This is a genomic window from Actinomyces johnsonii (assembly GCF_006546835.1).
In the GTDB taxonomy this organism is placed as follows: Bacteria; Actinomycetota; Actinomycetes; order Actinomycetales; family Actinomycetaceae; genus Actinomyces; species Actinomyces johnsonii.
In genome coordinates this window covers 228512-285141 of sequence record NZ_VICB01000005.1, presented here as the reverse complement: position 1 = coordinate 285141, position 56630 = coordinate 228512, and the positions used below count along the sequence as shown (strand labels likewise).

Here is a 56630-nt window from a genome sequence, read left to right as displayed (position 1 = left end):
CGGGGACGCCGTCGAGCTGGCCGTGGATGTCGACGCCGAGCTCGCGCCCCCGGGCGTCGGTGAGGCGTACGGGAACCGGCCGGGTCAGAACGATGGAGGGAGAGGGATCGGGCAGGGCTCCGCTCCAGGGAGCCGAGCCGTTACCAGTGGGCTCGTCCACGCGCTCCTCTCCCCAGGGGACCAGTCGAACCCGCGAGCGCGGGTCCCGTCCGGGAACGATCCTGGGGACCTGGATGCCGCCGGCCCCGATGAGGGACTCCACGCGCTCGGCGGCGCGGCGGGCGAGGGCGTCGGCCTGCTGGCCGGGTGCCTGCCATAGTCCCGCCTGGGCGGCCGTGGCGGGGCTCAGTTCGAGGGCCGTCAGGCTCAAGTGGGTTAGCCCGGAGGAGGGCGGGCGCCCGGAGCGCCCGGAGAGCCAGCCTTCGAGTTGCCAGCGCACGCGGTCGGTGAGCTCTGTGGTGGTGGGCGTGGTCTCCAGCATCCAGGTGCGGGCCAGCTCGGCACCGTCCTCGCAGCCTGCCTCGACGGCGAGGCGTCCGACGGCGAGCCCTTCGGACAGGAGCCGGGCCGCCAGGGTCTCGGCGAGGCGGCGGGCGGCGAAGGCCGCGGTATCCGCGCGTTCCACGGGCGGGTCCAGGGCGGAGGTGACGGCGATGTCCTGGATCGGGCGGGTCATGGTGGGGGCCTCGTGGCAGGTGCCGGCGGCCAGGTGGTGGAGTCTGTCTCCCAGGGGGCCGAAGCGGGCTGCGATGTCTTTTCGGGGCAGCGATGCCAGATCTTCCAGGGTGCGCAGGCCGAGTCGGGTGAAGGTCTCCAGCAGGGGACGGGCGTCGCGTCTGAGGCGTCTGAGGGGCAGGCAGGCCAGGAGGGAGTCCAGGGGCCAGGGGGCGAGGAAGTCCGGGCTCTGTCCTGGTTCGACGATGATGCCCTGGCGGGCGGCCAGGACGGCTCCGGACAGGGAGTCGGCGATGCCGACTTGGCACTCGACGTCGGCCTCCTGGGCGATGGCCTCGACGAGGGCTGCGGCGAGGGGTTCTTCTCCACCGGCCCACCTGGTGGGTCCTCCGGCTGCGGACAGGGCCAGTCCGGGGCGGGCCACGACGGGGTCCGCCAGGAGGGAGGTCATGGCCTCCATGACGGTTTCGAAGGCTCGGGCCTCGCGTTCCTCCTGGGGAGGTAGGACGGTGAGCCCGGGGCAGATGGACCGGGCGGTGCGCAGTCGCATTCCGGTGGTGATACCGGCGCTGCGGGCGGGGGCGGAGGCGGCGAGGACTCCGCGAGCGCCGACGACGGCGACGGGTTCGGTGGCCGGGTCCGTCAGGTGGGGGTCTGCGTGGCGTGTGCGGGGGTGGCGGCGCTGCCGGCGGGCCTCCAGGGTGAGGGCGACGACGGGCCAGTCGGGGACCCAGATGGCCACGAGCCGGGAGGCGGGCAGGCCGGGGCACCGGTTCTGCTGGAGCCGCCTCATCCGGCTGCCTCCCGGGGACCGGCGGCCGCCTCGACGACGTCGTGGGAGCAGATCCTCAGGCCCTCGGCGGACAGGGAGAGCGTCAGGGCGCCGGGGGTGGCGAGCTGCGGGCGGCGGGGGTCGGTCAGTGTCCAGGTCAGTCGGCGCAGGTATCCGGCTGGCATCTCCACGGCTTGCGCAGCGCTCTGCGCAACGGCGGGCGAGTCCTTTCGCCCGATGGGGACGACGACGCCGTCGGCCGAGGATCCAGTCGAGGGCCCCGCCGTGGCTTGCGCGGGGGATGCGTCTTCGGTTCCGGTGTCTGGGGGCAGGGGTTCGGCTTGGAGGGTGCGGGCTCCCTCCCAGGGGGCGGGGGTCAGGATGAGGCGGCCGCGTTCGTGCGCCCGGGCCAGCAGGCGCCTGCGGTGCCGGGGTCTCAGGCGTGCGACGGCGGAGGCGCCGATGAGGAGGGAGTCGACGCCGTCGAGCAGGGTGGAGGCGATGGTCGGGGCGGAGGAGTCGTCGAGGACTGATGCCGGAACGGTGAGGACCCGGTTGAGGTCGAGTCCGACCTCGGTGGCTGCGCACCAGCCCAGGTCCTCTCCCCCGATGACGGCGCACCAGCCGGCGCTGCCCTGGCGTAGGGCGAGGGCGGCCAGGAGGAGGGCGGTGGATCCTCGCAGGCTGAGTACGCCCGAGTCCTGCAAGTCCGCGAGTGCTATGAGGGACGCGACCGATGCGACTGCCCCCGGCGATCTGGCGGGGGCATCGTTCGGTGCGGAGGGTGCGCAGGACATGGCGCGCTGCACCTCCAGGGCCGCCGTCTCCCGCAGCCCGGTGCGTTCCTCGGCCGCCTTCAGGGCGAGACGGGCCCGGGCGAGACGGTCCTGGGCGCCTGGTGGCGCGCACGCGGTCACGGCTCCCATGACACCCCCTCTCTTTCGTCGAACATGCGTTCGATGGGCGAGGTCCAGGATAGCGCTCCGGTGTGACATCAATCAGGACCGCCAGTAACAAAGGGGCCTCGAGGCAGTGACAAACTTCTCCGAGCCTCTCCTCAGGAGATACACAGGGACGGGCTTGATGAGGGACGTCTACAGTGGTGGCCGTGCCCTAACGGAAGGTCACCGTCCCGTCCACAACCTGCCTGGAGGTACACCTATGACAGTCGACCTCACTCGCCCCCGCCCGCAGGCCCCTACCGGCTTCCTGCCCACGGCCCCCTCTTTCACTCTGACCTCTGCGGACCTGATCGAGCAGGGGCGGATCCCGGATGTCTTCACCGCCGTCCATGACAACGTCTCCCCGGCCCTGAGCTGGTCGGGCTTCCCCGAGCAGACGCAGTCCTTCGTCGTGTCCTGCTTCGACCCGGACGCTCCGACTATGTCGGGCTGGTGGCACTGGACCATCGTGGACCTGGACGCCGCGGTCACTTCGCTGGAGCGGGGCGCGGGGGCCAGCGATCTTCAGCTCGACGGCGCCGCCTTCCACCTGGCCGGGGACTCGGGCAGCCACGCCTGGTTCGGCCCCTACCCACCGGCGGGCGACGGCGACCACCGTTACATCTTCACCGTCTCCGCCCTGGACGTGGACACCCTGGGCCTGGATGACGGGGCCAGCCCCGCCATGGCTGCCTTCACCCTGGCCCCGCACTGCATCGCCCGGGCCACGCTCACCGCCACCTACTCCGTGCCCGGAGAACCCGGGGCCGCCGCCTTCCTCAGGGACGGCAAGTGAGCCCGCAGATCGCCCAGGTCGACGCCGCGGCCTCCAAGTCGGGCCGACGTCGTCGACAGGGGGAGTCTGTCCCCTTCACCCCGGCCCACGGTTTCACTCGCCCGGGATCCGGCCGCCACCAGCGCCGCCCCATCGCCCTGATCACCGGGGCGACCTCCGGGATCGGCCTGGCCGTGGCCAGGGACCTGGCGCGGGACCACAACCTCATTCTGCTGGCCCGCTCCACCAACGACCTTGAGGAGCTGGCGCTCGCCCTGGAGGAGGAGTCTCAGACCGCGGTTCTCATCTGCCCGATCGACTTGACCGATGACACGGCTCTGGCCCGGTTGGTCAGCCGGATCGACATCGAGAGCCTCGACGTGCTGGTGCACAGCGCTGGTATGGAGGCCCCCGGTGCGGTCGATAAGATCACGCCCGCGCGCTGGCGGGCAGTGCTGAATCTCAATTTGGTGGCGGCCGCCTATCTGACGAACCTGCTGCTGCCGGCGCTGCGGGAGGCCCGCGGGCTGACGGTGTTCATCAACTCCGGCGCCGGAGTGAACCCGCGCTCGGGCAACGCCCTCTACTCCGCCTCCAAGGCGGGGCTGAAGTCCTTGGCTGACACGCTGCGCCAGGAGGAGGCGGGCAAGGTGCGGGTGACCTCGATCTACCCCGGCCGGGTGGACACCCCCATGCAGGAACGGATGCACGCCTTCAATGCGGCGCGCATGCGCACCGAGGGGATCATGGCTACCCCCGCCTACCGGGCGGCGGACCATATGGCGCCGCAGTCGGTGGCCGCAGCGGTGCGCCTGGCTGTGGACACCCCGCTGGACGCGGTCGTGGAGGACCTGGCGATCCGCCCCGCCGGCATGCTCTGACAAAGCGCCGGGGTCGACGGCGGAGTCCGGGACCGGGACTCAGACCAGGACTCAGGCTCCGCCGGCGAAATCCAGGGATCGCCAGGCCTCGTACAGGCCGATGGCGGCAGAGTTAGCGAGGTTGAGGGAGCGATTGCCCTCCACCATGGGGATGCGCAAGTGGGCGTCCACCCGTGGGTGGTCGAGGATCTCCTGGGGTAGACCGGTGGGCTCGGGGCCGAACAGGAGGGCGTCGTCGTCGCGCCAGTCGACCTGGGTGTAGAGGCGCTCGGTGCGGGAGGTGAAGGCGAAGATGCGCCCGGGGACCTGTTCCAGACACTCCTGCCAGGTGGCGTGGACGCGCGTGTTGGCCAGGTCGTGGTAGTCCAGGCCGGCGCGGCGCAGCTTGGCGTCGTCCATGTCGAACAGGGGGTCCACGAGATGGAGCATGGAGCCGGTATTGGCGCTCAGGCGGATCGCGGCCCCGGTGTTGCCCGGGATGCGCGGAGAGAAGAAGATGACGTGCAGCACGGGGACAATGAGACCACATGCTGAAGCATCCCGACGATGTCCGCGCTCCGGCTGCCATGATCAGGGCATGAACTCAGCCTCGCCGCACATTCCCTCCCCCGTCCTGACCTGTGGCTTACTGGCTGGCAGCATCGTGCGCCTGGAGCCGTTGGCGCCCGAGCACGTTCCGGGACTGCAGCAGGCCGCCGAGGCCGCCGCGACCAGCCCATTCGCCACGGTGCCGACGCCCGAGGAGGTCGAGGACTATGTGGCCCGTAGCCTGGCCCGCCGGGACACGGGCACCTACGCGCCTTTTGCGCAGGTGGAGGTCGCCACCGGCCGCGTCGTCGGGCACACCGCCTACCTGACGCCGCGGTGGATGCCGGACGGGCGACTCTTCGCCGTCGAAATCGGTTCCTCGTGGCTCTCCCCCGCTGTTCGAGGTACCGCCGTCAACCCGGCCGCCAAACTCCTGCTACTCACGCAGGCCCTTGAGAAGTGGAATGTGGACCGCGTGGACATCAAGACCGACGCGCGCAACGAGGTGGCTCGCGGCGCGATCGCGGCGCTGGGCGCGACCTTCGAAGGAGTCCTGCGCGCCTGGCAGCCCTCGCTGGCACCCGGGGAGGAGGGACGCCCGCGCGACACGGCCATGTTCGCCATGACCCCTGAGCAGTGGCCTGGAGTCAGAGCCCGTCTGGTGGAGCGCATCGAGAGGCGCTCCACGTCGTCGAAAGGATGAGAGGAATGACTGAGCTGCATGATCCGGCTGAGGTCTTCGCCGCGGAGATCGGCTGGCAGCCGGCACTGGAGCGCACCGACCTGCTCGCCGAGCCCGTGGCCGCCGTGCTGCAAGCGCTGGAAGCTTCCTCCCCCGAGGGTGCGGATCTGGCCCGCCAGGCGCAGGTGGTCCCCATCGACCCGCAGTACTCCGACACCGACGCCCTCAACGCGCACTACGCCCTGGACCCCGAGGCGACCGGGAACTGCGTGCTCGTAGCCGGCAAGCGCACCGGCCAGGAACGCATCGCCGCCTGCGTCGTGCGGGCGCCCGACTTCGCTGATGTCAACCACGTCGTCAAGAAGCGCATCGACGTGCGCAAGGCCTCGTTCCTGCCGGTGGAGCGGGCCGTGGAGATGAGCGGCATGGAGTACGGAGGGATCACGCCGGTCGGCCTGCCCGAGGACTGGAGGCTCTTCATCGACGGGGCCGTAGCAGACCGGGACACGGTGCTCATCGGCTCGGGCGTGCGCCACTCCAAGCTTCTGGTTCCCGGGGCACTGCTGGTGGCGCTGCCGGGAGCCGAGCGCGTTGAGAACCTGGGGGTGCGCCCCGCCTGAACAGGCCTGAAGCGGCCTTGTTCAGGCGGGGACATCCTCACGGTGAATCAGCCCAGGGAGTCCAGGACGATGTTGAGTCCCTCGCTCATGGTGGGGTGGGTGATGACGGCGTCGCGCACCTGCTGCCACCTCAGGCCTCCCAGCATCGCCATCTGGATGCTGGTGATGACCTCGCTGGCCTCGGCGCCGATGATGGCGGCGCCCAGGATGAGGTCGGTGCGGGCATCGATGACGACCTTGAAGAAGCCCTCGGTGCGGCCCAGGGTCTTGGCGCGCGGGACGGCGGCCGTAGGGGTCTTGGCGACGCGCACCTCGTAGCCGGCCTGGCGGGCCTCGGCCTCGGTCAGGCCCACGTGCCCGAGCTCGGGCGTGGTGAAGACGGCCCACGGGATGAGACGCCCGGAGGTGGAGGCCTCCTTACCGGCGAAGAGATCGCGCAGGACGCGGAAGTCGTTCCAGGAGGCGTGGGTGAACTGGGGCGTCCCGGCTACGTCACCGGCGGCGTAAATGCCCTCGGCGGTGGTGCGCAGGTGGTCGTCGACGCGCACGAAGCCGCGCTCGGTCAGCTCCACGCCCGTGGCCTCCAGGCCGAGACCGGCGGTGACGGGGGTGCGCCCCAGGGCGACGAGCAGGTGGGATCCGGTCGCCTCGCGCCCGTCGGCGGTGGTGACGACGACGCCCTGCCCATCGGGGGCGGCGGCGACCTTCGAGGCGCGCGCGCCGGCCAGGACCGTGACGCCCAGAGCCTCCAGGCCGGCGGTCACCTCGGCGGCGACGTCGTCGTCCTCGCGGTCCAGGATGTGCTGCCCGGCGTGGATGATGGTGACCGGCACGCCGAGGAGGCCCATGAGGGAGGCCATCTCGACACCGATGACGCCGCCGCCCAGGACCACGAGCCCAGTGGGCAGCTCGGGCAGGGTGAGCAGGTCCTCGCTGGTCCAGTAAGGCACGTCGGCCAGGCCATCGATCGGGGGGACCGACGGCGTCGTACCGGTGTTGATGAGGACCTTGGCGCCGCGTACGCGCCGCAGGCCGCCGTCGTTCAGGGTGATCTCGACGGTGCGCTCCCCCACGAAGTGGGCGGTGCCCTTGACGAAGTCCATCCCGGAGGCGGGGAACATCTTCTCGTGGGCCGCCACCATGCCGCCCACGACGGCTTCCTTGCGGGCGCGGAGGGAGGCCAGGTTGATGCGGGCCTGGGTCAGGGCGTCGGTGCCGTCGTCCTGCTCGGGCAGGGTGACGCCGTAGGCGTGCGAGCCCTGGACCTCGTGGAGGACCCGTGCGGCGGAGATGAGGGTCTTGGTGGGAATGCAGGCGACGTTGATGCAGGTGCCGCCCACCTTGTCGCGCTCCACCATGACGACCTTGTCACCGGCCTTGGCGCGCAGCATCGCCAGGGACTTGCCGGCCTTCCCCCCTCCGACGACGAGCAGGTCGACATCCTCGACCGGGACGTCTGCCTGGCTGATCGCGTCGCTGTTGACAGTGGACTGGGACATGGGTGCACATCTCCTTCGGCGGTTGCCGGTCGGCGTGGTCTGGACGCCAGGGCAACGGGGAGCGACGGGCCTCTATTCCGGGGTGACTGCGGGAATCCTCAGCGGATCACCGCCTGCACGTGAGGAAACCTCACGCAGCCGTCACCCTTCCCAGTAGGGTCATTGAGGTGACTTATCCTTTCATCCCCACTGATACGTGGCACCACCCTCCTATCCGCCCAGAGCAACCAGGGCCGCATCCAGGGAGTCGACAAGGGTGGCGAAACTCACGTCAATGGATGCGTCCATGGCAAAGCCCCCGTGGACCTCGATATCAACGAAACCGTGAAGTGACGCCCGAGTCATTCGCACAGCATCGATGATCCGCTCGTCGGGGATGCGGTAGCCGGCCAGCGCCGCAGTGACGACGTCAACCGTGCGTCGGGCTGCGGATGAACGTATCGGGCTCAGGCTCCCATCTGACGTCCCCGCGGGGACCTGGGTCATCGGATAGAGCCCGGGGTGCTCGTGGGCGAAGCCACGGTAGGCCTCAGCAAGGGCACTCAGGGCGTCACGTCCGGCCAGCCCCATGACGGAGGCCGCCAGGCGGTCGGCGAGCTCTTCCACCGCCCGCACGGAGACTCCCCGAACCAGATCGTCCATGCCTGCAACGTGCTTGTACAGGCTCGGCGGCGCGACTCCGAGATCGGCAGCCAGACGGCTCAGGGACAGCGCCTCAAGACCATGCTCGTCGACGATCTGCGCCGCCCGTTCCACCACGCGTTCGGTGCTCAGTCCCGCTCGTGGCATCTTGTTCTCCTTACCTCTCCCCCGCCGGCCTCGGCGCAGCATTGTCAGCGACGATACGCCGAGCAAAGTCGACCACACGCGGCCCGACGACGTCGGAGCACTCCAGCATCGGGGCGTGCCCTGCGTCGGGAACCATCATGACCTCTCCCACCCCGTCACCAACGGCACGAGCCACCCAGGAGGCCTCAGCCATGGGATCCTTCCAGTCGGGGTCCTTCTGTCCCATGACCACGAGGGCAGGACAGTCCACCTTGTCCAGCCAGGGGGTGACGACGCGGTGGTCGGTGCGGGTCGTAGCCCAGAAGGCGTGCCAGCGCCCTGGGCGGCGCAGCAAGTCCACCAGGCTCGTGGCTCGCTGCCGAGCGTCGGGCAGTCCCGGCCACAGCCTGGCCGAGTAGCTGTTCCACACAGCAGGACCCCAAGGGCGCATCAGCGCGATCCCAAGCATGGTGCGCTGCACAAGAGTCTTGACTCGACTCTGCGGCCCACGCAGAAAGGGGCAGACGAGCACGAGCCCGCACACCAGGTCGGGGCGGCGCCCGGCTGCGATCACCGCAGCGGCTCCGGACATGGAGGCTCCTACGACGACGGCGGGGCCGGCGTCGAGAGCCTCGATCAGGGCAATGAGGTCGGATGCTGTGGCCTCGTCACCATAGGCGGTGAAGGTTGCCGAGCTGTCCCCGTGACCGCGCAGGTCCGCAGTGACAACGCGGAAGCCCGCCTCGCTCAGGGACTGCGCCAGTGGTGCGTAGACGTCCCGCACGTCCCCCATGGCCGGTGAGCAGACGACGAGCGGCCGACTCGCTGCAGCCGATCCAGCACCTGTACCGACAGGCTCATGCACCTCGTAGGCGATGGTGCCGCCCGGCACTCCAAGTTGGCTAACTGTCATAGCTATTAAGTTACCTACAATAACACCCGGGGGCAAGCAGACTCCTTCCAGACCTGCTCGCAGACGAACGAGGTAGATCTCGCCATAGTGCCCATCAGCTGAAACGCGGGGCGATCGCCGATCCGCGATCGCCCCGCGCCGTCAACGCACCAGCTCTCAAGAACTCGCGAGTTGGCGCAGCACGTACTGCAGGATGCCGCCGTGGCGGAAGTAGTCGGCCTCGCCGGGGGTGTCGATGCGCACGACGGCGTCGAAGGAAATGACCGAGCCGTCGGCCCTCTGCGCCTTGACCGCGACGGTGCGCGGGGTGACGCCCTCGTTGAGCGCCGTCAGGCCCGCGATGGAGAAGGTCTCGGTGCCGTCCAGCCCCAGGGACTCGGCGCTCTGACCCGCCGGGAACTGGAGGGGCACCACGCCCATGCCGATCAAGTTGGAGCGGTGGATGCGCTCGAAGGATTCGGCGATGACGGCCTTGACGCCCAGCAGGGCCGTGCCCTTGGCGGCCCAGTCTCGTGAGGAGCCCGAGCCGTACTCCTTGCCGCCCAGGACCACCAGCGGGATGCCGGCGGCCTGATAGGCCTGGGAGGCGTCGAAGATCGACTCCTGCTCGCCGGTGAGGAAGTTGCGGGTGTAGCCGCCCTCGACACCGTCGAGCAGCCGGTTGCGCAGGCGGATGTTGGCGAAGGTGCCGCGGATCATGACCTCGTGGTTGCCGCGGCGCGATCCGTAGGAGTTGAAGTCCGCGCGGGCCACGCCGTGTTCGGCCAGGTAGCGGCCGGCCGGGGAGTCGGCCTTGATGGCACCGGCCGGGGAGATGTGGTCGGTGGTCACCGAGTCGCCCAACAGCGCGAGTACCCGGGCGCCTTCGATGTCGGTGACCGGGGTGAGCTCCGTGGTCAGCCCCTCGAAGAAGGGGGCCTTGCGCACGTAGGTGGACTCCTCGTCCCAGGCGAAGGTGTCCCCCTCGGGGGTGTCCAGGCCCTGCCAGCGCTCGTCGCCGGCGAAGACGTCGGCGTAGTCGCGCGTGTACATCTCGCGGTCGATGGTGGCGTCGATGACGGCCTGGACCTCGGTGGGGTCGGGCCAGATGTCGGATAGGAAGACGTCGCGGCCCTCGGGATCCTGGCCCAGCGGCTCGGTGGCGAAGTCGATGTCCATGGTCCCGGCCAGGGCGTAAGCGATGACCAGTGGCGGAGAGGCCAGGTAGTTCATCTTGACGTCGGGGTTGATACGCCCTTCGAAGTTGCGATTGCCCGAGAGCACCGAGACCACGGCGAGGTCGGCGTCGTTGACCGCCTGGGAGACCTCGGCCGGCAGGGGCCCGGAGTTGCCGATGCAGGTGGCGCAGCCGTAGCCGACGACGTTGAAGCCCAGCTCGTTGAGGGCAGGCCACAGCCCGGCCTTCTCGTAGTAGTCGGTGACAACCTGGCTGCCAGGCGCGGTGGAGGTCTTCACCCAGGGCTTGGAGCGCAGGCCCCGGGCTACGGCGTTGCGTGCCAGCAGGCCGGCGGCCATCATCACCGAGGGGTTGGAGGTGTTGGTGCACGAGGTGATCGAGGCGATGGCGACGTGGCCATGGTCCAGTTCGGTGGCGGTGCCGTCGGCGAGGGTCACCGGCGTCGGCTTGGAGGGCTGGGAGGCGTAGGTGGGCAGGACCTCCTGGAAGGACTCCTTGGCCCTCGACAGGACGATGCGGTCCTGGGGGCGCTTGGGGCCGGCAATCGAGGGCACCACCGTGGACAGGTCCAGCTCGAGGTACTCGGAGTAGACGGGCTCGCGGGCAGGGTCGTGCCACATGCCCTGGGCCTTGGTGTAGGTCTCCACGAGGCGCACGCGATCCTCGGAGCGGCCGGTCAGGCGCAGGTAGTCCAGGGTGACATCGTCGATCGGGAAGATCGCGGCGGTGGAGCCGAACTCGGGGCTCATATTGCCGATGGTGGCGCGGTTGGCCAGCGGGACCTCGGCGACGCCCTCACCGTAGAACTCGACGAACTTGCCCACCACTCCGTGGGTGCGCAGCATCTCGGTGATGGTCAGGACCACGTCGGTGGCGGTGGCGCCGGCGGGGATGGCTCCGGAGAGCTTGAAGCCCACGACCTTGGGGATGAGCATGGAGACGGGCTGGCCCAGCATGGCGGCCTCGGCTTCGATGCCGCCCACGCCCCAGCCCAGGACGCCCAGGCCGTTGACCATGGTGGTGTGGGAGTCGGTGCCCACGCAGGTGTCGGGGTAGGCCTGGGTGACGCCGTCGGCCTCGTGGGTGAAGACGATACGGGCCAGGTACTCGATGTTGACCTGGTGGACGATGCCGGTGCCAGGGGGGACGACGCGGAAGTTGGACAGCGCCCCCTGGCCCCAGCGCAGGAACTGGTAGCGCTCGGCGTTGCGCTCATACTCGCGCTCCTTGTTGCGCTCCAGGGAGCCGGGCAGGCCGAAGGAGTCGATCTGGACAGAGTGGTCGATGACCATCTCCGCCGGGTTGAGGGGGTTGATGACCTCGGGGTCACCACCGAGGTCGGCGACCGCCTCGCGCATGGTGGCGAGGTCCACGATGCACGGCACGCCCGTGAAGTCCTGCATAACAACGCGGGCCGGGGTGAACTGGATCTCCGTATCGGGCTCGGCGGCGGGGTCCCAGGTGGCCAGGGCGCGCACGTGGTCGGCGGTGATGTTGGCGCCGTCCTCGGTGCGCAGCAGGTTTTCGGCCAGCACCTTGAGACTGTAGGGCAGACGTTCCAGGCCGGGGACGGCATCGAGGCGGTAGATCTCGTAACCGCGGCCGTCCACGTCGAGGGTGGAGCGGGAGTGGAAGGTGTCGAGGCTCGTCAACGTCGTTCCTGTTCTGCACAAGGGGGCGGGCCGCCGAGCGCCCGCGGGGTGCGGGAGCCGACCTGCCCGATCAGGCCGCGACACACGCTAGACGACACTCCGTCATCCAGCGTCAACATGCCGCAGAGTCTGAAGGATCCCAGGCAGAGTAACGATAGCAATGCAGGGCCCACCGCGAGGCGAAGCCGATTAACGTGCGGTCACCCGCACCTATCGTCGGTCGGGGCCGCACTTACGCAGGGCCGGGCTGCCAGTGCGACAGGTACAGCGCGCCGGAATCGTCCAGGTCCACAACCCAGAAGGAGGACCCCTGCTTCCCCAGGGCGGAGTCAATGGCGACAACGGCGCCCGGGCGGGCCTCCAACGGAACCGACCACAGCTCCTCCCCCGAGGTGTACTGCTCCCGGTAGCCCGCGTCGTACATTCCCTCCTGCGGGGCGAAGGCGCGAACCGCGACCCCCGCCCCGTCGTCGTCAACAACCACCCGCACCCACCTGCCGGCCTCGGTGTCAACCACGAGGAAGACCCCTTCCCGCGGCCTGGGAGGGGAAAAATCCACCACCTCCAGGTGGTACTCGCCGTTGTCCAGGTCGTAGCAGTTCGACATCCCGATAGAAACCTCATTGTCACCGAGCCTCAGTGGGGCCATACCCGGGTCGTCGATCCCAGTGCGCCACCTCTCCGAGCAGCCGCGGGACTCCAAGCAGACAAGCTCACTCCTGTCGCCGTAGCGGGGCACGATGGTCACGACGACGCCCTCACCGGCCACCAGGTTGTCCGCCCGGGACGCCGCCTCAGGCACACCCCTCACCTCACCGGTCCCCAGATCCACCGCACCCGCGTTGGTCCACACCAACCCACGCGACACACCCCCGGCCACCAATCCACGAGAATCCTCCAACGCCACCGACCAACGCACCCGCCCATCGGCACGCTCAAGCGCACACACCCCCGACCCCGCCTGAAACACCACACAGTCCCTGTCCTCATGCACCAGCCTAGGCATCCCCGCAAAATCCCGGCGGGACGAACCGAGCCTCTCAGGACCGCCGTAGTCGAGATAGTCCCCCTTCAAGGAACCGGTAAACCGCAGCCCCGTGTCCGTCCGCCAGCTCGCCGCAGTCGCCGCCTCCCACAAACGACCATCCACATCACCCCGATCCTTAAGAACCCTGGTCTCAACCCCCGGATCCCGCCCCGGTCGAGGACAGGCACCACCGCCACCACCCCTACAGGACGCCATCACTCCAGCACCGCCGAGCGCAACCAGCCCCGCAAGTGCACGACGACTCATCACCGTGGAACTCATGCCCACATGGTGACCGCAGAGCCGCGTCGCGGTCCACGGGACACCCTCCCCATGCGCGAGGCCGAACTCAGGGGCGATCAAGCACCGCGATCGTCTTGACGTGGTGCGTGTGCGGGAACATGCCAAGGGCGCGTACGCGCCGACGGCGTAGCCCGAGTGCAGCAGGGAGCCCAGGTCCCGGGCGAGCACCGCCGAGTCGCAGGCGACGAGCACAGCCCTGCGCGCCTGGGCGGTCCAGGAGCCGGTCATCGAGTAGAACGACGGCAATGAGGTAAAGCCCGACACACGCATTGGGAACGGAGTCCTCACGCGGCCACGCGGACCCACGGGGAGTGCGCACACCCCAAGCGTCCGATCAGCAAATATACCAATACGGCAACGCAATGGTTACAAAACGTAAATGGTACGCCCGCCGTTGGAGTCAACATCATAGTATCCCGACGAATTCCTGTACTTCCCCCAACAACACAGGAACATCCCCATCAAGACGGAGATAAAGAATGCACTTACAGCACCTCTTTGTGCATCGCAAGCACGTGGCGACTCTGCTCGCCGGCGTACTGCTGATCGCACTGGGTAGCTTTGCCGCGCTAGTGGCACCTCGTGCGAGCGCGGATCAGAATACCGGAGTAAAGGTTTCCTTCAGTCCTCTCATCCTCGCCGACAAGGATGGTACGGAGTATCCGGGTAAGCCTGCGCACCTCGAAGACCCGGTTCGCATGAAGTTCGCCTGGGACGCATCTACCGCCAATCCGCAGCCGGGCGAGTCCTTCAGCATCGGTCTTCCGGCGGAGTACCGGTACCGTGAGATCGGTCGACACGACGATCTTGTTCTCGGGAACGGCACCAAGGTGGGCGACTGCGTCACGACCTCTGAGACCCTCACCTGCACCTTCAACGCCGCGATCAGCGCCGCCACCGAACTCAAGGGGTCGGGTAACCAGATGATCGTGGCCCAGAAGGTGACCCAGGACAACAAGACCACCTTCAACGCCAACGGCACTGATGTCGAGGTCTTCCACCCCAACAACGAGCGGATTCTACCTATCGCCTGGGTTGAGAAGGACCTTGGCAAGTACGCCAATTCCCTTAAGCGCGACTCCAGTGCTCTGACCTGGCACATCCAGTTCAGTGGTACGACCATCGCCAACCACCTGGGAGTGGAGGCGGGCAGCGTCAACAGCGTCACCTTCAACGACGTCTCCGGGGGCGGGCAAACCCTCAACCCGGATCTCGGCTCCTGGTACGTGCGAGTCAACCCCGAGGAATACGGCGGTGGCGCCGACGGCTACTTCGACGTCGCCAAGGCCGACGGCACAGCCATGAACACCAACCACGGAACGTTCGTCCTGAAGCCGACCATCAACGCCGACGGGACCACTGCGTCCATCACCCTGTCCCGTACGGACGGCACCTTCGCCAAGAACGCGAACTACGAAATCGTTTACCAGTCCCTGGCCGAGGGCGGTAAGATCGTTCCAGGTCGGGTCTACACCAACAGCGCCACCCTGAACGGTGGTAAGAACACCACGGTATCCGCACAGATGGCCTACAAGGACCCGATTTCCTACGACGTGCAGCTGACACAGGGATTCGGCTCCTTCGGGGTCAAAAAGTACGTCACCGGCGCCCGCCAGAATGACGTCGCAGCCGACACCAAAGTCCGTGTGAACGTCTCCTACGAGCTTCCCAACGGCACGACCGAGGCCGACTACCCGACCTGGGCCAACAAGCCGACGTCGAACCCCTACACCGTCGAGGTGACCGTGGGGCAGCAGCAGGCCACCGACACCCTGCGCGAGTTCCCCAAGGGAACCAAGGTCACACTGACGGAGGACACGTCCGCAGCGGCTCTTCCCGAAGCCCTTAGCTGGGGAAGCAAGACCTTCTCCGTCAACGGCACCGAAACGCAGGACACCGCGACGTTCTCGGTCGATTCCTCCGTACAGGCCGTGGGCCTGTACAACGATGTCATTCAGAAGACAGGTTCCTTCTCCATCTCAAAGAAGGTCGAGGGAAGCAACAAGGAGGCTTTCTCCAAGGAGACTTTCCGGATCGACTACACGTGTGAGAACGACTCCAAGGGAACCCTTGACGTGAAGGGCGACGGCACCCCCGTTGACGGCCCGTTGGTACCGGTAGGCACCAAGTGCGTCGTCTCCGAGAAGGAGAAGCAGGCTGACGGCGGCGCCGAGCGCGAGGGCTACACGGTCAACACCAAGGTCGACAACGGGACCTTCACGATCAAGGAGGGTCCTGCCAGCGCCACCCTTGTCACGGTTACCAACACCTACTCGGAGGTCCCGAAGCCCACGCCGACGCCGACCCCCACCGAGGAGCCCACGCCGACGCCGACCCCCACCGAGGAGCCCACGCCGACGCCCACTCCCACCGAGGAGCCCACGCCGACGCCCACTCCCACCGAGGTCCCCGCACCCGGTGCGACAGCCGACACGCCATCGGGTGATGGCGGCAGTAACCTGGCGAGTACCGGTTCCAACGCCATGCCGGTGGTAGCGGCCGTTGCCGCCCTCCTGGCAACGGGATATGCGATCCTGGCCGCTCGTCGTCGTGCAGCCTGATCGGCCCACCGGCTGACAGAACTCCTTCCAGGAGCATGAGATGGGCCCCAGTCCTTCACGGACTGGGGCCCATCGCCATTGCCTCAGGCTCTGTCGAGCACCGCGATCGTCTCAAAATGGTGCGTGTGCGGGAACATGTCCAGCGCGCTCAGGGAGCCCAGCTCGTAGCCGGCATGCAGAAGGGTTCCCAGGTCCCTGGCCAGGGCCGCCGGGTCGCAGGCCACCAGAACGATGCGCTCTGCTCCCAGAGCGGCGACGGCCTCGATGACCTCGCGGCCAGCCCCCTGCCGCGGAGGATCGAGGACGACGACGTCGGGGCGGTCTCCGGTGAAGGAACCGGCGAGCTCGCGCACCGAGCGGGGGCTGACGCGTCCGGCGGCCAGGCGAGCAGCGGGGTGGTCGTGCAGGGTACGGCGGGCATCGCGGACGGCCTGCTCGTCGCCCTCCAGGGACAGGACCTGGCCGGCGCCACCCACCAGGGCCGCCAGGGGCAGGGTGAACAGGCCGGCCCCCGAGTAGAGCTCCAGGACGCGGCTACCCGCTGCGCGGTCGAGATCCTCCCCCAGGGCGGCGCGCACGACGCGCTCGACCAGGACCCGGGGGGCATCGACGTGCACCTGCCAGAAGCCCTCGGCGTGCACGGAGTAGGTCAGCTCCCCCAGCCCCAGGGCGGAGACGTCCACGACCTCCTGGACGCGGCGACGCCCGGTGCTGCGCGCCTGGGCGGTCAGGAGCCGGTCGTCGAGCAGGACGACTGGCTCTCCACCGCTGGGGGCGACGGCCTCGATGCGCATACCGGGCCGGTAGTGGGCGCGCCAACGGGGGCGCTCCAGCAGACCGATCTCGGTGATGGCGGCCACGGCCAGGGGCAGACGGCGCAGGGGAAGGACCGCCCCGGAGCGGAAGGCGTGCATGCCCGGCTCGCCGTCGTCGGTGACCGTCAGGCTCACGCGGGTGCGGGTGGCGGTTCCTGCAAGGGCGCGCCGGCGGGCGCTGGTGGAGGCCTGGGCCTCGGCGTCGGTGGGCATCGGCTCGACCGGCACGGCGGCTCCGGATGCGGCCTCGGGCAGGGAGGCGACGGCGTCGGCCACTTCCTGGCCGCCGATCCGGCGCAGGCAGTCGGCCAGGACCCAGCGCTTCCAGGTGCGCTGGGCGTCCAGGGCCACGTGGGCGAGCTCTCCCCCGCCCACGCCCGCAGGACCGGCCTCGGGCCAGACGGAGTCGACGCGGTCCGGGGATGCCTGGAGGATCTCGACGGCGTCGGCGCGCCAGGTCCGCGACGTCATCTCGGTCAGCCGGGCCCGCACGGTCTCCCCTGGCAGGGAGTGGCGCACGAAGATGACGCGGCCGCCCGGATCGTCCACGGGCCGGGCCACGCAATGCCCGCCGTGCGCCGGTGCCCCGACGGCCAGGGTGATCTCGCGGGGCCGCCCACGGCTGGGGGCGGGCCGACCGGTCTGGTTAGGGTGCGGGGTCATCAGTTCTCCTGGCGGTCTGCGCCGACGTCACCGGTGCCGGAGCCGTTGAGGTGACTGAGGTGGCTGTCGACGTGACGGCGCATGGCGACATCGGCGTCGATGATGCCCTCGGCGGTGCGGGCGCGCACGCCGTGGTGGATGTGCCGCTGTCCGGGCAGTCCCAGCTGCCAGGGCACGGAGGCGACAACGACGCCCGGGGTGAACAGCAGGACGGTCTTGAGACGCAGGGCGGTCTGGTTGTGGAGGATCTGCTCCCACCAGTGGCGCACGATGTACTCGGGCAGGAAGACGACCACGAGGTCACGGGGGGACTCGCGGCGCACCGAGCGCACGTAATTGATGACCGGGCGGGTGATGTCCCGGTAGGGCGAGTCCAGGACCGTCAGGGGCACCGCGATGTCGGCCTCCTCCCAGGCGTCCAGGAGGCGCTCGGCGCCACCGTCCCCGGTATCCACCGTCAGCGCCTCTAGGGCAGTCGGGTGAGTCGACTGGGCGTAGGTCAGGGCCCGTAGCGTTGGCTGATGGAGGCGAGAGGCCAGGACGATGGCGTGGACGTGGGCGGGCAGGACGCGGGCGTCGTGGAGGTCGGAGATAGCGACCTCCTCGCTGACTCGCCGGTAGTGGCGGCGGATCCGGTTCATCACCAGGTAGAGCAGTGCCATGATCGTCAGGGTGATCCAGGCTCCGCGGGTGAACTTGGTGAGCAGGACGATGACCAGGACCGTGCCGGTGCCCAGCACACCGATGGCGTTGATGATGCGAGCGCGGTGCATACGCGAGCGGGCCTTGGAGTCAGTGGCAATCGTCAGCTCGCGCGTCCAGTGGCGCACCATGCCCACCTGGGAGAGCGTGAAGGAGATGAAGACGCCCACGATGTAGAGCTGGATGAGGCGGGTGGTGTTGGCCTCGAAGCCCACGAGGAAGGCCACGGCTCCCAGCCACAGGACGATGATGCCGTTGGAGAAGGCCAGACGGTCGCCGCGCTGGGAGAGCTGGCGGGGCAGGAACTCGTCGCGGGCCAGAACGCTGGCCAGGACCGGGAAGCCGTTGAAGGCGGTGTTGGCGGCCAGGACCAGGATGAGGCCGGTGACGGCGGCGACCAGGTAGAACATTGGCCGGAAGCCGGAGAAGACGGTGGCGGCGATCTGTCCGATCGCGGGATCCTGGTGGTAGGTGTCCCCGACCGGGACGCCGTTGCGCAGGAGCTGATGAGCCGGGTCCTCCACCATGCGCACGCCGACGGCGCCGGCCAGATGGATGACGCTCATGAGCATCAGGGCGGCGATCCCGCCCAGGAGCAGCAGTGTCGTGGCGGCGTTGCGGGACTTGGGGCGCTGGAAGCTGGGGACGCCGTTGGAGATCGCCTCCACGCCGGTCAGGGCCGCACAGCCCGAGGAGAAGGCCCGCAGGACCAGGAAGCCTCCGGCCAGGCCGGTCAGCCCCTGCTCCCAGGCGGGGTAGGTGACGACGTCGAAACCAGCGGACTCGGCCTGTCCGAGTCTCCCGGTGAGCTCCTGAATGAAGCCGGCGACGGCCATGATGCCGATAACGCCCATGTACAGGTAGGTGGGGATGGCGAAGGCTCGCCCCGATTCCTTCGAACCGCGCATGTTGAGCACCGCCAGGACAGTGGCCACGGCGACGGCGATCTCCACCTTGTAGGGGGCCAGGGCGGGCAGGGCGGCCGCGAGGTAGGAGGTGCCGGAGGATACGGAGACCGCAACGGTCAGGACGTAGTCGCTCAGCAGGGCCGAGGCCACCAGGAGGCCGGCGTGGGAGCCGAGGTTGGCCGAGACCACCTCATAGTCGCCTCCGCCCGACGGGTAGGCATGGACGGTCTGGCGGTAGGAGGCCACCACGACTGCCAGGACGCCGACAACGGCCAGGGCGACCCACGGGGACAGTGAGGTGGCGGCGACTCCGGCCACGGCCAGAGTGATGAGCACCTCATCTGGGGCGTAGCCCACGGAGGACAGGGCATCGGAGGCGAATACCGGTAGGGCGATTCTCTTGGGCAGGAGCGTCTCGCCCAGAGCCCCACTGGGGACGGGACGGCCGACGAGAAGCCGCTTGATGCGGTCTGCGAAGTCACGCACGTCTCCAGATGCTACGTCCGCAGGCCGAGAACGGAGTACCGTCCTCCTCGTGCACTTCGTCATCATGGGCTGTGGCCGCGTCGGAGCGTCCATGGCCGTTCAGCTCGACCGCATGGGGCACTCGGTGTCCGTCATCGACCGGTCCTCGGACTCATTCCGCCGTCTGCCCTCGGACTTCAACGGCCGCAAGGTCAAGGGCGTGGGTTTCGATCACGACGCCCTGGAGCAGGCCGGCATCGATGAGGCCTACGCCTTCGTCGCGGTGTCCAACGGGGACAATTCGAATATCGTCGCCGCGCGCGTGGCGCGGGAGAGCTTCGGGGTGGACAACGTCGTGGCCCGCATCTACGACTCGCGCCGAGCCGACGTCTATGAGCGCCTGGGTATCCCCACGGTCGCCACCGTGCGCCAGACGGCCGACCAGATGATGCGCCGAATCCTTCCCGGTTCCAGTGCCCGCGAGCTTGAGGATCCCTCGGGCATGGTCGCCCTCATCCAGCCCAGTGCCTCCCCGCAGTGGGTGGGTACGACCATCGGGGCCCTCGAGGACCGCCTGGGGGTGCGCGTCGCCTGGATCTCGCGCGATGCCACGGCCCTGCTGCCCGAGGCCGCCACCGTCATCCAGGAGCACGACCGCCTGCACCTCGCGGTGAGCACCGACCGCATCGGCCAGGTGCGCCGGGCCCTGTCGCACGCCCCGACCCAGGAGGCCTGAGCCATGCAGATCGTGATTGCCGGAGCCGGATCCGTGGGCCGTTCCATCGCCCGCGAGCTCATCAGCCACGGTCACGAGGTCACACTCGTCGACCGCTCCGCCGAGGCCATGCGCATCGCCTCTGTCCCCGAGGCAGACTGGCAGCTGGCGGATGCCTGCGACATCGAGGCGCTTGAGCGCGCCGGGGCCGAGACCTGCGACGTCATCGTGGCCGCCACCGGGGACGACAAGGCCAACCTGGTGATCTCCCTACTGGCCAAAACCGAGTACGGGGTGCCCCGCACCGTGGCCCGGATCAACAATCCCAAGAGCGAGTGGCTCTTCGACGAGACCTGGGGCGTGGACGTGGCCGTGTCGACGCCCCGCTTCATGACGGCCCTGGTGGAGGAGGCCGTCAGCGTGGGCAGCCTGGTGAGCATCTTCCACTTCCACCAGTCGGGCGCCTCCATGCACGAGCTGACCCTGCCGGAGGACTCACCGGTCGTCGGCGAGCTCGTCTCCGACATCGAGCTGCCGCCCCACACAGTGCTGGCGGCGATCCTGCGCGATTACCGCCCCATCACGCCCGATCGCGACGAGCGCTTCGAGCGTGGGGACGAGCTCATCTTCCTCACGGCGCGCGAGGGGGAGTCCAGCCTGAAGGAACTGCCCCTCATCTTCACGTGACCGTGCAGCCCTGAGCCGCGTTCACCGGACTCAGGGTGACGGGGCTACTGGTCAGTGCGATCAGTGCGCGCCTCGGCCCGGGCGATCCGGCCGGGGGCGACCAGGAGCCAGATGAACCACAGGGTCAGGGCGTACAGCGGCACGCCCAGGATGAGGCGGGCGGCGCCCAGGTAGGACACGGCCCGCTCGCCGGCCAGGAAAAGGGGCACCTCGACGACGAGCCGCAGGGCGAACATCAGCGTCAGAACCCAGGTGCCCGCGTGGTAGCGGAGTTTCACGTTGCGCAGGGCCGGGTCGGTGCGCCAGGCCGATGGGCGCGCGGCGGGATCATCGTCGGCGGTGGCGTCGGGGTCATCGATCGCTTCCGTCGCCTCAGACTCTTCTGGATTTCCGCTCCCGTCCGACTCGTCGGCGACCCGGTGCCACAGGGTCATGAGGGCGCCCACGACCGGCCAGCCGATGAGCAGGGAGACTAGGCAGGCGACCAGCCAAGCCGCGTTGATCATGAGTCCGGTGGCGTAGAAGTTGGAGGCCTCGCCGCTGCGCCAGGCCCACAGGGCCGAGATGAGCACCAAGACGATTCCACCCACGACCTGGGCCGGAGACTGGCGCTGGACCAGGCGGGCCGCGAGGCCGACGGCGCTGACGGCCAGGGAGGCGGCTAGGGCCATCACCAGGGCGGTGGGCCGCACCGCCATGACGAGGACGAACACGAGAGTGGGCACGACGGACTCGACGATGCCGCGCCATCCGCCCACGGCGGTCATGGCGTCGAAGCGCTCGGAGTCGATCGCGCCCAGTCCCGTGCGCGTAGTGTCAGCAGAACGGCTGCTCATTCGTAAGTCCTTCCCCGGAAACTCGCTGCCGGTCGCTATTGCCCCGGCCCCAGCAACTGATAAGCGGGGTTGTGGATCTGCAGGCGGTGGGTGCCGTCGGCGACTCGTCCCTCGGCCAGCAGGTGAATGCCCGGCTTGATACCCGCGATGCGCCGTCGCCCCCACCACACCAGGTCGATGCTGCCGGTGCCGTCGTAGAGCTGCCCGACGAGAATCGGCTTGTCCTGACTGGAGCGGTAGGTAACCGCTTGCAGAACCCCCGAGACGCGAGCCCGCTGCCGCGAGGCCAGGGCCCCGATCGGATCAGTGCCCCGGCGGCTGGCGGAGCGCTCCTCGTCCTCGGCCTCGAGGTGCTCGCGGCTGGTGCGCAGCGACTGGACGAGCCGCTTCAGACGGACGGACAGCACCGACATCTAACGCACTTCGGCGATGGTCGGACCGGGAGCGAGCGGGTCGATGCCGGGCAGGTCCTCGGCCTCGGGGCCAGCCGCGGCCCCAGGGGCGTGCAGGGGAAGAATCTCCCGGGGAGGACGGGCCTGACCATCGCGAACGACGACGATGCCACGCAGAACCTCCCGCAGGGCCTGGGCCGACTGCTCGGAGGAGGCGGCATGCCCCTGAAGGACGCCCCTTAGGAACCAGCGGGGCCCGTCGATGCCCAGGAAGCGGATCGTGCCGGTCGTCGTCTTGCCGTCGGGGCCGCGCATGGGCAGGTGGGCGACCAGCTCGGTACCGTGCTCCCCGTAGCTCTCCTCGTAGCGGGCACCGCTTCCGGCGAGCTCATCGGCGATGTCGCCTCGCAGCTCATCCCAGATACCGGCGGTGCGCGGTGCGGCGAAGACCCTCAGTTCGAGTGCCGAGCCGCCCAGCGCGAGGACCACCGCGGTGATGGTGCCCTCGGGCCCCTGCTCCATGCGCAGCTGCATCCCGTCGACGGCCGGGATCCGCAGCGAGCCCAGATCGATGCGGGGCACCTCCTCCTGGTCCTCGGGCAGCTCGTGCAAGTCCCAGGGGCCAGAAGCCGTGGACTCGCCGGAGCCGTCGTCGGAGTCGAGGGCGGGCTCGTCGGTTTCGGTGGACGCGTCGTCACGGCGGCGCGAGAACAGTCCCATAGGGTTCTCCTGAGTTCGGGTGGGATCGTCAGCCGGCGCAGTCGGCGCACACCGGCAGGCCGGTCGCCTCGTCGACGAAGGCCAGCTGGCTGCGGTGGTGGACGAGGAAGCACTCCGAGCAGGTGAACTCGTCCTCGAGCTGGGGAACGACGTGAACGCTCAGCTCCTCGCGAGACAGGTCCGCCCCGGGAAGCTCGAAACCCTCGGCGGCCTCATTCTCGTCCTCCTCGATCGCGGCGGAGGACTGGTCCTTCTGCCGCGAGGTCAGCTCCTCGATGGAATCGGCCTCGGGCTCGTCATCATTCTTGCGCGGGGCGTCGTAGTCGGTCGCCATGGCCTCGTCACTCTTTTCTGTCGACGGCTCTCGGGTGGCCTCCGGGGACGGCGGTCGAGCCGTGCAGGCACATTGGCGTCGTGACGACGACCGGCGCATCCGTCCCGGAAGGCACGCGCACAATAGCACCGACAGGCGGCCCGTCAAGCCAAATCGCCCAATGAAAGAGCACAGTTCGCTTGCAGTGCGCGCCACCCGAGGGTATTCACGAGGGTATTCACACGTGCTTCACATGTGGCACACCGCTGCGCCTCCCACGGCTTGACGTCTGCGGGTGGCAGGCTGTGAGGCGTAGTGGAGCATATCGTGCTGACATCGGGATGAAGGAGGCCCCACCCATGGTCGAACTCGAGCTGCTGGGTGCCAACGGTGACACGATTGTCATGACAGACGAAGACGGCGAGCGTTACAGCATCGTCGTCGATGACGCCCTCAGGGCTGCGGTACGCCGTGACCGCGGCGCAATCGTGCCCCCATCGGGGACGACCACCGAAGGACCGGCGCCCCTGCGCCCCCGCCAGCTCCAGGCGTACATGCGCGCCGGCGCCACCGCGGCCGAGGTCGCGATCAGCACGGGCATGGACGTGGAGCACGTGCGCCGTTTCGAGGGGCCGGTGCTCGCGGAGCGCCAGTGGGCCGTCTCGCAGGCCCAGTCCTGCCGTATCGGCTGGGAGAAGGACTCCCCCCTGCTCGGCGAGCTGGTCGTGGACCGACTGGCCACCCGGGGCGTTGACCCCTCCAGCCTTGAGTGGGATGCGCTGCGCGAGGGCCGCGACCCCTGGCTCATCATGGTGACCTTCGTGCAGTCCGCCGAGGAGAAACAGGCCCGCTGGTCACTGGACCTGACGGCCCGCGCGGTTCACGCCCTGGACGACGAGGCGCGCTGGCTCACGGAGGCGGGGGCGGGCTCGAGGCGCCCAGCGGTCTTCGACCAGGACTCGAAGGCGCCCGGAGCCTCGGCCACCGCGCCGTCGGCCCAGTCGGGGCGCTCCCCCGCTACCGCCGGTTCGCCCGGCACCGGCGCGATTTCGGCCGTCTCCGCTCCGGGCGCTGCCTCCGGCGAGTCGACCGGCCTGGCCGTCGAGATGCCTGCCGGGATGCTTCCGGTACGGGAGTACGCCCGTCCCACCGGCGGGGCGATGTCAGCGGACGACACCGATGCGCTGCTGGCCGATCTGGCCTCCAGCCGGGGCCGGCGTGTAGAGGTCGAGATTCCCCACGATGACGATCTGGGTGGTCTCCAGGGGCAGGGTCCCGGCAATGATGACGCCTTCACAGACCCTCACGGCATCGACTACATCAGCAGTCCGGACAGCCCCGAAGTCCCCTCGCCCCCGAATAGGGGGATCGAGGAGCGCCACACCCAGACCCGCGCCAGGTCGGCCGATGATCCCCTCGAGCAGGCCGCGGGCCTGAACGCACAGGTCTACTCCATGTCGGAGCGCCGGCGTCTGCACACCGGCAACCATCCGGCCGGGACCAGGTTGGTAACGGCCTCCAGTGCTCCCTCGGCGGCGCCGTCGGCCCCGAGCCCCGCCCTCGGACGTGTACCGGTGGGCAGCCAGGCCCCGGTGGGAGCCGACAGCCCCACCGAGCCGGTGCCGGAGATTCCCATGCCCTCGCGCTCGGAGGTCATGGCCAAGGCCGCCCCAGGCCCGTCGGCCGCGGGCGCCCAGGAGACACTGCCCGACATGCCCAGGACGGTTCCAGCCAAGAAGAAGTCGCGTCGCCGCTCGCGCCGCTCCGTCCCCTCCTGGGACGAGATCGTCTTCGGCGCCAGGCCCGAGTAGCTAAGCGACCGGACCTCTCAGGATCTCTCGGGGCCTCTCGGAACGCCCGGGCTTTCAGGCCTCGGTGACGAGCAGCGGCACTTCGGTTTCGGCCGGTGTGAAGGAGCCGTGGACGCCGGGCATGGCGATTGCGGCCTCGGAGTGGACCCGGGGATCCACGAGCACCCAGGTGGAGGCCATCGCCACGACGACGTCGCCGACGACGCCGAGCGCCCGTGGGCTGAGAGTCCCCAGGTGCTCGGCGGCCTGTTCGCGGGTTCCAATCCACGCTGCCCGTTCCCCCAGGACGTGGCGGTACCGGTGCACTACCTCGGCGGCCAGGTCCGCGTCGCCCTCGGCGACGTGCAGGTGCGTCAGGCGGGGCTCACCGGCGACGGCGACGACGTCGCGCACGAGCTCACGGTGGGCGCTCAGGTCGATGCGATGGTCGGCGTCGGTGTCGACCATCCCGTGGTCGGCGCTCAGGATGATTCGGGTGCCGGCGGGGACCCGACGGATCAGCTCAGCCATGGCGGCGTCGAGGCGTTCGAGCTGGGCCAGCCACTGCGGACTGAGCCAGCCGTGCCTGTGGCCGGTTTTGTCCAGCTCGCCGACGTAGAGGTAGACCAGGGGCGTGCCGCGGCGCAGAGCGCCCGCCGCCAGACCGGGCCGGTCCTCCAGGCGATCAGCACCCAGGTGCTCGGCGCCCCGCAGGGCCGCCTCGGTCAGGCCGGAGCCGGCGAAACGCGCGGGCCCGATGCTCACCGCGCTCCCTGCGGGGACGCGCTCGAAGATCGTGGGAACGTCCTGCCAGGCCCGGGGACTGGGGGCGTCATCGCCCTGCCAGGTGATGAGGCTGAGGACTTGGGCGGGGCTGGGCGCGGTAGAGGCGGGAAGAGCAGGTCCCAGGCGAGGGTTGAGCACCGAGTAGCCGACCATCCCGGTGGTGCCGGGCAGGGCCGAGGTCCCCAACATGGTCAGGGCCGCGGCCGTCGTCGAGGGGCGGCAGGTGAGGATTCCCTCGTCGTTACCATCTGCGCCCTGATAGCCCCGCTCCGGCCATCGGCGCAGAGTGGGGGTGTGCCCGCGCCGTTGATGGAGCATCTCCAGACCCAGCCCGTCCACGAGGACGACGACGGTTCCTGGACCACCGGCGGGGGTCTCACCGGGCCTCCCGGTCGGCTCGATCCCCCAGCTGCGGGCGATGTGACGGGCCCGGGCGTCGGTGACGACTGAATCGGCAACTGAGCCGAGGACTGCTTCGCCACCGTTGCCGGTATCGCTGAGGGACAGCCCGGCGCTGACGGCACCGACCGCCAGGACGTAGCGGAGTGCCGGATCCTGCGGGTGGTTCGGGACGGGAGTCGGAACAGGATCCTCGGCATCATCCTCGGCGAGCATCTGAGGCCTCATCGCGGGTCCCGTCACGCCGAGGCGGCGCGGGCCGTCATCTGCGAGAGCCGGCCAGCGAAGGCCTCGGCCCGGGCCAAGGCGGAGGCCCCTTCGACGCCCGCGGCCACGCGGATGACGATGTCGTCGGGGACGGAGACGCCGGTCATGCCGTGGTCGGCCTGGCAGTCGGGGTCGCCGCAGGTGGCGGGCTCTATGTCGATGCGTCGCACCGAGCCCCAGGAGATCGCGATCGTCATCTCGGTCAGGGTGCCGCCGCCCCGGGCGGGATCGGAGACGCCGCGGGTCAGAGCCATGGAACGGATGCGGCTGAGGGGGACGGCCTCGCTGGTGGCCAGGGCGCCGGGGCCACCGTCGTCGCGGGGGGCGTCATCGACGTGGACGATGATGAGGCGGGTGGAGGTCAGGGACAGAACGGTCAGGTGCCGGTGGACGGCCTCGGCGAAGGTGGTCTCGGCCTGGACCATGCCGGAGACGATCTCCTCCTCGCCCGCGGCCAGTCGGAGGGTGTCGAGCACCAGGTCGGGGTAGTAGCCGGCGAGCTCGACCTGCTGCGCCAGCTCGGCGGCCGCGTCCTGGGGTTCCTCGGAGGGGACCGGGCCTGCAGCCGAGTTCTGGCGTGAGTGGGTCGTCATGGGCGCCATTGTGCCATCGTCTGGGCCATCGTCGTCGAGCGCCGGCGGCCCCGTTCAAAGCCCGCCGATCGCTGTCAGCGGGCGCGTCTGACCTGTCACGCCCGGGTGTCGTGGTTTGTTTTCGGCCCGATTCCCCGGACAATGCGCCCATGCCGAAGTCTGCCTCCACCCAGACTCCTCCCCCGACCGACGGGGAGATCGTCGACCTCGACCTGTCCACGGAGATGCGTACCAGCTTCCTGGAGTACGCCTATTCCGTCATCTACGCACGCGCCCTGCCGGACGCGCGCGACGGGCTTAAGCCGGTTCAGCGCCGCATCCTGTTCCAGATGGACCGCATGGGCCTGCGCCCGGACCGTCCGCACGTGAAGTCCTCGCGGGTGGTGGGCGACGTCATGGGACGCCTCCACCCCCACGGCGACACCGCGATCTACGAGGCGCTGGTGCGTCTGGCTCAGCCCTTCACGATGCGGTTGCCGCTCATCGACGGGCACGGCAACTTCGGTTCCCTGGACGACGGCCCGGCAGCCCCCCGTTACACCGAGGCACGCCTGGCCGCGCCGGCGCTGGCGCTGACGGCGGACCTGGACGAGGACACGGTCGACTTCACCCCCAACTACGACTACACGCTCACCGAGCCCGAGGTCCTTCCCGCGGCCTTCCCGAACCTGCTGGTCAACGGCGCGGCCGGTATCGCGGTGGGCATGGCCACGAATATGCCGCCGCACAACCTGGTGGAGGTCGTGGCGGCCGCCCGGCACCTGCTGACCCACCCCGAGGCGAGCCTGGAGGACCTCATGGCCTTCGTGCCGGGGCCGGATCTGCCGGCCGGCGGCATAATCGTGGGCCTGGACGGGATCCGGGAGGCCTACCGGACGGGGCGCGGCAAGTTCCTGACGCGGGCCACCGCCCACGTGGAGTCCGTCTCGCCGCGCCGCAAGGGCATCGTGGTCACCGAGCTGCCCTACATGGTGGGGCCTGAGAAGATCATCGCCCGGATCAAGGAGGCGGTGGGCTCCAAGAAGCTCCAAGGCATCACCGACGTCGCCGACCTCACCGACCGCAGGCACGGCACCCGCCTGGTCATCAGCGTCAAGAACGGCTACAACCCCGAGGCCGTTCTGGCCCAGCTCTACAAGCACACGCCGTTGGAGGACTCCTTCGGCATCAACAACGTCTCCCTCGTGGACGGCCAACCCCACACCCTGGGGCTGCGCGAGCTGCTGGAGGTGTTCGTGCGCCACCGCCTCACGGTGGTCACACGGCGCACCCGGTTCCGCCTGGGCAAGCGCCGCGAGCGCGCTCACCTGGTGGACGGCCTGCTCATCGCCATCCTCGACATCGATGAGGTCATCGCCGTCATCCGCTCCTCCGACGACGCGGCCACGGCGCGCACTCGGCTCATGCAGGTCTTCGACCTCACCGAGCCGCAGGCGAGCTACATCCTTGAGCTGCAGCTGCGTCGGCTCACGAAGTTCTCGGTCATCGAGCTGGAAAAGGAGCGCGACGAGCTGGCCCGGGAGATCGAGGCCCTGGAGGCGATCCTGGCCGACGACGTCCTGCTGCGGCGCGTAGTCTCCCGTGAGCTGGCGGCCGTGGCCGAACAGTTCGGCACCCCGCGGCGCACGGTGCTGGTGGAGGCCTCCGGTGAGCGCGTGACGTCGTCGGCGGGCAGCGCTGCAACCCCGGACGACGCCTCGGTATCCGCTGACTCCGGCGGGATGGCGCGGCGGGCCGGGGCGTCCGTGGAACCGATGACGCTCATGCCGAGCTCGTCGCCGGTTCCGCTGACCGTTCCCGACGACCCGTGCCGGGTCATGCTCTCGGCGACCGGTCTGGTGGCGCGCACCCCCGGCGCCGAGCCGGTCGCCCGCATCGGCGGGCGCAGGCCCCACGACGCGCTGACCTCCCAGGTGGCCACCACGGCGCGGGGGCGTATCGGCGCGGTCACCGACACCGGACGGCTGGTGCTGCTCGACGTCGTCTCCACGACGGAGGTGCCCCGCGCCGAGGACGCCCCGGGCCTGGCCGGCGCGACCCCGGCCCGCCAGCTGGTGGATATCGATCCCGAGGAGAAGGTGGTGGGTCTGGTCCCGGTGGGCCCGGCCGACCATGCGCCGATCGTCCTGGCCACGGCGGGCGGCGTCATCAAACGGGTCAAGCCCGGTGATGAGCCCAGGAACGCCGAGGCCTGGGAGGTCATTTCCCTGTCCGGCGGGGACCGGGTGGTCTTCGCGGGTACCGCGGCGGACACGGATTTCCTGGCCCTGGTGACCTCCGATGCCCAGCTGCTGCGGTTCCAGGCCGCCAAGGTGCGCCCGCAGGGACGGGGTGCAGGCGGCATGGCGGGGATCTCGCTGCGCGAGGGCGCCCGAGTCATCGCCGGTGCGGCGGTTCCCGAGGAGCTCCTGGCCGAGGCCGTGGTGGTAACGGTGGCCGGGTCCGAGGGCTCGCTTCCGGGCACCGGCGGCGGCAGTGTCAAGGTCACGCCGCTGGACCGATACCCGGCCAAGGGCCGGGCCACGGGTGGGGTGCGCTCCCACCGCTTCCTGCGCGGTGAGGACGAACTGGTGACCGCCTGGGTGGGTGTGGCACCGGCGCGGGCCCTGAGCGAGGACGGCAAGCCGGTCGCGCTGCCGCAGGCCGATGAGCGGCGTGACGGCTCCGGTTCGCCGCTGCCGGCCCCCATCGTCGGAATCGGCTGATCGCGATGCCGACCAGGTCTTCCTGAAACTGCGCGTATGCAGGCCGGATGTGCCTAGAGTGGCTTATGGTCGATCTACCATCCGCAGACCTGCTGATCAGGGACGCGCGCATCGTCCCCTTCCGCTCCCGCACCGAGCTGGGCGCGCTGCGCCGTGGCGGTTCGGTCCCAAGCTCCCTGGATACGCCGCCCTGCCCGGGTGAGCCAGGCGACGTGCACGTGGCGGGCGGCCGCGTCGTCGAGGTGGGGCGGGGTCTCCGAGCGCCCGGGGCGCAGGTACTGGATGCGGGTGGGGCCTTTCTCATCCCCGGTCTGTGGGACGCGCACGCCCATCTGGACATGGAGGCGGCGCGTTCGGCGCGCATCGATACGCTGGCCACCCGTAACGCCGAGGAGGCGCTGGAACTGGTGGCCAAGGAGCTGCGGGACCTGCCGACCGGCGCCGAGCCAGTCACGATCCAGGGTTTCGGGCACCGCCTGTCCAACTGGCCCCGGGTTCCCACCGTCGCCGAGCTCGACGCCGTCACCGGGGAGATTCCCACCCTGCTCATCTCCGGGGACGTGCACTCCGGGTGGCTGAACTCCGCGGCGCTGCGCGTCTTCGGCCTGCCGGGGGCCAGTGCCCAAGATCCGGGGGCGCCGCTCAAGGAAGATCCGTGGTTCGCCCTGCTGGACCGGCTCGATGAGGTTCCGGGGACACGTGAGCTGCGGGAATCCGGCTATCGGCAGGTCCTGGCCGACATGCTGGCCCGGGGCGTGACCGGCGTGGTCGATATGAGCTGGTCGGAGGACCCCGGCGACTGGCCGCGGCGCCTACAGACCATGGCGGCCCAGGGCGTTCTTCCTGAGGTGCTGCCCCGTATCCGTATCGGGGTCTACCGCGACAAGCTGGAACGCTGGATCGTCAAGGGCCTGCGCACCGGGACCGAACTGGCCGGCTCACCGCACCTGCCCGATGGCTCCGCGGTGCTGGTTCAGGGGCCGCTCAAGGTGATCGCCGACGGATCGATGGGCTCGGGCAGCGCGCATATGTGCGAGCCCTACCCGACCGAGCTGGGCCTGGAGCACGCCTGCGGCGTGGTCAATATCGACCGGGCCGAGCTCACCGACCTTATGGCCCGGGCCGCCCAACAGGGTTATGAGATGGCTATCCACGCCATCGGGGACGCGGCCGTCGACGACGTCGCCGCCGCCTTCGCGCTCTCCGGAGCCGCCGGGCGCCTGGAGCACGCCCAGCTGCTGCCCGCTGACGCCCTCGATGAACCCGATGGGGCCCTCAGGCGCCTCGTGGCGTGCGGCGTCGAGCTGTCGGTTCAACCGGCCCACCTCATCGACGACTGGGCGGCCGTGAGCCGGGTGTGGCCGGGGTTGGAGGGGCGCACCTACGCGTTCGCGGACATGGTGGCTGGCGGGGCACTGCTGCAACTGGGATCGGATGCGCCGGTGGCGCCGCTGGACCCGTGGTTGGCGATGGCGGCGGCGGTGGGGCGCAAGACGCCGGACGGCTCAGTGTGGTCACCGGATCAGCGACTCACAGCCGAGGAGGCCCTGGCGGCCAGCGTCAACGGGGCCGGCCCGGTTGCGGTGGGCTGCCCGGCCGACCTGGTGCTCCTGGCAGAGGATCCCCTGCGCCTTGGGGCCGAGGAGCTGGCCCGGGTGCGTCCCCTGGCCACGATCGTGGCCGGCGCGGTGGCCCATCAGCGCATCTGAACCGCCCGGGCGGTCTGCTCAGACGTCGAGGGCGTAGAGGATGGTTCCTCGGGTGGGCACGTAGCCCAGGGACTCGTACAGGTCCACGGCGCCGTTGGGGTTGTCGGTGTCGACGCCGGCGGCGGCGTATTCCATGCCGTCAGCCGCGTAGGCGCGCATGGCGGCCACGAGCAGTGCGGGCCCAATCCGGCGGTGGCGGTAGTCGCTTAAGACCCCGAGCACGTCGGTGTATCCCTCGCGCCAGCCCAGGGCTTCCCAGTCCTGTTCGTAGCGGCCCGAACGCAGGTATCCGGCCACGCGGGCCCGGTCACCGGAGCGGTCCATGGCCACGAAGCTCCACTGGGGGGCGAAGTAGGCGCTACCGGCGGTCCAGTCCTCGGGGGTGATGTTCTCGGCCTTCCAGGTCTCGGCCATGGCCTGGTCGTAGGCGCGCCGGACGTCGCCGTCGATCTCGGGAGTCCAGGGGTCGATGGTGATGAACCCATCCAGGTCCACCTCGGGGATCTCATCGCCGAGGAAGCGGCGCACCTCGCGGTACCAGCGCATCGGCTCGAACCCCATGTCCTTGAGATGGCCCTGCATGCGCTCGTCGTCCTCCAAGACGGTGGTGACCACGTGCGCGGGAACCTGGGTCGAGCCTCTGCCCGGGACGAAACCGGCCCGCTCGGCGCCCACGAGATGGCGGGCCCGTTCGGCCTGCCAGTGCAGGAGGGCACGGCCGATGCCGCGCTTGCGCACGGCGGGGTCCACGGTGCCGGTCATGGAGGCGTAGATCTCTCCGGCGGGCCGCAACCGCACCAGGCCGAAGGCGCGCATGACGCCGTCGGCGTCGCGGCCTGCGACCCCGGAGTAGGTGGGGTCGATGAAATACTCGGCCGTCTCCTGCTCGCTGGTGCGGTAGGGAGGGTTGTCGACGGCCTCGGCCCGAGCGATGAGCTCGGCCAGCTCGTGGTTGTCCTCGGGGCCCAGAGGGCGCCAGGACAGCTCGCGCGACAGGGCCGAACGGGGCCCAGGGCGCAGGATGGGCCACGGCGAAGAGCCGGCCCGGCGGATGCCGTAACCAGGCGCCATGGTGCACCTCCCTCATGAGTGCGGAACGAGTAGGAACCGGTAGGAACCGATGATGCTGCGCCCGGCCGTCAGGGGGGCCGTGACGCGAAGGTTACCGAGGCTACCTTAAGGAATTACCGAGACCTGACGCGTTGGTCAGGCGTCGATGCGCTCGCGATCAACATCACGAGCGCCTTCGACAATGAAGTCGCGGCGGGGCTCGACCGATGAGCCCATGAGGAGCTCGAAGACGGACTCGGCCTCCATGACCTGGGCCTCGTCCCCCAGGGTGATGCGCCGCAGGGTGCGGTGCTGGGGCTCCATAGTGGTCTCGGCGAGCTGATGGGCGTCCATCTCCCCCAGGCCCTTGTAGCGCTGGGGCTCCTTGAAGCTGCGCCCCGAGCGCTCCAGGCGGCGCAGGGTGGTGACCAGCTCCTCGTCGGAGTAGGTGTAGATGATCTCCTTCTTGCGCCGTCCCGAACCGGAGACCTCGATGCGGTGCAGGGGTGGGACGGCCGCGAAGACCCGACCCGCCTCGATCATGGGGCGCATGTAGCGGAAGAAGAGGGTCAGCAGGAGAGTGCGGATATGGGCGCCGTCGACATCGGCGTCGGTCATGAGGATGACCTTGCCGTAGCGGGCGGCCTCGATGTCGAAGGTGCGTCCGCTGCCTGCGCCGACCACCTGGATGATGGCCGAGCACTCGACGTTGCGCAGCATGTCGGCCTGGGAGGCCTTCTGCACGTTGAGGATCTTACCGCGGATCGGTAGGAGCGCCTGGAACTCGGAGTTGCGGGCGTTCTTGGCGGTGCCCAGGGCGGAGTCGCCCTCGACGATGAACAGCTCGGAGGCGGCGACGTCGTCGCTGCGGCAGTCGGCGAGCTTGGCGGGCAGGGAGGAGGTCTCCAGGGCGGTCTTGCGGCGGGTGATCTCCTTGTGCAGCCGGGCCGAGACCCGGGCGCGCATCTCTCCGACGATCTTCTCCTCCAGGGCGCGCGCCTGGGTCTTGAGGTCCCGCTTGGAGGAGGTCAGCAGGGCGGTGAGCTCGCGCTCGACCACCTTGGAGACGATCTGGCGCACGGGGCCGGTGCCCAGGACCTCCTTGGTCTGGCCCTCGAACTGGGGCTCGGGCACGCGCACGGTGATGACGGCCGTCAGGCCCGCCATGATGTCGTCCTTCTCGACCCGGCCGTCCTTGGAGGTGATCTTCAGGGCCCGGGAGTCGGCCTCGATGCGCTTGCGCAGCACCTTGGTGAGGGCCTGCTCGAAACCGGTCAGGTGGGTGCCGCCCATGGGGGTGGCGATGATGTTGACGAAGGAGCGCTCGGTGGTCTCGTAGCCGATCCCCCAGCGCAGGGCGACGTCAACGGTGCAGGTGCGCTCGACCTCCACGGGCCGCAGGTGGCCGCTGGTGCGGTCGAGCTGTTGGACGGTCTCGGTGTAGGTGCCCTGGCCGGTGAGGCGGAAGGTGTCGGTGACCGAGCCGTCGGAGGCCAGGAAGTCGACGAAGTCCGCGGTGCCCCCCAGGGCCTGGAAGACCTCGACGCCAGTATCGGCGCCGGTGTCGAACAGGTCGCCGCGGTTCTCGGTGGCGTTCTTGGCGGCCGCCCGCAGGGTGACCTCGTGGACGGCGTCGTCGGTCTCGCCGGCGTCGGCGGCGGGCGTGCTGGAGGCCGCGATGGCCTCGGCCTCGGGGCGCCGGTCCTCCAGGCGCAGGGTGAGTCCGGGCACGAGGAAACTGGTCTGGCGCAGCCGGGCGCGCAAGGCGGCGGCGTCGTACTCCGTGGGCTTGGGGAAGATCTGAGGGTCGGCCCAGTAGCGCACGCGAGTGCCGCTCACGCCGCGGCGCACCTTGCCGATGACGCGCAGTTCGGAGGCCTTGGTGAACTCGGTGAAGGGCGAGGAGGGACTGCGCCCGGCGGAGTCGTCGAAGATGCCGGGCTCGCCGCGGTGGAAGCTCATGGCGTAGGTCTTGCCGCCGCGGTCGACCTCGACGTCCATGCGCTCGGCCAGGGCGTTGACGACGGAGGCGCCCACACCGTGCAGGCCACCGGCGGCGCCGTAGGAGCCGCCGCCGAACTTCCCGCCGGCGTGCAGCTTGGTGTAGACGAGCTCGACGCCGGTCAGGCCGGAGGAGGGCTCGATGTCGACGGGTACGCCGCGCCCGTTGTCGCGCACCTCGATGGAGCCGTCGTCGTGGACGGTCACCGAGATGTCGTCGCCCTGCCCTTCGAGGGCCTCATCGACGGCGTTGTCGACGATCTCCCACACACAGTGCATAAGCCCGCGCTGGTCGGTGGAGCCGATGTACATTCCCGGGCGCTTGCGCACGGCCTCGAGCCCCTCCAGGACGGAGAGGTGGCGGGCGGAGTAGTCACCCCGGCTGGTCTTGTTCTCGGATGAGGGCACGCTGGGAATCTAGCCGATCAGCACCGCCCGCGCCTCGTGCCCCGCCGCGGGGAGGCGTGTGGCGTCATACGTCATGCCACCGTCGGGCCATCCGGCGCCGCCGGATCGTTCAGTCAAGCGGGAGCGCGGGGCTCACGCGGGCGCTGCCGATTCCACGGTCCGCCTTCCCCAGGCGGAAGCGCACCCGCTTCTTGAGCACGGTTCCCGAGACGGCCCGGCCCTCCACCAGGCCCTCGGCCGGGAAGAGGGTGAAGGTCCACCGCTCGGCGTAGTCGGAGTCGGGGACGAGCCCTGGCGGACACTGCAGCAGGCGGGCGCCCCAGATCTGGCGGGTCATGAGGGCGCGGGTGTCAACGCCGTCGACCTCGAAGCGCTCCGCGGGGGCTGCGGCGATCTCCTCGTAGCTTCCCGCCGAGATCCCGTATTGGCCGACGACGCCAGCCACCACCGTCCAGCCGTCCTGGCCCAGCGTGGCCTTGACAGTGCCGGTGAGGTCAGCGAGGTCAGCACCCTCTCCCAGGGCCGGGTCGACGAAATCCTCGACCAGGTCGGGCCGCTGGCCGCAGCGGATGCGGGGATCCATGGCGCCGCGGGTGTCGAGCCGGTCGATCGCCGGGATCGCCAGGAGCCCATAGTCGACGTCGTCGGCGAAGCGGAAGGAGGCGAAGTGCTCGCGCAGATGGGCGACCGCGCGTTCGGCCCGCTCCCAGCGGCTTCCAGCGCTTCCACCGGCCACGTTGTTCGCACTGTCCGCGTCCTCATCCAGGCACTCGGCCACGACCTCGGCCGGTGGCCTCAGGCCCACGGCGTCCAGCACCTCGCGAAGAGCCGCGTTGGTCGCCCATCCCGAGCGCTCCAGGCGCGCGATCTCACGGTTGCGGAACTCCTGCACCACCGACATCCTGACTGCTCCCCTCCCGATTTCCGTCCGTTGGCAACCCGCCGAAACCACCTCCAGCATTCACCCGATCGGTCAACTCCACGGTGAGGTGCGCCATGACGGCGGTGCGCCGTGGGCGAAAGCACGTGCGCCTCAGGCGGAAACGGCCCTTTCGGTCGACCGGCGAGTCCTCAGGCGTGATGCAATGCGGCCCATGAGCACAACCGGAATCTCAACCGCCGCTCAGGCGGTGACCACCCTGGACGAGCAGACCGCCTCTGCCACCGACTCCTCAGAGCGCCCGTTGACCACGGCCGACCGCTGCGACGTCTGCGATGCACAGGCTTACGTCCGGGTCGTCATGTTGACCGGCGAGCTCTTCTTCTGCGCTCACCACGCCCGTCGACACGGCGAGAAGCTCAGAGAGGTCGCCCTGCTCTTCCAGGATGAGACCGCGAGCCTGCTCGCCGGCGAATGACGTGGATTGTAGATTCACGCAACGGTTCGCTGAGTATCACTGCCGGTTCCCACCAGAACCCGTTTATCCTCGTTTCTGAAGGCCCTGACCCTGTTCCCACCCCGAGTCTCCCAACACAGAGCCTTAACCACGCTGATCCAGCAGCCCACCTGATCCCATCCAGGCTCGACAAAGCCGCGTGACTCTCGAAGGAACCGTCTGTGAAACGCCCCATCCGCGTCCTGGCCACCTCTATCCTGCTCGTCTCCTGCGGTGCACTGGCGCTGACCGGCTGCTCGGGCTCCTCTGGCTCCAGCACCTCCGCCACGAAGCACACCGCCCCGGCGGATGCGAAGGCCACCGGCCCGGTGGTCATCATCGACCTGCGCTCGGCCGAGGAGTACAAGCAGGGGCACCTGGAGGGGGCCGTCAACTATGACTTCTCCTCCGGCGATTTCCCGAAGGAGCTCTCGGGACTGGACCGCAACTCCCAGTACCAGCTCTACGGGACTGATGACCAGCCCAAGATGGCCAGTGCCGTCATGCGCAATGCCGGCTTCCCCAGCGTCACCGATCTGGGGACCATCGATGCGGCCAAGAACACCACCGGCGCCAAGATCGTCACCGACTGACGCCTGTCACTCAGGAGGCGAGCTCGGGCGGCCTCGTCCCGATCGCTTATAGAAGCGGCAGCTCCTCCAGGAGGCGGGCGAGGTAGACGACCTGCCGGGGCACGTACTCGGCGATCGTCAGGCCGACGACGTCGGCCGCCCGCCCCAGATCCCTGACCGCGCGGTTGGTTTGGGTCACGCTCAGGCCGCCGCGATCGTAGCCCAGTCCCAGCCGGACCTCGTCGGCGTCCACGGTGTCGACGTCCAGATGGACGGCTACGCGGCTGCACCCGGTGGTCTCCAACCACTTCAGCAGGGGCGTCGTCGAGTCGCGCAGGTCGGCCGGGCCGAAGGCGTGCAGTCCCCACTTGGCGATGTTCGGGTAGTCGTCCTCGGTCCAGGAGTGCAGGCCGGCCAGGGCCAGGCGACTCGGGGAGACGAAGGCCGCCAGCTCCTCCATCACCTCGACGTCACCGGTACCGATGATGTGGGAGACCGCCATGGCGTGGTAGCCGGGGTACTGGGAGTGCGAGGTGCCGATGTCAGGGTGTGAGTCGATCCAGACGACGGCTAGATCGTCTCCGTAACGGGCAGCGAGCTCGGTGAAAGGGACGACGGAAACAGCGCAGTCCCCGCCCAGGGTGAGGATCCTGGGAGCGTCGTGCCGGGCGATTGCCTCGCGGGCGTCACGGATCCCGGCCAGGATTTGGGCGCGCGACTCCATGCCGTTGGTGACGAGCACCTCCTCGCCGATAGGCTCATCGCTGACGGGGACGATCTCCGTGGGACCGGCGTGCTCGGGCAGGAGCGCCGTCAGCACCCGGGTTCCCAGTGCGTAGACGCGCCGCGCTTCCCCGTAGGGCAGCTCGGGCAGCAGGCTCCTCACCGAGGACTCCCCCGCACCCTGCCACTGGGGCCAGACGAGGCGGAGGGTGTCGGACTGGGCGAGGGCGGTGCGTGCATGAACCATCTCAGTGCTCCCGAGCGAAGACGTCTCCCGGCCCCAGTCTACGAGTCCGGACTGTGCGACGCCTGACTCGATCCTGAGTCGCACGGACAGAAGCCCGGTGGGAGCGGTCACGACCGCGGAAGATTCTCTGAAGGTTTCATCTGGAAGATTCAGGCCTCGCCCTGGCGCTCGGCAGGGACGGTTTCCATCATAGACAGCGGTCTATTGACACGAGTCGAGGAGACGAGTGAGAGGAGAATCGCCGTGGACCAACAGCTAAAGGCCAAGGCCCGCCTCGGCCGCTCTCTGATTGTCAGCGCCCTGACTGCTGCGGCCGCAGGTGCGGTGCTACTGATCCCGCTTCCCTTCCTCGGGGTGCCGCTGTCCTTCATCGCCCTCGTCATGGGCATCGCGCACCTGCGCAGCTCGAGCCAGTATCGGCGACCGGCGTGGGCGGCCGTGGTGATCGCCTCGGTGACGCTGGTCGCGGCACTCGTACTGGCCATGACTCTTCTGGCCGCCAGAATGGAGTCTACGGTAACGACGCCGCAGCAATCGGTTCCACTGCAGACCGCACCGTCGGCTCCAGACGACAGTCGAGGCTGAGGCCCCACCGCATCAGTCCCCGGCGGTGGCATCCAGCATGGTCTTAACCGCCTCGGTGAAATAGGGGCCGCGATTCACACCGCCCAGAGGCCGCCACAGCGAGGTCAACGACCGTACGTAGCCGAGTCCTGTGGACTCGTTGTAGCGGTAGAGCCACGGCCCTCCCGAGCCGCCGAAGCCGAAGTCGCAGCCCTCGGTCCGCACCTTGCCCTCCGACTCCTCCGTGGTTTTGACGCAGGAGTAGATGGTGCCGCGACCGTCCGGGTTCGTCTTGTTGGTGGGGTAGCCGAAGATCGTGGCGCGGAAGACGTAGCTGCCTCCCCAAGCCAGCCCGTGGCCGCCGACGACGTCGACGACCGGCTTATTCGCGTCCCCGCCGTCATTGAGCGTCACGTAGGCGACGTCGTTGCGATAGTCGGCCTGGTCGGCTCGCCAGCTGTCAAAGGTGCGCATCGACCGGGCCGTCCAGACTCCCACCGGGTCCGGATCGGCCTGGGTACGGTCGTAGTCGGGGACGAAGACCGCGTTTTTGGCCCATCCTTTCTTCGAGCTGTAGACGCAGTGGGCAGCGGTGATGACGACGCTCTTGGAGGGCGTGTTGAGGACGGAGGCGCTGCAGTAGGCGTTGTCCGCCTCGTAGCCGTTGAAGAACAGCTTTCCTTTGGCCCTGGCCGGTAGGGCCCCGCCCCCGTCGGCAGCCGGAGCGACGGGTTCGGTCATCCCGGCCGGATCGGTCGAGCTAGAGCTGTCCCCATCACCCTCGGCGGCCGCCGGTCGCTCCTGGGCGGGATCATCGGCCGCATCGGTATCCAGGGGCTTGGCGGCGGCCATACGCTCGTGCGTCCAGTAGTTCACCACGTTCTGGTCGGCCTCGTGACTCACCTCGGCCGCAGGTCGTTCCTCGGGGATCGGCTCGGCGCTCTTACCGAAGCTGGTGGGCGCGGTCACCGCTGTCGAGGACGCGCTGGACGCTGCACCTCCGGCCTGTGCGGGCTCGGCAGCATGGGCCGAGGTGGCCAGTGGCGACAGCGGAAGAAGCCCTGTTACCGCTAGCATGAGGACCGCAGCGAGCATGACCCTAACGCGGAAAGAAATGGATGCATCTGTCATAGGTTTGACTCCTGTGGAGGCGGAGGCGCTGTTCAGTAGCGGATACACACTCCTCCTCGTTTCAGCAGGTGCACCGCAATGACCTCCGGTCGTCGACGACAACGACACAATCTACCATCCGGTTATCGTTCCGGCTCGGTAAAAATGGTGGACGGGCCCGTGCCCGTGTCCAATGCCCAGGGCGTCGGCGTGCTCGATGGCACCGGTGAGGTAGTTCTTGGCGTCCCGCACCGCCTCCAGCCAGGTCGCCCGGCGCGGTCGCAGCGAGGCGATCGCTGAGGACAGCGTGCAGCCCGTGCCATGGGTGTTGCTCGTAGCGACCCTGCGACCGTGCAGGATCTCGACGGCGTCAGCATCGACGTAGATGTCGATGGCGTCATCGACGTCGCCCGAGTTGTCTGCGCCTCCGGTGAGGTGGCCGCCTTTGATCAGCACCCTTCGGGCGCCCAGTTCCCTCAGGCGGCGCGCCTGGCTGCGCAGCTCACCGAGGGTCGCCGCGGGCTCCTCCCCCAGCAGGACGGCCGCCTCGTAGAGGTTAGGAGTGATGAGATCGGCTTTGGCACACAGACGGCGCACGGCGCCGACGGCCTGCTCGTCGAGAAGGCGGTCCCCGGAGGTGGCCACCATGACCGGGTCGAGCACCGTGTGGGTGAGTCCAGGCAGGTACTCCCCCACCGCGTCGGTCAGCTCGACGGTGGCGAGCATCCCGATCTTCGTGGCATCGGGGACGATGTCCTCCAGCAGCGTGTCCATCTGGAGACGGACGAAGTCGACCGGCACGGCGTGCACACCGGCCACACCACGCGTCGACTGGGCAGTCAACGCCGTGATGACACTCATCGCATAGGCACCGAGGGCGCTCATGGCCTTCATGTCGGCCTGAATGCCGGCGCCACCGCTGGGATCTGAGCCGGCGATGGTCAAGGCGGTCACGGTTGCCGAACGCTGCTGGCTCATCGCCGACCTCCTTCGTCCCAGGCACGGTGCAGGTCGGCGGCGACGCTCCTGGGGTCCTCGGCCATGCAGATGGCTGATACGACGGCGGCACCGGCCAGACCACCCGCCCGGAGTGCCGGCAGGTCGCTGGCCGTAATGCCGCCAATGGCCACAGCAGGCAGATCGGTCAGGGCAGCCATGCGCGCTACGCCGTTCACCCCCAGGCTCTTCGGGGCGTCGGCCTTGGTGGCGGTGGGGTGAACGACGCCGATGCCGACGTGGTCGCAGGCGCCCTGCTCCTGGGCGGTGCGCAGCTCGTCGGGAGTCGCGGCCGACAGCCCGAGGTAGGCGTCCTCCCCGACGAGACGGCGTGCGATGCGGGCGGGCAGATCTGACTGGCCGAGGTGTACCCCAGCTACGGGCGCTCCCTGATCGCGCGCCGCCAGGAAGATGTCGACGCGGTCGTTGACGATGACGGGGACCTGATCACCGACCACCTCGGCCACCTCCAGTACCTGAGTCAGGAAGAGTCCGCCGTCGGCCCCCTTGGCGCGCAGCTGGACGCAGGTGACTCCGCCGTCGACAGCGGCCTCAACGGTGGCCAGGACGTCTCTGCCGCGCGAGCGGCACTGGCTCTCATCGGTAATGAGGTAAACCGACAGGTCCGGCGCGGCCCTCATGCCGGCGCTCCCTGCGCGGCGGTGGTCGCCCCGGTAGCACTGACACTGACGTTTTGCAGGTCCTGCGCCTCAAGGGTGTACAGGGCGTCGAGGAAGGCCGGCGAGAAGGATCCGGGGCCGGTTGATCGGGACTCCGCGCGCTCGGCAGCAGCGCTGTAGACGGCGTGCGCAGCGACAACGGCGCTCACGTCATCCAGACCCTCCTTCCGCCCCGCCCCGAGAAAGGCCGCGACCACCGCACCCAGAGCGCAGCCCCCGCCGGTCATCCGAGTCAGCAGTGCGGAGCCACCCTGAATGTGGACGACGCTCTCGCCGTCGGTGACCAGGTCGACGGGCCCGGAGACGGCGACGACACAGCCGTGGCTGCGGGCCAGGTCACAGGCCGGATCGAGCGCCGCGGCGACGTCGTCGGCGGTCTCGACGCCCCGCCCGCCGCTGCCGTCACCGGCCAGAGCCAGGATCTCCGAGGCATTGCCCCGTACGACGCTCGGTCCCCAGCTGAGGAGCTCATGGGCCAGCGCAGTGCGGTGCGTCAGCATGCCGATGGCCACCGGATCGAGGACCCACGGTGTGCCCGCGTCAGCCGCCGCAGCCACGGCCTCGCGGGCGGCGTCCCGCTGCTCGGGCTGAGGCGTGCCGAGGTTGATGAGCAGCGTGGAGGCGACGTGGGCAAAAGGGCCCGCCTCTCCCGTGATGTCCACCATGGCCGGCGCCGCGCCCAGAGCCAGGAGAACGTTAGCGGTGATGTTAGTGACCACCGCGTTGGTGATGCAGGAGACCAGCGGGGCGTGGCGGCGTACCGCCTCAAGCGCCGCTGGGGTAGACATGCCCCAGTGCATGTGACATCCCTTCGTCAGTACTAGCTGGACAGGTTCGACGGGTGTGTTCTCAGCCATGTGGCACCCCGTGTCACGATCGAGACACTAGCACCGACGGCGTCGGCCCCGGAACCCTGATGGTTCCGGGGCCGACGCCGTTGAGCTGAGCGAGCCGGTGGGCTCCCTGCCTGTCCGGTGAGCCCGTTCAGTCGAGGTAGTCGCGCAAGACCTGACTGCGCGAGGGGTGGCGCAGCTTGGACATGGTCTTGGACTCGATCTGGCGGATGCGCTCGCGGGTGACTCCGTAAACCTTGCCGATCTCGTCGAGGGTCTTAGGCTGGCCGTCGGTTAGGCCGAAGCGCATGGAGACCACGCCGGCCTCGCGCTCGGAGAGGGTGTCTAGCACGGCGTGCAGCTGCTCCTGGAGGAGGGTGAAGCTCACCGCGTCTGCCGGAACCACGGCCTCGGAGTCCTCAATGAGGTCACCGAACTCGGAGTCGCCGTCCTCGCCCAGGGGCGTGTGCAGGGAGATCGGCTCGCGCCCGTACTTTTGGACCTCGACCACCTTCTCCGGGGTCATGTCCAGCTCGACGGCCAGCTCCTCCGGGGTGGGCTCGCGGCCCAGATCCTGAAGCATCTGGCGCTGCACGCGGGCGAGCTTGTTGATGACCTCGACCATGTGCACCGGGATGCGGATGGTGCGGGCCTGGTCCGCCATGGCGCGGGTGATGGCCTGGCGGATCCACCATGTGGCGTAGGTGGAGAACTTGAATCCCTTGGTGTAGTCGAACTTCTCCACGGCGCGGATGAGGCCCAGGTTGCCCTCCTGGATGAGGTCCAGGAAGAGCATGCCGCGGCCCGTGTAACGCTTGGCCAGGGAGACCACCAGTCGCAGGTTGGCCTCCAGCAGGTGGTTCTTGGCCCTCTGGCCGTCCTGGGCCACCCAGTGCAGCTCACGGCGCAGTTTGGCCGGCAGGTCGTTGCCCTCCTCGGCCAGGCGGTGCTCGGCGTAGAGGCCAGCCTCGATGCGCTTGGCGAGTTCGACCTCCTGCTCGGCATTCAGCAGCGCGACCTTACCGATCTGCTTGAGGTAGTCCTTGACCGGGTCCGCGGTGGCACCGGCGGTGACGACCCGCTGGGCGGGCTCATCGCCCTCGTCGGAGTCGGAGACGGTGAAGGAGCCGTCCTTGTCCTGGGACTTGCCGCGCTTGCCGGACTTCTTGGAGGCGGCCTTCTCCGCCTCCTCCCGGCGCATGCGCTCGAGCTCACCGGTCAGGGCCGCGATGGAGGGCTGCATCTTGATGCCCTTGATGACCCAGCCGCGGAAGATGTAGCCGTTCTGGGCCAGGTAGTCGCGGGCGACCATCGGGGCGGAGTCGCCGATGACGAACCGGGGCACCGGACCGTGGCCGTAGGGGGCCAGGGTGATGGGCTCCTCCAGGGTGCCGTGGCCGGCGATCTCCAGGTTCTCTACGATCGTGCGCGAGCGCACGAACAACGTCGCTCCGGGAGCGAGACGGACGCCCTTGAGCGAGGCGGGGTTGTTGAAGGGACTGCGCTTGGAGCCGTCACCGTTCTCCTCCAGGCTCACGTCCAGGTAGTAGTCGCGCAGCTCGGGGGCGGGGCCGTCGTCCTCCTGCGCGGCCTGCGCCTCGGAGTCCTCCTCCTCGTCCTCATCGGAGTCCTCGGCGTCATCCTCGTCGGAGTCGTCGTAGGCCTCATCATCGTCATCGTCGTAGTCGGAGTCGTCGGGGTCTTCGTCTCCTTCGTCGTCGAGGTCGAAGTCCTCGTCGTCGAGCGCAGTCTCGTCGACGTCGTCAGTGAGCTCGGCGCGGGAGCGCGTCACTGTGGAAGAAGCCACGGAGTTCCTTTCGCGTGGGCGGGCGGACAGCCGGCGACAGGCTATGGGCACCTGCCCCGGCACAGCAGACAACCCCAGAATTGTAGCCTTTATTCCCCAGCGCCTCCGCACCGGTGACTTAGTATGACCTTACCTTTGCTGAGCTCGGCTCCCCCGCAGGGGCGAAACCCGGTCGATGACGCAACAAACCACTCCTGCGTCTACTCTGGCGGTCATGAGCGCGCTGCCTGCGGCCCTGGGCCGCATCCGTCCCGCCGTCGAGCACCGTCTGGAGGAAATCCTGTCCATGTGCCGTAGGCGCTGGGAGGGCCTGGGGCCGGCCGCGCCGGAGCTGCTCGAGACCGCCCGAAGCGTTCTCGGTGGGGGCAAGCGCATGCGCGCTGTGCTGGGCGCGGTCGGCTGCGCTCTCCTGACCGCCCCGGAGCACCGGGCAGAGCGGTTGACCGGCTCCGACGCCATCCACCTGGGTGCGGCACTCGAGCTCTACCAGGCCAGCGCCCTGGTCCACGACGACCTCATGGACGGGGCCGACACCCGGCGAGGGCTGCCAGCGGCACACCGCGCCTTCGCCCGGGACCACGAGGCACGCGGCTGGTTGGGACGTTCGCGGGGCTTCGGGGCCAACGGCGCCATCCTGCTCGGCGATCTCCTGCTGTCCCTGGCCGGTGAGGAGATGAGCGCCCTGGCGGGTGCGCACATCTCCCCGGAGGCTGACCATGGAGCGGCCCGACACGCCCGAGCCGCCTTCGATGCCATGACCACTGAGGTTGCCCTGGGCCAGTTCCTCGACGTGCGCAGTGAGAACCTGCCGCTGCCCCGGGGGCAGGATCCCGCGGTCGCCGCGCGACGGATGCACGACGACGCCCTGTCGGTCGTGCGCCATAAGTCTGCCCGGTATTCGGTGCGCCACCCGCTGTTCATCGGCGCCCTCCTGGCCGGCATGGACCCGGCCGGCCCGACCGCCGAGCACCTGGCCGTCTTCGGCGAGGAGATCGGCATCGCCTTCCAGCTGCGCGACGACGAACTGGGCGTCTTCGGCTCGCCGCGGGTCACCGGCAAACCTGCCGGAGACGATCTGCGCGAGGGCAAGCGCACAGTGCTGCTGGCTTTGACCTGGGACCGCTGCGACGAGGACGGCCGGGAGCTGCTCGGCTCCGTCCTGGCCAACCCTGAGGCCGCGCCCGGCCGGATCGCCGAGGCGGCGGCGCTCATCGAGGACTGCGGCGCACGCGCCGCCCACGAGGAGATCATCGCCGCTCACCGCAGCGCCGGAGACGGAGCGCTGGAACGGCTCGGGAACGAGGGCGTGGTGAGCACCGCATCGCTGGAGGACCTGGCGGCCCTGGCAGACCTGCTGACGCGCCGCAACTCCTGACATAGCACGCGAAACGGGCGGTTCCCGCCAGATGGGCAGTACTACCCGCCCGCTTCGGCGAGTGGCTGTCGCGCCGCCGCAGGCACCGTAGAATCGCGCCCGTGGTCACGGATCCTCTCATCGGTCGGCTGGTCGACTCTCGCTATGAGATCGTCGACCGCCTCGCGCGCGGTGGCATGGCCACCGTCTACCGCGCCCACGACCGTCGCCTGGACCGGACCGTGGCGCTCAAGCTCATGCACGCCCACCTGGCGGACTCCCCCGATTTCGTCTCGCGCTTCCGCCGCGAGGCGCGGGCGGCGGCCAGGCTGTCCAACCCGGGCGTGGTGGCCGTCTACGACCAGGGCAGCCTCGACGGGGTCGCCTACCTCGTCATGGAGTATGTCGAGGGGCCCACGCTGCGCGACCTCATCGCGGCGGGTCCGCTGTCCGTCAAGGAGACTCTGGGGCTGATGGCCCAGCTGCTGCGGCCGCTCGGAGCCGCCCACCGGGCCGGGCTGGTGCACCGGGACATCAAGCCGGAGAACGTCCTGCTGCCCTCGGACGGCTCGGTGGCCAAGGTGGCCGACTTCGGCCTGGCCCGGGCGGTCACGGAGGTGACGCAGACGACGACGGGCAATGTGTTGGGCACGGTCGCCTACCTGGCGCCCGAGCTCATCACCTCGGGGGACTCCACCTCCCGCGCCGACGTCTTCTCCGCCGGGGTGGTCCTCTACGAGCTCCTGACTGGCGAGCAACCCTTCAGTGCGGATTCCCCTATCCAGATCGCCTTCCGCAATGTCCACGAGGACGTGCCCCTGCCCTCCAAGCTGGTCCCCGACATGCCGGCCGACGTCGACGAGCTCGTGGCGACCATGACGCGCCGCGAGTCCCAGGAGCGTCCCGCAGACGCCGATGAGGCGCTGGCGCTGCTGCGCAACGTCGTCGACGAGCTCACCGACTCCGAACTGTCTGTGCGCCGCGGGGGCGGGACCGGCTCGATCCGAACCCAGGAGGTCATGACGGCCAACGCCCAGGCCGCCCGCGCCGCCATCGATAACGAGCCCCAAGAAGGCGATGACGAGGCCCCCTCCGATGAGGACTCCGCCTCCTCTCTCGCCGGCATGCGCACCGTCTCCCTGCCCATCGGCTCCATCGGACCGGATACTAAGGGCAAGACGCGTGCGCTCTCGCGCAAGGCCCTGGCCTCCGACTCCCAGAAGACCACCGCCGTCCCCACCCGGAACCGAGGCACCAACAGGATCAACCGCCGTGCCGCCGTCGTCGTTGGAATTCTGGCCGTGGCCGGGGTCGGGGCGGGTGCCACCTGGTATTTGACGGTGGGCCCGGGACGGCGGGTGCCCGTCCCCGATATCGTCGGCATGTCTGAGGACGAGGCGAAGATCGCCCTGGAGAAGCAGGGGCTCAACTGGGGCACGCCGGCACGGGCCTACTCCGACACGGTGCCGGCAGGCAAGGTCATTTCCTGCCAGCCGAAGGTCGGCCAGAGGGTGGGGCTGAGCCACACCGTCACGGTCGTCGTCTCCCGAGGCATGGAGACCAAGACGGTTCCCGACGTCGTCGGGAAGACCAAGGATCAGGCCAGCGCCGCGATCAAGGCAGCGGGTCTGACCCTGGGAAACGTCACCGAGGAGTACTCCGCCAGCGTCGAATCGGGCAAGGTGATCTCCTCCGACCCCAAGGCCGGCAAGGTCATCGAGCACACGACGAAGGTCTCGATCGTGGTCTCCAAGGGCAAGGAGCCGGCCACAGTGCCGGACGTGACCGGTAAGAGCGAGGATGAGGCCAAGAAGACCCTGGAGGACGCCGGACTCAAGAAGGGCAAGGTCAGCCAGGACTACTCCGACTCCGTGGCCAAGGGGAGAGTCATCTCCTCCTCCCCCATCGCCGGGGCGTCGGGCTACTACAAGGGAGACTCGGTGGACCTGACTATCTCCAAGGGGCCGGAGAAGGTGACGGTGCCGGACGTGACCGGTAAGAGCGAGGATGAGGCCAAGAAGACCCTGGAGGACGCCGGACTCAAGGTGGAGGTCAACAAGCGCCTGGGCGGCCCGTTCGGGACCGTGCGATCCACCGACCCCGCGCCGGGCTCCAACGTCAAGGCTGAGTCCAAGGTCACCATCAACATCTTCTGACGGTGAACCGGCCCCCTGCGGCCGGGCGTCGTCTGGCCATGCCAGTCCGGTGGACAGGCGGCTCCCGCCGGGGGCCTTCAGCCCTTGAGCATCTCGGCGATCTCGAAGGCGACTTCGAGGGACTGCTGGTGGTTGAGGCGCGGGTCGACGAGGGTTTCGTAGTGCTCTGCCAGGCCGGCCTCGTCGATGTGCTCACCTCCGCCGAGGACCTCGGTGACGTCGTCGCCGGTGAGCTCGACGTGGATGCCGCCGGGCACGGTGCCAAGAGCGCGGTGGACCTCGAAGAAGCCGCGGATCTCGTCGAGGATCGTCTCGAAGCGGCGGGTCTTGTAGCCGTTGTCCGAGGTGATGGTGTTGCCGTGCATGGGGTCGGTGATCCAGGTGACGGGGCGCCCGTCGGCGCGCACGGCCTCGACCAGTGCCGGTAGGGCCTGGCGGATGCGGCCCGCGCCCATGCGGGTGATGAGGGACAGGCGTCCGGGGACGCCGTCGGGGTTGAGCCGGTCCATGAGCCGGGCGATGTCGTCGGGGGACGTGGTGGGGCCGACCTTGACGCCGACGGGGTTGTGGACGCCGGCGAGGATGGCCACGTGGGCGCCGTCGGCCTCGCGGGTGCGCTCTCCCACCCACAGCATGTGGGCGGAGGTGTCGTAGAGGCGCCCGGAGCGGGAGTCCTCGCGGATCATGGCGTCCTCGTACTCCAGGAGGAGAGCCTCATGGGCGGCGTAGAAGTCGACCTGGCGCAGGGCGTCGAAGTCGACGCCGGCGGCCTCCATGAAGCGCATGGCCCGGTCGATCTCGTCGGCGAAGGACTCGAAGCGCTTGTAGGCGGGGTTGGCGGTGAAGCCGCGGTTCCAGGAATGGACCTCGCGCAGGTCCGCGTAGCCGCCCATCGTGAAGGCGCGGATGAGGTTGAGGGTAGTGCCCGAGCGCAGGTAGGCGTCCAGCATGCGCGTGGGGTCGGGGATGCGGGACTCGGGGGTGAACTCGTGGCCGTTGACGGAGTCGCCGCGGAAGGAGGGCAGGGTGACCCCGCCGCGGGTCTCGGTGTCCGAGCTGCGGGGCTTGGCGTACTGGCCGGCCATGCGGCCGACCTTGACCACGGGCGTGGAGGCGCCGTAGGTCAGGACAGCCGCCATCTGGAGGATGGTCTGGACCTTGAGGCGGATGTTGTCGGCCGTGTTGTGGGCGAAGGACTCGGCGCAGTCCCCGCCCATGAGGACGAAGGCATCTCCGGCGCTGGCCTGGGCGATGAGGTCGCGCAGGGAGTCGACCTCGCCGGCGAAGACGAGCGGGGGCCGGCGGCGCAGGTCCGCCACGACGCCGGCCAGCGCGGCCTCATCGGGGTAGGCGGGCTGCTGGAGGGCGGGCAGGTGACGCCATGCGGGGGCCTGGGCGCCCGTGCGGGCGGCGGAGAGCTCGTTCATCACGCCCGTCAGCATAAACGAGAAAACGAGACAGTCTTGTGTCTCACCAAATAGCGAGACACAAGACCACTTCCTATCGGCGTCGAAAATACTTATTGTCCGCCAATCGCTCGCAACATCTCCAATCCTTGACTATGGTCACTCTTTTTAGTGACTTCATAAGAAAGCGACTGAACTCCATACCACTCCTTTAACATCTCCTTGCGATAAACAAAGCCAGGAGAGTCTTCATGGAGAATGAAATGCGAAGGTTCTTCTACAGATCCACGATGTTCTGTAAAAATTGAAGAAAGGATATGGTTAACGTCAGGATCACCAAGACCATACCCGACAAACAATGCAGTCCGAGTCATAAGTAATGACCGCAATGCATCCAACATTAACCTACCCTCATGTTCGAGCCACTGATAATCAGAAGATGAGATGATCAATCGATTAGCGCGATCTTCGATAGACCCATGAAGTTTAAATATTGGTCGTTCTTTTGCGGTCAAAATAGTATTTAAATTTTTTGCACTGTAATTATATGCCGCAAATCCGTCGGTGCCAAACTTTCTCTCTAGCAGCCTATCATAGTTTGTGGTTACCGTTACGCGAGGACCATATTCCCCGAGATTAAGAAGTGCATCATGCCATTCATTAGGTTCGAAAAACGTTCCCGCCTCAGGCTCTTCGACAACCCTTTTTATCCAGGATCTAATATCTCTATCGACTCCATGTTCTTTGGCTATAAAACTTAGGTACTCCGCGAGATCCAAAGGACTTAAAGAATCTACGAGTTCCCCATATTCCGGATCCAACGCTTTACCATCCCCATCAACAAGATCGAGATTCACTGCAATTGTTTCTAGCAGCCCTCTCCAATCTTCTGGGTGCACTACTTTACAGTCGTCTCCTAATACAACAGAAGAATTGCGAGAAACGCCAGCACCAACGAATACGATCAACTCACTATTCCTGGCCTGTTCGCGAAGTATCTCTGGAATCCTAGTCATAAACATCACACCTCCTCAGAGGCCCCAACATTGACCCACAACTTATTGAATGTCTCACTCAAAACGCTCACATACTTATCTCTTTGAGTAAACTGAGCTCCGGTTAGGCCGTCACTCGACTTGAGAGAGAATATAGGGGCATGAGCTTCGTGGGCAAGGTTAGGCATGGAAAACATGTTGGGTATATCGCCTAGCTGAGCGCACGAGAAATCATGTCGAATATTATCGACACCATGACTCTTTAACGACTTGGCGGCTTCAACGATGCGAATCTTAAATCGCTCGTAAGCCTCAATGGGTTTCCCTCCACTCGAAGTCTTCAGATACTGTTGCGTTGTAAATCCGCCCCATCTGGGTGCAACCACTCCGGGACTTAGGATGTCAGAATGGAGATCATCTCCTTTCACCTTTTTCTTGGTAAGATCATACGCGTCAGCATAGCCCTCATTGATTGTATTCAACCAATCACAAATATTCCTAATTGAGTGAAGGCTAAACAAATCTGTGCCAAGCGGCGTAACAAATGCATCAACGCCAAGAAGAATAGAACGATTTAGCGCGCCCAAACTGGGGCTTACATCGAATACGATATAATCGTATCCTTGTCGCTCAAGGTACCGCGCGAGTCCTCTGGCCCATAAAGTTCTACGGCCACCGAACTGCTTTCCTCCAGCAAAGTCACCCCACGACGAACTAATTTCGTCCTCAACTAACGCAAGTCTGGAATCCCCCGCAAGTAAGTCTACGTTGAACCTTTCGGAGGAAGTAAGGGAAATATTTTCTTGAATTTCAGAATCACCTTGAAGGATGTTCCTGAATATGCCATATATTGTCCGGGTGTTGTCAACGCTTTCTGCATCATACAGGCGCAGCCATTGCTCATCGGAAAGCAACAACTGAGACGCGTTTCCCTGCGGGTCACAATCAACAATCGCGACCCTTTTGCCTTTGTTTGCAACGAACGAAGCGTAATTACACGCCAAAGTGGTCTTACCCACTCCTCCTTTATTGTTAAAAAACGCAACTGTTGCAGTCATTTTCGCTCTACCTTCTATTGAAAAAAATTATTCACTAAAAAGAGGGGGCATGATCAAATCAAAGTGATATGACTTGACCACGCCCCCTCTAAACCTCAGTGCTCGGGCACAACCTCGGCCGGCTCGACCTTCTGGCCCAGCTCGGCCATGAGGTCGGTGAACCAGCCCTGGGTGATGTCGAAGGGCTTGGCGCCGGCGATGCGCGGGAAGGCGATCGCGGTGAGCTCGTCGTTGTTCTCCTCGTCCTGGCCAATGACGCCGGACTCGCCGCGCAGGGCGCAGTCGACGGCCAGATCGCACATCTTCTTGATGAGGGCGAGGTCCTCGGCGTTGGCGTGGGCGGCGCGCGAGTAGTAGCCGGACTTCTGGACCATGACCTTCTCAGCGCCGATGAGCTCGGAGAACTGCTTGGCGAACCACTGGCCGGGGTTGATGGTGTCGAGCTTGACATGGCCGAAGGGGTCGCGCTGGACCTCCTGGCCGGCGGCCTCCATCTCCGCGATGATTTCGGGAACGCCAGCGCCCTCGGACAGGAAGATGTTGACGTTGCCCTGCTCGTCCATGATGGCCTTAAGGCGCTTGGCCTCGGCGGCGATGTCGAGCTTCATCTCGGGGACGAAGACGGCGTGGACGTCCCAGCGCTCCTTGGTCAGGCCGAGGGAGGGGGCCCACTGCTTGGTCTGGAGCAGGTCGTGGTAGCGGCGGGCGGTCTCGGCGGTGAGGTAGCCGCAGTTGCGGCCCATGCACTCGTGGACGATGAGCATGCGGGGGTTGGAGCGGTGCTCGCCGATGACGTTGAAGGCGAAGCCGGCGCCCTCGTCGGCCGCGGTCCAGGCGCCCAGGGACTGGCGGATCGGGACGACGTCGTTGTCGATGGTCTTGGGCAGACCGACGACGGTGAGCTCGTAGTCGTTCTCGTGGAGGTAGGCGGCCAGGTCCGCAGCGGTGGTGTTGGTGTCGTCGCCACCGATGGTGTGCAGGACGTCGACGCCGTCCTTGCGCAGCTGCTCGGCGGCGAACTCCAGGGGGTTGACGCCCTCCTTCACCAGGCCGCGCTCGACGAGGTTCTTGGCGTTAGTGAGCTTGACGCGGGAGTTGCCGATCGGGGACCCGCCGAAGTCGCGCAGGATGCCGGCGTTCTTGCGGGCCTCGTCGTCGATGACGATGTAGTTGCCGGTGAGCAGACCGTGGTAGCCATACTGGTAGGCGATGATCTCGACCTCGGGAGCGACCTGCGTGTAGCGCTCGATGAGGTCGCCGACGGCGGCGGACAGACAGGGGGCGAAACCGCCAGCGGTGAGCAGGGCGACGCGACGAATCGACATCGGGAACCTTTCGGGTTGTGGGTACTCGGGGTCAGCGCCCCGGCCGGATCGGGCGGCACGGGCCGCACCGGGCGTCAGTCTACGTGCCATCGGCGGCGGCTGACAGGGACCGACGGGGATGGATTCAGGCGAGGGCATGTCCGGAACAATCAGCCGGCGCCGACTCCGTAGAGGACGCCCTGCATGAGGGCGGGGTCTCCCAGGAAGTGAGCCATGGCGTGAGCGATGTAGACGGGGGTGAGGCTACGGCCTCCGTAGACGTAGATGACTGAAAGGACTCCGAAGAGAACGAAGGAGGAGACCATATAGGAGGGCCAGACGCTGTGCCCGACGACGCCGTGGTAGACGGCCATGATTCCCGCCGTCACCACGATCTGGATGATCCTGGAGGTACCGCAGCGCGCCAGCCGGTCCAGGATGAGCCCGCGCACCGCGATCTCCTCGGCAAAGGCCAGCACGAGGCCGATAGCCATCATGATCGGCCGTTGCCAGGGGAAGGCCAGCGGATCCCCGCCTCGCATGTAGCTCATCGCGGTCCAGGCCAGCCCGTAGACGACGGCGATGACGATCACCGGCATCCGGACGGGACGCCCCCACCCCAGCTCGACTATGCCCTCGCCCTGCCGACGCTGGCGCCAAAAGACGAAGCCGATAACGGCGAGGCAGCCAATCAGGAACACGACGTCGAGGACGAGGGTCGCGTTGAGGCTTGTTCCCCAGCGGTCGTAGATCGATTGGGCTCCGAGGAAGAAGCACGCACCGCCGAGTACCGACCACAGGACCACCACGGCGAGTCCCACCTCTCGCCATGCCACGGCTCTGCTCAGGGGCGGACGTTGCAGATCCGGCGTCAACATCATTCATATCCTTCACGTTTCGTTGCATTGAAGAAGTCAATCGTAGAGGATGGACGCGGTCTAGCACACGTCCTTCGGGGCCGCCTGTCGGTACCGGCAGCGTCCGGCGGGAGACAATGACTGACATGACCTCACCCCAGCAGCCGGATGAAGACCCGTTCCACGGGACGTCTCGCGCCCGCACGACGACGGTGGGCTTCCTGTTCGGCCTGGCCGAGGCCCGTGAACTTCCCGGCCCCTTCATCATCGAGGCGCTGCAGAAGCTCGGTCTCACAGCCTCCGGAGCACGCTCCTACATGACGCGAGCGCTCAAGGAGGGACGACTGACCAGCCGCAGGCAGGGCCGCACATCCCTCTACGCGATGACGGGCGACTACCTGGAACGATTCAACGCCATCGAGCGCCGTTTCACCGTGGAACCGGTTTGGGAGGGGTTCTTCCACTCGGTTGTCTACGACCTGCCGGAGTCTCGCCGCTCGGAGCGCGACGGCCTGCGCGCCGCGGCGTTCGCTCATGGATGGGGTTGTCCGCGTCCTGGTCTGTTGATCGGCGTGGATCCACCCGGCGCGTGGGCGCGGGACGGCTGGCGGGGCCGATTGAGCGTGGATCTGGAAACGGCTCGGCAGATGGTGGCGGCGAGCTGGGACCTCGATACCGCCGCCACCCGTGTAACTCGGACCGTCGCCCATCTGCGCACCGAATTGGAGCGCACGGACACAGGCAGTCCATCAGGAGGGCGGGCAACACCGACGACGACCTGGGAGCCGCTCGTCCGTGCTCATGATCTTATGAGCGAAGCCACCTACCTGTGGGGTCTCCTTCCTCGCCTACCCCGCGAGCTCTTACCAGGGGGATTCCCGACGTCGGACCTGGACTGGCTCGGCGCCCAGCTCTCCGGTCAGCTCATGTCCGATGGCGTATCCGCCGCCAGCACCCTGCTCGCCACACACCCCGACGGCCGGTGAGGCGCCGTCCGGGAACGCGATTCCGCGTTCTAGCCCTCGGCGCCGGGCTCAGCCTCGTCGTCGGAGGCCTTGTCCTTCTTCTTGTCCTTACCGCTCTTGTCCTCGGGCGGCTCGGGCACGGAGACCTCAGGGGCGGGGCGGCCACCGGGCGCGGCCACGGGCGCCACCGAGGGCCGGGCCTGCGCCTGGGCGGCGAGCATCTCGGCCACAACCTCCTCAGCGGTCTTCTTGTCCGTATCCATGGCCTTCTTGACGTCGGCGGCGTAGAGGTCCACGTACTCCTGACCGGAGAGCGCCATGAGGGCGTACATGATCTCGTCGGTGATGGAGCGCAGCACGAAGCGGTCGTTCTCCAGGCCCTTGTAGCGGGAGAAGTCCAGCGACTCGCCGATGACGATGCCCACGCGATGGCGGGTGGAGGGGATGGCCTTGCCGATCGGCTGGGCCAGGTTGGAGCCGATCATCGCCACGGGCACAACGGGGGCGCCGGTGGCCAGGGCAATACGGGCTACGCCGGTCTTGCCGCGGTAGAGGCGCCCGTCGGGGCTGCGCGTGCCCTCGGGGTAGATGCCGAAGAGCTGCCCCGAGCGCAGGCGGTCGATGCCGGCCTGGAGCGCCGCCTGAGATGCCTTGCCGCCGGAGCGGTCCACAGGAATGGTGCCCACCGTCTTCATGAAGTTCTTCACCGCCCAGCCCTTGACGCCCTTGCCGGTGAAGTAGTCGGCCTTGCCGATGAAGGCGACCTCACGGTCCACCAGCAGAGGCAGGAAGAAGGAATCGATAACCGCCAGGTGGTTGGAGGCCAGGATCGCCGCGCCCTCGGTGGGAATGTTCTCCTCGCCGCGGATCCAGGGCTGATAGAGCATCTCCAGGGCCGGGCCGACTGTTGCCTTGATGGGTCCGTATCCCACGCGGGGCCTCCTGTGATCTGCTGACTGGGCGGCCACCACACGTTCCTGCACCATCGGAGACAGACGGCACCGGAGCCGGCGGTGCCGCTCGGGTATGGGGATGATTCTAGGGTGCTTCCCACCTTGCTCGCACCGACTTCCCGACTGGTGAAGACGATGCGTGTCACTGCCGTCCTCTAGCCTGCGACCGTGAGCACCTCCAGTTTCCCGAACGCCGTGAGTGCCGCTAGCACAGTGGGCACTGGCCGTACCGGGACCCAGGTGTCCTTCGCCGACATGGGCACGCCCCTGGAGCGGGCGACCTTCGTCGTCGTGGACCTGGAGACCACCGGCAGGGCGCCGGGCGCCCGTGCGCTCACCGAGATCGGGGCCGTCAAGGTGCGCGGCGGGCGGGTGCTGGCGGACTTCTCCACCCTGGTCAATCCCGGCGTCGCCATCCCCGCCCAGATCACGATGCTCACGGGCATTACCAACACGATGGTCGCCGGGGCTCCCGGTGTGCGCGCCTGCGTGGAGGCCTTCCTGACCTGGGCGGATCTGCCCGCCGACGACGTCGTCCTTGTGGCCCACAACGCACGCTTCGACGTCGGTCACCTGCGCGGCGCCGCGGCGGCCCTCGGCCTGGAGTGGCCCGAGCCCCGCGTGCTGGACACGTTGGCTCTTGCCCGCAAGGCGTGGACGCGCAGCGAGGTGCCCAACCACAAGCTGGGGACGCTGGCGGCCTTCGTGGGGTCCCGGACCCGCCCCACGCACCGGGCCCTGGACGACGCGCGCGCTACCGTGGACGTGCTGCACGCGGCCCTGGAGGTCATGGCGCCGCTGGGCGTCACGCATCTGGAGGACCTGACCACCGCCTCCGACCCGGTTCCGGCCAGGCGCCGCGCCAAGAGCCGCCTGGCCGACGCCCTGCCCAGCGGCCCCGGCGTCTACCAGTTCCGTTCGGCGGCCGATCAGGTGCTCTACGTGGGCAGCGCCGCCGACCTCAAACGTCGGGTGCGCTCCTACTTCACCGCCGCGGAGAAGCGCCGCAAGGTGGCGCAGATGCTGGACACGACGGTGAGCGTGCGCCATATCGCCACGCCCACGCTCATCGAGGCGCGGGTGCGCGAGTTGCGGATGATCGCCGAGCTCGACCCTCCGGTCAACCGGCGCTCGCGGGCTCCGCGCCGCCGGCCCTGGCTCCACCTGGCCCAGGGCTCAGGTCCGGGCGCCGAGCCCCGGCTGGCGCTGACGACCGTTCTGCCCACCGAGGAGGTCGGCTGTGCCGTGGGGCCCTTCGCCTCGCGCAGCCGAGGGCAGGAAGCCCTGCGCGCCGCCGAGTCGGTGCTGCGACTGCGCCGCTGGGACGACCACAAGCTGCGCCGGGTGCGCCACGACGACGTCCCGGCCGAGTTTGCGGAGGCGCTGGCCTGTCTGTCGGGCGAGGTCGATCTGGTAGCCACTCCCCTGCTGGAGCGCATCGCGGCGCTGTCGCAGGCCGAGCGCTACGAAGAGGCAGGGGCCTGGACGAGTCGTCTGCGCTGCCTGTTGCGCGGAGTGGCGCGCGCCGAGCGGGTGCGGCCCCTGCTGGCCTGCCCTCATCTCATGGCGGCCAGAAGGCGCGAGGTCGGCGGCTGGGAGCTGGTGGTGGTGCGCTGGGGCGTGTTGGCCGGCTCCATGGCGACCGCCCCGGGAGCCGACCCGCGTCCCGCCGTCGAGCTGCTGCGCGCCAGTGCCCGGGTCGTCGAGAAACCCAGCCGCGTCGGTGAGACGGCGAGCATCGAGGAGACCGTCCTGCTGGCCGACTGGGTCCTGGACGCCGGGGCGCGCATCGTGGAAGTCGACGGCGATCCCTCGGTACTCGCGTGGCCGGTCGGCGCAGCGGCCCGCCACCGCAAGGTCCTCACCTCCGAGGACTGACGGCGCCACGCGTGAGCCAACCACCACCGCGTGGCCGGCGTCCGGCTCAGCCGGCCGGGGTGACGGTGCCGCGGCGGGCGGTAAGGGCCTTGGCGACG

At 68.3% G+C, this 56630-nt stretch carries 49 protein-coding genes and 1 riboswitch (2 of these 50 running past the window's edge); of the genes, 17 read left to right on the top strand and 32 right to left on the bottom strand.

Going from position 1 to position 56630, the window contains the following annotated elements; translation table 11 throughout:
• Together FK256_RS06015 and FK256_RS06010 are read right to left on the bottom strand one after the other, a co-directional pair.
• On the bottom strand, positions 1–1468 hold the 5' portion of the coding sequence (locus FK256_RS06015) for a DNA polymerase Y family protein (RefSeq protein ID WP_141424072.1). The gene continues 239 nt to the left of window position 1, outside the view; only the first 1468 of its 1707 coding nucleotides appear in the window; its start codon is at positions 1466–1468; the stop codon falls past the left edge of the window.
• Entirely contained in the window at positions 1465–2373 is a 909-nt protein-coding gene (locus FK256_RS06010) for a hypothetical protein (RefSeq protein ID WP_141424070.1), read from the bottom strand. Before FK256_RS06010 ends, FK256_RS06015 begins: the two co-directional genes overlap by 4 nt.
• A 235-nt stretch (positions 2374–2608) precedes the next feature.
• Between FK256_RS06010 and FK256_RS06005 the strand changes: the two genes are divergently transcribed.
• On the top strand, positions 2609–3184 hold the full coding sequence (locus tag FK256_RS06005; RefSeq protein ID WP_141424069.1) for a YbhB/YbcL family Raf kinase inhibitor-like protein: 576 nt from the start codon (positions 2609–2611) through the stop codon (positions 3182–3184).
• Positions 3181–4044 (top strand): SDR family oxidoreductase, encoded by an 864-nt coding sequence (locus FK256_RS06000; RefSeq protein WP_141424068.1) that lies wholly within the window; start codon positions 3181–3183, stop codon positions 4042–4044. The genes FK256_RS06005 and FK256_RS06000 overlap by 4 nt, the downstream gene beginning before the upstream one ends.
• Positions 4045–4095: 51 nt before the next feature.
• Here the strand turns inward: FK256_RS06000 and FK256_RS05995 are convergent, their stop codons facing one another.
• Positions 4096–4554 (bottom strand): tRNA (cytidine(34)-2'-O)-methyltransferase, encoded by a 459-nt coding sequence (locus FK256_RS05995; protein ID WP_009233831.1) that lies wholly within the window; start codon positions 4552–4554, stop codon positions 4096–4098.
• Positions 4555–4621: 67 nt separating this feature from the next.
• On the opposite strand from FK256_RS05995, the gene FK256_RS05990 reads away from it, so the two are divergent.
• On the top strand, positions 4622–5275 hold the full coding sequence (locus FK256_RS05990; protein WP_141424066.1) for a GNAT family N-acetyltransferase: 654 nt from the start codon (positions 4622–4624) through the stop codon (positions 5273–5275).
• A gap of 5 nt (positions 5276–5280) precedes the next feature.
• Entirely contained in the window at positions 5281–5874 is a 594-nt protein-coding gene (locus FK256_RS05985; RefSeq protein ID WP_021609124.1) for a YbaK/EbsC family protein, read from the top strand.
• A gap of 47 nt (positions 5875–5921) precedes the next feature.
• Here FK256_RS05985 and FK256_RS05980 read toward each other — a convergent pair whose 3' ends face one another.
• From FK256_RS05980 to FK256_RS05960, 5 genes are all read right to left on the bottom strand, one after another.
• The gene (locus FK256_RS05980; protein ID WP_141424065.1) at positions 5922–7373 is read right to left on the bottom strand and encodes a dihydrolipoyl dehydrogenase family protein; all 1452 of its coding nucleotides are present in this window, start codon (positions 7371–7373) and stop codon (positions 5922–5924) included.
• 210 nt (positions 7374–7583) lie between these two features.
• Entirely contained in the window at positions 7584–8162 is a 579-nt protein-coding gene (locus FK256_RS05975) for a TetR/AcrR family transcriptional regulator (RefSeq protein ID WP_141424064.1), read from the bottom strand.
• Positions 8163–8172: 10 nt separating this feature from the next.
• Positions 8173–9054 carry an alpha/beta fold hydrolase gene (locus tag FK256_RS05970; protein WP_244936188.1) on the bottom strand — a complete coding sequence of 294 codons (882 nt, stop codon included), beginning with the start codon at positions 9052–9054 and terminating at the stop codon, positions 8173–8175.
• Between the two features lie 156 nt (positions 9055–9210).
• Positions 9211–11883 carry an aconitate hydratase AcnA gene (gene acnA / locus FK256_RS05965; protein ID WP_141424060.1) on the bottom strand — a complete coding sequence of 891 codons (2673 nt, stop codon included), beginning with the start codon at positions 11881–11883 and terminating at the stop codon, positions 9211–9213.
• A 232-nt stretch (positions 11884–12115) separates the two neighbouring features.
• Positions 12116–12685: a hypothetical protein gene (locus FK256_RS05960; protein WP_244936187.1), complete on the bottom strand. Its 570-nt coding sequence runs from the start codon at positions 12683–12685 to the stop codon at positions 12116–12118.
• 1226 nt (positions 12686–13911) lie between these two features.
• On the opposite strand from FK256_RS05960, the gene FK256_RS05950 reads away from it, so the two are divergent.
• Positions 13912–15774: a DUF7926 domain-containing protein gene (locus FK256_RS05950; protein ID WP_244936185.1), complete on the top strand. Its 1863-nt coding sequence runs from the start codon at positions 13912–13914 to the stop codon at positions 15772–15774.
• 83 nt (positions 15775–15857) lie between these two features.
• Here FK256_RS05950 and FK256_RS05945 read toward each other — a convergent pair whose 3' ends face one another.
• The gene (locus FK256_RS05945) at positions 15858–17252 is read right to left on the bottom strand and encodes a class I SAM-dependent RNA methyltransferase (RefSeq protein ID WP_141424058.1); all 1395 of its coding nucleotides are present in this window, start codon (positions 17250–17252) and stop codon (positions 15858–15860) included.
• Positions 17252–19348, bottom strand: coding sequence for an APC family permease (locus FK256_RS05940; RefSeq protein ID WP_009233845.1), 2097 nt, complete (start codon positions 19346–19348; stop codon positions 17252–17254). The genes FK256_RS05945 and FK256_RS05940 overlap by 1 nt, the downstream gene beginning before the upstream one ends.
• Before the next feature lie 91 nt (positions 19349–19439).
• Here FK256_RS05940 and FK256_RS05935 point away from each other — a divergent pair, with 91 nt between their 5' ends.
• Both FK256_RS05935 and FK256_RS05930 read left to right on the top strand, forming a co-directional pair.
• Positions 19440–20063: a potassium channel family protein gene (locus FK256_RS05935; protein ID WP_009233846.1), complete on the top strand. Its 624-nt coding sequence runs from the start codon at positions 19440–19442 to the stop codon at positions 20061–20063.
• Positions 20064–20066: 3 nt separating this feature from the next.
• Positions 20067–20729 (top strand): potassium channel family protein, encoded by a 663-nt coding sequence (locus FK256_RS05930; RefSeq protein WP_021609320.1) that lies wholly within the window; start codon positions 20067–20069, stop codon positions 20727–20729.
• A 44-nt stretch (positions 20730–20773) separates the two neighbouring features.
• Here the strand turns inward: FK256_RS05930 and FK256_RS05925 are convergent, their stop codons facing one another.
• From FK256_RS05925 to FK256_RS05910, 4 genes are read right to left on the bottom strand one after another with little or no spacing between them, the layout of a single operon-like run.
• A complete protein-coding gene (locus FK256_RS05925; RefSeq protein WP_141424057.1) occupies positions 20774–21565 on the bottom strand; it encodes a DUF3159 domain-containing protein in 792 nt (263 codons plus the stop codon).
• A 35-nt stretch (positions 21566–21600) separates the two neighbouring features.
• Complete coding sequence (locus FK256_RS05920; protein WP_141424055.1) at positions 21601–21978, bottom strand: OB-fold nucleic acid binding domain-containing protein; 378 nt, start codon at positions 21976–21978, stop codon at positions 21601–21603.
• Positions 21979–22677 carry a DUF3710 domain-containing protein gene (locus FK256_RS05915; RefSeq protein WP_141424054.1) on the bottom strand — a complete coding sequence of 233 codons (699 nt, stop codon included), beginning with the start codon at positions 22675–22677 and terminating at the stop codon, positions 21979–21981.
• Between the two features lie 28 nt (positions 22678–22705).
• Entirely contained in the window at positions 22706–23011 is a 306-nt protein-coding gene (locus FK256_RS05910) for a DUF4193 domain-containing protein (RefSeq protein ID WP_004565030.1), read from the bottom strand.
• Between the two features lie 338 nt (positions 23012–23349).
• On the opposite strand from FK256_RS05910, the gene sepH reads away from it, so the two are divergent.
• Positions 23350–24801: a septation protein SepH gene (gene sepH, locus FK256_RS05905; RefSeq protein ID WP_039893078.1), complete on the top strand. Its 1452-nt coding sequence runs from the start codon at positions 23350–23352 to the stop codon at positions 24799–24801.
• 54 nt (positions 24802–24855) lie between these two features.
• On the opposite strand, the gene FK256_RS05900 is transcribed toward sepH, so the two are convergent.
• Positions 24856–26181 carry an alkaline phosphatase family protein gene (locus FK256_RS05900; protein ID WP_141424053.1) on the bottom strand — a complete coding sequence of 442 codons (1326 nt, stop codon included), beginning with the start codon at positions 26179–26181 and terminating at the stop codon, positions 24856–24858.
• 23 nt (positions 26182–26204) lie between these two features.
• A complete protein-coding gene (locus tag FK256_RS05895) occupies positions 26205–26825 on the bottom strand; it encodes a DUF5998 family protein (protein WP_009233853.1) in 621 nt (206 codons plus the stop codon).
• A 149-nt stretch (positions 26826–26974) separates the two neighbouring features.
• Here FK256_RS05895 and FK256_RS05890 point away from each other — a divergent pair, with 149 nt between their 5' ends.
• Together FK256_RS05890 and FK256_RS05885 are read left to right on the top strand one after the other, a co-directional pair.
• A complete protein-coding gene (locus FK256_RS05890; protein WP_141424052.1) occupies positions 26975–29530 on the top strand; it encodes a DNA gyrase/topoisomerase IV subunit A in 2556 nt (851 codons plus the stop codon).
• A gap of 65 nt (positions 29531–29595) precedes the next feature.
• Positions 29596–31239, top strand: coding sequence for an amidohydrolase (locus FK256_RS05885; RefSeq protein WP_211343531.1), 1644 nt, complete (start codon positions 29596–29598; stop codon positions 31237–31239).
• 18 nt (positions 31240–31257) lie between these two features.
• Here FK256_RS05885 and FK256_RS05880 read toward each other — a convergent pair whose 3' ends face one another.
• The 3 genes from FK256_RS05880 to FK256_RS05870 all read right to left on the bottom strand — a co-directional run bounded on the left by FK256_RS05880 (position 31258) and on the right by FK256_RS05870 (position 35599).
• Positions 31258–32310 (bottom strand): GNAT family N-acetyltransferase, encoded by a 1053-nt coding sequence (locus tag FK256_RS05880; protein WP_009233856.1) that lies wholly within the window; start codon positions 32308–32310, stop codon positions 31258–31260.
• 135 nt (positions 32311–32445) lie between these two features.
• Entirely contained in the window at positions 32446–34698 is a 2253-nt protein-coding gene (locus FK256_RS05875; RefSeq protein ID WP_141424051.1) for a DNA gyrase/topoisomerase IV subunit B, read from the bottom strand.
• 109 nt (positions 34699–34807) lie between these two features.
• On the bottom strand, positions 34808–35599 hold the full coding sequence (locus FK256_RS05870) for a hypothetical protein (RefSeq protein WP_141424050.1): 792 nt from the start codon (positions 35597–35599) through the stop codon (positions 34808–34810).
• 184 nt (positions 35600–35783) lie between these two features.
• On the opposite strand from FK256_RS05870, the gene FK256_RS05865 reads away from it, so the two are divergent.
• Positions 35784–36056, top strand: coding sequence for a DUF7455 domain-containing protein (locus FK256_RS05865; RefSeq protein WP_211343530.1), 273 nt, complete (start codon positions 35784–35786; stop codon positions 36054–36056).
• A 200-nt stretch (positions 36057–36256) separates the two neighbouring features.
• Positions 36257–36667 carry a rhodanese-like domain-containing protein gene (locus FK256_RS05860; protein ID WP_021605501.1) on the top strand — a complete coding sequence of 137 codons (411 nt, stop codon included), beginning with the start codon at positions 36257–36259 and terminating at the stop codon, positions 36665–36667.
• Between the two features lie 46 nt (positions 36668–36713).
• On the opposite strand, the gene FK256_RS05855 is transcribed toward FK256_RS05860, so the two are convergent.
• Entirely contained in the window at positions 36714–37616 is a 903-nt protein-coding gene (locus FK256_RS05855) for an arginase family protein (RefSeq protein WP_009233861.1), read from the bottom strand.
• 243 nt (positions 37617–37859) lie between these two features.
• Between FK256_RS05855 and FK256_RS05850 the strand changes: the two genes are divergently transcribed.
• Positions 37860–38201 (top strand): dicarboxylate/amino acid:cation symporter, encoded by a 342-nt coding sequence (locus FK256_RS05850; RefSeq protein WP_141424048.1) that lies wholly within the window; start codon positions 37860–37862, stop codon positions 38199–38201.
• Between the two features lie 12 nt (positions 38202–38213).
• On the opposite strand, the gene FK256_RS05845 is transcribed toward FK256_RS05850, so the two are convergent.
• The 5 genes from FK256_RS05845 to FK256_RS05825 form a co-directional block, all read right to left on the bottom strand.
• A complete protein-coding gene (locus FK256_RS05845) occupies positions 38214–39311 on the bottom strand; it encodes a trypsin-like serine peptidase (protein ID WP_051295674.1) in 1098 nt (365 codons plus the stop codon).
• 111 nt (positions 39312–39422) lie between these two features.
• Positions 39423–40268, bottom strand: a complete 846-nt coding sequence (gene thiD / locus FK256_RS05840; protein WP_141424047.1) for a bifunctional hydroxymethylpyrimidine kinase/phosphomethylpyrimidine kinase — start codon at positions 40266–40268, stop codon at positions 39423–39425.
• Positions 40265–40927, bottom strand: a complete 663-nt coding sequence (gene thiE, locus FK256_RS05835; protein WP_141424046.1) for a thiamine phosphate synthase — start codon at positions 40925–40927, stop codon at positions 40265–40267. The genes thiD and thiE overlap by 4 nt, the downstream gene beginning before the upstream one ends.
• On the bottom strand, positions 40924–41754 hold the full coding sequence (gene thiM / locus FK256_RS05830) for a hydroxyethylthiazole kinase (protein ID WP_141424044.1): 831 nt from the start codon (positions 41752–41754) through the stop codon (positions 40924–40926). The genes thiE and thiM overlap by 4 nt, the downstream gene beginning before the upstream one ends.
• 1 nt (position 41755) lies before the next feature.
• Positions 41756–41844: riboswitch (TPP riboswitch) on the bottom strand.
• A 106-nt stretch (positions 41845–41950) separates the two neighbouring features.
• Positions 41951–43606: an RNA polymerase sigma factor gene (locus tag FK256_RS05825; protein ID WP_141424042.1), complete on the bottom strand. Its 1656-nt coding sequence runs from the start codon at positions 43604–43606 to the stop codon at positions 41951–41953.
• A 214-nt stretch (positions 43607–43820) separates the two neighbouring features.
• On the opposite strand from FK256_RS05825, the gene FK256_RS05820 reads away from it, so the two are divergent.
• Positions 43821–44981 (top strand): polyprenyl synthetase family protein, encoded by a 1161-nt coding sequence (locus FK256_RS05820; RefSeq protein ID WP_141424041.1) that lies wholly within the window; start codon positions 43821–43823, stop codon positions 44979–44981.
• Between the two features lie 101 nt (positions 44982–45082).
• Positions 45083–47116: a Stk1 family PASTA domain-containing Ser/Thr kinase gene (pknB, locus tag FK256_RS05815; RefSeq protein WP_141424040.1), complete on the top strand. Its 2034-nt coding sequence runs from the start codon at positions 45083–45085 to the stop codon at positions 47114–47116.
• A 77-nt stretch (positions 47117–47193) separates the two neighbouring features.
• Here pknB and FK256_RS05810 read toward each other — a convergent pair whose 3' ends face one another.
• From FK256_RS05810 to FK256_RS05790, 5 genes are all read right to left on the bottom strand, one after another.
• Positions 47194–48543, bottom strand: coding sequence for a class II 3-deoxy-7-phosphoheptulonate synthase (locus FK256_RS05810; protein ID WP_244936212.1), 1350 nt, complete (start codon positions 48541–48543; stop codon positions 47194–47196).
• A 92-nt stretch (positions 48544–48635) separates the two neighbouring features.
• Positions 48636–49538 (bottom strand): SIR2 family protein, encoded by a 903-nt coding sequence (locus FK256_RS05805; protein ID WP_170197917.1) that lies wholly within the window; start codon positions 49536–49538, stop codon positions 48636–48638.
• Between the two features lie 5 nt (positions 49539–49543).
• Positions 49544–50575, bottom strand: a complete 1032-nt coding sequence (locus FK256_RS05800) for a ParA family protein (protein ID WP_141424036.1) — start codon at positions 50573–50575, stop codon at positions 49544–49546.
• 95 nt (positions 50576–50670) lie between these two features.
• Complete coding sequence (locus FK256_RS05795; protein ID WP_141424034.1) at positions 50671–51900, bottom strand: pyrophosphate--fructose-6-phosphate 1-phosphotransferase; 1230 nt, start codon at positions 51898–51900, stop codon at positions 50671–50673.
• Positions 51901–52049: 149 nt separating this feature from the next.
• Positions 52050–52760, bottom strand: coding sequence for a CPBP family intramembrane glutamic endopeptidase (locus FK256_RS05790; protein ID WP_170197916.1), 711 nt, complete (start codon positions 52758–52760; stop codon positions 52050–52052).
• 122 nt (positions 52761–52882) lie between these two features.
• On the opposite strand from FK256_RS05790, the gene FK256_RS05785 reads away from it, so the two are divergent.
• Positions 52883–53722: a PaaX family transcriptional regulator gene (locus tag FK256_RS05785; protein ID WP_141424033.1), complete on the top strand. Its 840-nt coding sequence runs from the start codon at positions 52883–52885 to the stop codon at positions 53720–53722.
• 29 nt (positions 53723–53751) lie between these two features.
• Here FK256_RS05785 and FK256_RS05780 read toward each other — a convergent pair whose 3' ends face one another.
• A complete protein-coding gene (locus FK256_RS05780; protein WP_141424032.1) occupies positions 53752–54633 on the bottom strand; it encodes a lysophospholipid acyltransferase family protein in 882 nt (293 codons plus the stop codon).
• Between the two features lie 234 nt (positions 54634–54867).
• Between FK256_RS05780 and FK256_RS05775 the strand changes: the two genes are divergently transcribed.
• The gene (locus FK256_RS05775) at positions 54868–56532 is read left to right on the top strand and encodes a DEDD exonuclease domain-containing protein (RefSeq protein WP_280525781.1); all 1665 of its coding nucleotides are present in this window, start codon (positions 54868–54870) and stop codon (positions 56530–56532) included.
• A gap of 46 nt (positions 56533–56578) precedes the next feature.
• On the opposite strand, the gene FK256_RS05770 is transcribed toward FK256_RS05775, so the two are convergent.
• On the bottom strand, positions 56579–56630 hold the final stretch of the coding sequence (locus FK256_RS05770) for a hypothetical protein (protein ID WP_141424031.1). 392 nt of this gene lie beyond the right edge of the window; the window shows 52 of its 444 coding nt (coding positions 393–444); the start codon falls outside the window, past its right edge; the stop codon is at positions 56579–56581.

What these genes read in the sequence shown, in the direction of transcription:
- FK256_RS05870 (WP_141424050.1), bottom strand. Translation starts at nt 35,599, where the DNA reads ATGTCGGTGGTGCAGGAGTTCCGCAACCGTGAGATCGCGCGCCTGGAG.
- FK256_RS05980 (WP_141424065.1), bottom strand. Translation starts at nt 7,373, where the DNA reads ATGTCCCAGTCCACTGTCAACAGCGACGCGATCAGCCAGGCAGACGTC.
- FK256_RS05925 (WP_141424057.1), bottom strand. Translation starts at nt 21,565, where the DNA reads ATGAGCAGCCGTTCTGCTGACACTACGCGCACGGGACTGGGCGCGATC.
- FK256_RS05785 (WP_141424033.1), top strand. Translation starts at nt 52,883, where the DNA reads ATGACCTCACCCCAGCAGCCGGATGAAGACCCGTTCCACGGGACGTCT.
- FK256_RS05975 (WP_141424064.1), bottom strand. Translation starts at nt 8,162, where the DNA reads ATGCCACGAGCGGGACTGAGCACCGAACGCGTGGTGGAACGGGCGGCG.
- FK256_RS05985 (WP_021609124.1), top strand. Translation starts at nt 5,281, where the DNA reads ATGACTGAGCTGCATGATCCGGCTGAGGTCTTCGCCGCGGAGATCGGC.
- thiE (WP_141424046.1), bottom strand. Translation starts at nt 40,927, where the DNA reads ATGAGGGCCGCGCCGGACCTGTCGGTTTACCTCATTACCGATGAGAGC.
- FK256_RS05790 (WP_170197916.1), bottom strand. Translation starts at nt 52,760, where the DNA reads ATGATGTTGACGCCGGATCTGCAACGTCCGCCCCTGAGCAGAGCCGTG.
- FK256_RS05910 (WP_004565030.1), bottom strand. Translation starts at nt 23,011, where the DNA reads ATGGCGACCGACTACGACGCCCCGCGCAAGAATGATGACGAGCCCGAG.
- thiD (WP_141424047.1), bottom strand. Translation starts at nt 40,268, where the DNA reads ATGAGCCAGCAGCGTTCGGCAACCGTGACCGCCTTGACCATCGCCGGC.
- sepH (WP_039893078.1), top strand. Translation starts at nt 23,350, where the DNA reads ATGGTCGAACTCGAGCTGCTGGGTGCCAACGGTGACACGATTGTCATG.
- FK256_RS05845 (WP_051295674.1), bottom strand. Translation starts at nt 39,311, where the DNA reads ATGACAGATGCATCCATTTCTTTCCGCGTTAGGGTCATGCTCGCTGCG.
- FK256_RS05810 (WP_244936212.1), bottom strand. Translation starts at nt 48,543, where the DNA reads ATGAACGAGCTCTCCGCCGCCCGCACGGGCGCCCAGGCCCCCGCATGG.
- FK256_RS05915 (WP_141424054.1), bottom strand. Translation starts at nt 22,677, where the DNA reads ATGGGACTGTTCTCGCGCCGCCGTGACGACGCGTCCACCGAAACCGAC.
- FK256_RS06010 (WP_141424070.1), bottom strand. Translation starts at nt 2,373, where the DNA reads ATGGGAGCCGTGACCGCGTGCGCGCCACCAGGCGCCCAGGACCGTCTC.
- FK256_RS05895 (WP_009233853.1), bottom strand. Translation starts at nt 26,825, where the DNA reads ATGACGACCCACTCACGCCAGAACTCGGCTGCAGGCCCGGTCCCCTCC.
- FK256_RS05795 (WP_141424034.1), bottom strand. Translation starts at nt 51,900, where the DNA reads ATGTCGATTCGTCGCGTCGCCCTGCTCACCGCTGGCGGTTTCGCCCCC.
- FK256_RS05885 (WP_211343531.1), top strand. Translation starts at nt 29,596, where the DNA reads ATGGTCGATCTACCATCCGCAGACCTGCTGATCAGGGACGCGCGCATC.
- FK256_RS05970 (WP_244936188.1), bottom strand. Translation starts at nt 9,054, where the DNA reads ATGACAGTTAGCCAACTTGGAGTGCCGGGCGGCACCATCGCCTACGAG.
- FK256_RS05935 (WP_009233846.1), top strand. Translation starts at nt 19,440, where the DNA reads ATGGCCGTTCAGCTCGACCGCATGGGGCACTCGGTGTCCGTCATCGAC.
- FK256_RS05805 (WP_170197917.1), bottom strand. Translation starts at nt 49,538, where the DNA reads ATGACTAGGATTCCAGAGATACTTCGCGAACAGGCCAGGAATAGTGAG.
- FK256_RS05890 (WP_141424052.1), top strand. Translation starts at nt 26,975, where the DNA reads ATGCCGAAGTCTGCCTCCACCCAGACTCCTCCCCCGACCGACGGGGAG.
- FK256_RS05880 (WP_009233856.1), bottom strand. Translation starts at nt 32,310, where the DNA reads ATGGCGCCTGGTTACGGCATCCGCCGGGCCGGCTCTTCGCCGTGGCCC.
- FK256_RS05930 (WP_021609320.1), top strand. Translation starts at nt 20,067, where the DNA reads ATGCAGATCGTGATTGCCGGAGCCGGATCCGTGGGCCGTTCCATCGCC.
- FK256_RS05820 (WP_141424041.1), top strand. Translation starts at nt 43,821, where the DNA reads ATGAGCGCGCTGCCTGCGGCCCTGGGCCGCATCCGTCCCGCCGTCGAG.
- FK256_RS05950 (WP_244936185.1), top strand. Translation starts at nt 13,912, where the DNA reads ATGAAGTTCGCCTGGGACGCATCTACCGCCAATCCGCAGCCGGGCGAG.
- FK256_RS05855 (WP_009233861.1), bottom strand. Translation starts at nt 37,616, where the DNA reads ATGGTTCATGCACGCACCGCCCTCGCCCAGTCCGACACCCTCCGCCTC.
- FK256_RS05990 (WP_141424066.1), top strand. Translation starts at nt 4,622, where the DNA reads ATGAACTCAGCCTCGCCGCACATTCCCTCCCCCGTCCTGACCTGTGGC.
- FK256_RS06005 (WP_141424069.1), top strand. Translation starts at nt 2,609, where the DNA reads ATGACAGTCGACCTCACTCGCCCCCGCCCGCAGGCCCCTACCGGCTTC.
- FK256_RS05800 (WP_141424036.1), bottom strand. Translation starts at nt 50,575, where the DNA reads ATGACTGCAACAGTTGCGTTTTTTAACAATAAAGGAGGAGTGGGTAAG.
- FK256_RS05945 (WP_141424058.1), bottom strand. Translation starts at nt 17,252, where the DNA reads ATGACCCCGCACCCTAACCAGACCGGTCGGCCCGCCCCCAGCCGTGGG.
- thiM (WP_141424044.1), bottom strand. Translation starts at nt 41,754, where the DNA reads ATGTCTACCCCAGCGGCGCTTGAGGCGGTACGCCGCCACGCCCCGCTG.
- FK256_RS05865 (WP_211343530.1), top strand. Translation starts at nt 35,784, where the DNA reads ATGCGGCCCATGAGCACAACCGGAATCTCAACCGCCGCTCAGGCGGTG.
- FK256_RS05920 (WP_141424055.1), bottom strand. Translation starts at nt 21,978, where the DNA reads ATGTCGGTGCTGTCCGTCCGTCTGAAGCGGCTCGTCCAGTCGCTGCGC.
- FK256_RS05900 (WP_141424053.1), bottom strand. Translation starts at nt 26,181, where the DNA reads ATGCTCGCCGAGGATGATGCCGAGGATCCTGTTCCGACTCCCGTCCCG.